The sequence below is a fragment of the Vibrio sp. JC009 genome (assembly GCF_029016485.1).
Lineage (GTDB): Bacteria > Pseudomonadota > Gammaproteobacteria > Enterobacterales > Vibrionaceae > Vibrio.
The window spans coordinates 1,784,917-1,842,587 of record NZ_CP092107.1; the positions used below are offsets into that span (position 1 = coordinate 1,784,917).

Genomic DNA, 57,671 nt, shown 5'->3' on the forward strand with positions numbered 1-57,671 from the left:
TTTACTGGTAAAACTTTCAACAGAAAAATACAAGCTGAATCCTGAATATTTGTCAGGAGTGCAACGGGCACAAATCGAAGAAGAAGTAGAAAAACTATACAGAATGCAAAGCAGCATTATGAGCTCCAAAGAGGCTCAGGCAGTTCGTATTTCGGGCGATCAGGTAATGAAAACTTATCAGGAGTGCGTAGGACAGTTTGAGTCTGAAGAAGAGCTTTACTTCACTCTGAAAAAACAGGGAATCACCCTTGAAGGCTACAAAAGCGCCCTAAAAGATGAGCTTTATTGCGAAAAGATTCTGGATTATATAGCCAGAGAGATACCGGACTTAGACCGGCAGCAGGCTCTGGACTACTACAATAAAAACTTGCTGGAGTTTTCCCGGGCAAGAACCTGGAAGGTAAGTCAGATACTTATCACTATCAATGACGAGTTTAATGAAAATACCCGGGAAAATGCATTAAGCCGGATAAATGAAGTTAGGGAAGAGTTAAAGACTAAACCGTTTTCTGAGCTGGCAATGAAGTACTCCGAATGCCCGAGTGCACTGGAAGAGGGGAGCCTGGGGTGGTGTGAAGAAGGGAAGCTTTATCCTCAAATTACCACTGCGCTCTATAAGCTGACTAAAGAAGAAGTGAGTCAGGTAGTGGAAACAGAAGTCGGGTTTCATCTGGTTAAGTTTCATGAGGAAAAAACACCTTATGTGGCTACTTTTGAAGAGGCGTGGCCATTTCTTAAAGAGAAGCACTCAAGCAGGGCTAAGACTTATATTCAGCGTCAATGGATGGCACAACTGACAGGGAGTCAAAATGAAACCATTTAAATTGCTAATAATCATTCTTGCTGCTTTCTCTGACTTTGCTTATGCCGGTGACGTGTCCGTTGCTGTGGCAAATAACTTCTACAAACCTTTACAGGTTCTGGCGAAAGATTTCGAAAAAGAGTCGGGAGAGTCGGTCAGCATAAGCACCGGCTCAACGGGGCAGCTCTATGCGCAGATCGTAAATGGTGCGCCATTTGATGTATTTCTTGCCGCTGACAAAAAACGTCCGGGGAAACTGGTTGATGCAGGCATTGCTAAGGAAGCTTTTACCTATGCTAAAGGCCGTCTTGTTTTATGGTCTCCGGACAGTGCAAGAGTTAAGCAGGCTGCAACTGTGCTGCAACAGCCGAAGATCAAACATATCGCTTTACCCAATCCCAAACTGGCCCCTTACGGCTGGGCAGCGGTTCAGGTAATGAAAAATACCGGCGTATATCAGGCCGCTGAACCTAAACTGGTATCGGCAAAAGGTCTGAACGCGGTATTTCAGTTTGTTTCGACCGGTAATGCTGAGGTGGGCTTTCTTGCCATGTCTCAGATATACAGAGATGGCAAATTTATCGATGGTTCGTACTGGTTGATTCCTGATGAGCTGTATGAGCCAATTAAGCAGGATGCGGTACTGATGACATCAAGTTTCGATAAACCAACCGCCAGAGCCTTTATCGCTTACCTGAAAAGCGACAGAGCGAAAAAGCTGATCACTCAGTTCGGCTATCTGTGAGTGGGCGGATGCGTTTATGCTTGAAGTGGATTTTGGTGTTGTTACCACTACGCTAAAGCTGGCGCTGGTGGTGACAACCTGGTTGCTGATTATCGGCATTCCGGTTTCCTGGTGGCTGGCAAACAGTGAATTCAGGTTTAAGGGCGTTGTCGTGGCTTTGCTCACATTGCCTATGGTTCTGCCTCCAACGGTATTGGGCTTTTATCTTCTGCTCTTAATGGGACCTAATGGTCCCGTAGGCAGACTGGTTAATCAGCTCGGGATGGATCAACTGCCATTTTCTTTCGCAGGTATTGCGATAGCCTGTATTGTTCACTCGATTCCATTTGTTATTCAGCCCCTGCAAAATGCCTTTGAAGCTATAGGCAAAAGGCCGATGGAAATTGCAGCTACTTTAAGAGCCTCCCCGAGAGATACCTTCTTTTCAGTCACTCTTCCACTGGCATGGCCGGGCGTGTTTTCGGCGGCGGTAATGGGCTTTTGTCACACATTGGGGGAGTTTGGTGTTGTGCTGATGATAGGTGGCAATATTCCCGGAAAAACCAGAGTGGTTTCAGTGGAGATATATAACTATGCCGAAGCGCTTGAGTACGGCAAAGCGCACATATTAGCTGGTGGTATGGTTCTGTTTTCTTTTATTGCACTTGTTGCTATGTACTGGCTTAACAGTCACTACAAGTCACGTCTTGTTTGAGGTAATTAATGGAAAAGTCAGAAGCCATCCGTGCCCGGTTCAATATTGACTACGAAAACTTTGCCCTTAAGCTCGATCTTACTTTACCTGGTAAGGGAGTTACTGTTTTATTTGGTCATTCAGGATCAGGTAAAACCACCTGTTTGCGTGCAATGGCGGGACTGGAGAAGCTCAAACAGGGTTATTTCTCTGTTGATGGGGAAATCTGGCAAAACACCATTGACGATATATTTGTTCCCACCCATAAACGTGAAATCGGCTATGTGTTTCAGGAGGCCGGTCTGTTTCCTCACCTTTCTGTCCGGGGCAACCTGGAGTTTGGCCTGAAGCGTATTCCGGAGTCGGATAGAAAAATCGGATTAGACCCGGTGAGCCGGTTACTGGGGATCAGTCATCTGCTTGACCGAGCTCCCGAGCGGTTATCCGGAGGTGAAAAACAGCGGGTGGCTATTGCCCGCGCTTTGCTGACATCACCCAAAATGCTGCTGATGGATGAGCCGCTTTCCGCCCTGGATAACGGACTGAAGTCTGAAATCCTCCCTTATCTGGAAAGATTGCAACATGAGCTGTCCATGCCAATCGTTTATGTCACGCATTCTGTTGAAGAGCTGGCCAGGCTTGCTGATCATATTGTGCTTTTCCATCAGGGAAGCATTTTGGCATCTGACAGTGCGACAAGCATTATGTCCGATCCAAACTACCAGAATATGTTTGGCGAAGGAGCCGGAAGTATCTTTGATACTCAGGTTCAGGAGGTCTACTCGGATCATATTACCCGTCTGGATGCAGGTGGGGACCTGAGCTTCTATATCCCCGAAAAGCAGGAGCACTTTGGCAAACAATTACGTTGCCGGATTCTGGCTAACGATGTCAGTGTTTGTCTGGATAAGCCAGCCGGTACTTCGGTTCTTAATGTTGTCAGCGCCAGTATCGTGAATATCACTTCAACCAACAGGCTGGGGGAGCTGATGTTAACCTTAAGACTCAGCAATGGCTCTCATCTTTTGTCTCTGGTGACGGAACGTTCGGTTTATCATATGGGATTAAAAGCGGGGAAGTCGATTTGGGCGCAAATTAAGGCTGTTGCTATCTGTTGAGCCAATACTTAGGTATCTGGCTGGCTCTTGTGAGCAAATGTTGAAGTGTTCAGAGAATGGTTCTCCCCCTTGAGTGAAATAGCCTAAGTGGTTGATAAAATTAATAGAAGGGGGAGTTAGAGGGGGTTGATTATGCCATGCATGATTAAACCACCAAAACTTAAACTCATGAGAAACAACCCCTCCCTGCCTCCCCTTCGATGTTACTTCTTCGAAAATCCGGCCTTTCGAGGCTAAGGGGAGGAGCATTCTTTGGCTCCTTAAACTTGTGTATAAGAGCCAGGGCTTTGAGCAGGAATACCCGTCAGGCTGCCTTTCGGATTCACAGGAAGGCCGGTTTCAAAAACGATGGCCTCTTCAATCGGGCAGATGCTGGCACATTGCGGTTCGTCATAGATGCCTTCACAGCCGTTACAGCGTTTTTCATGAATAAGAAAGAACTTCTCCGCTTCCGGATTTTTATACACAGCATTGTTCGGACAAACCGTCTGACAGGCATGGCAGCCTGTGCACTTGTCAGTAATGGCATACTTCATACATCATGCTCCTTTTAACATCTGATAAGTTTGAGACTTGGCTTTTAGATTTGATACTGTTTTCTGCAAGGCGGTATCCAGGCTTTCATAGGCAAAATCAACATTTGGTTTAACGCCTGCGTTCTCAAGTTGCTGCCAGGGTGAAATACCGATTCTGGAGCAGAAGAGCTCATTTACATCGGAAATGGCATCAATAAGCTGCTGTTTATGCTCTTCTTCAGAGATACACTCATCGGCTCCGGTGCAGTATTGGGACACAATCCGGGTTTCCGAGTGAACAAAGGCCTGCTCCGCTTCAGAATACTCATAAATATCAAACTGCTCTGCGTGGCCAAAATGGGTCTGAATAAAGGTATCATCCTGTTTTTTTGTCCCCGCAACGGCAACTTTATACGCTTTGTTCGCCGAAGAGTTATCTTCACCTGAAGAGCAGCTCTGCCCGAGAGTACCAACCGCATCTGCCCGGCACTGCTGACAGTGAGTCATTTGAGGCATATGATCGCCGGAGCGTGACCGGGCCTGTTGCAGCTCTTCGTCTGTTGGTCCCCTTTGATGCGTCAGCCCGAAATAGGTGCCGTGAGCCGGGTCAGATATCAGCGGCATGATGTTATGCAGCATAGCGCCGAGACCACGTACCTTTTCTGAGACCGCCTGAATATGGTGGTCGTTTATTCCTGGAATCAGCACGGTATTGACCTTAATTAACATTCCCGCCTGAGATGCTGCTTCAAGCCCGGCAAGCTGACGTTCTATCAGTATACTTGCTGCTTCTACACCGCGAATTCGTCTGTTGTCATAATAAATCCACGGATATATTTCTTTGCCGATCTCAGGATCAATACAGTTGATAGTGATGGTCAGGTGATTAACGCCTACTTCTACCAGACTATCAATATGCTCTGCCAGAGCCAGGCCATTAGTAGAAATACATAACTGAGCTTCCGGGCTCTCTTCCCGAATAAGTTTGAGTGCAGTAAAGGTCGCTTTTGGGTTTGCCAGTGCATCTCCCGGTCCGGCGATTCCCACAACAGATAGGTTGGGGGAGCGCTTGGAAACGGCCCTGAATTGCTTTAGTGCTCCATACGGGTCGGTAAGGTTAGAGACCACGCCGGGGCGGGACTCATTACTGCAGTCATATTTTCTGTTGCAGTAGTTGCACTGAATATTGCACGCAGGTGCTACCGGAAGGTGCATTCTCGCGTATTTGTGAGCATTTTTTGAATAGCATGGATGTGAAGCGATCTTGTCTCTTACTTCCTTGCGAAAAAAGTGGCTGACTTTGTTTATGTCAGAATGACTTTTTGTTGAGTGATTAGAACTCTTGTCCATTGATTACCTCATCCATAAGGGCTTTGGTAGTCTTCTGCAATACTTGTACCCTATCTAAGGTATTGAAAATATTTGAGTTAGGGCTGGTTTTGTCTGGTTTGAAGTTACAATTGTCGTAAAGAAGACAATATCTGTAATCAGGCTTTGTCGTGTTGTTATCAAAAACAGATCTGTTTGCAGGCAGAAAATTCCGAATGCCATTCAGATTTGAAAAGTGTACACTATTCAAAAATTCACTGGTTCGGATATGAGTTTGAAAGATTTTCCTGATAAAAAACACCGCGGCTGTGGAAGAGGCGGCTCCAGACCGGGTTGTGGCCGGAAACCCGGGGTAAAAACCCGTCCGGTACGTTTACCCGAATGGCTTCTTGATGAATTAGAAAAGCTCGGAGAGCCCCGGCAATGCATTGTGAGGGCTTGTATTGAGCAGTACGGTATAGAACATCCACGGAAAAAAGAATCAAATGACTAAAAAAGAGTTTGTCGCCCATTTTCTGAATATGAACCGCAAGTCGTATATTCTTGCGATTATTTTCATATTCCTTGTTAACTGGCTTCAGGTAGAAATTCCCCGCTATATTCAACTGGCGATAGATCTGATTGACGATGCGTCGGTAGCGGGTCATGAGCAGCTGACAACCTATGTCGAAATCGTTGTACTGATGGCGGTGGCAATGATCGGTATCCGTATTTTGTCGCGAATTTATGCGCTTAATCCCGGCCGTATTACGGAAGCAGCATTAAAAAACGATCTTCTGCAGAAGCTGAACCGTCTGCCAAACAGTTTTCATGAGAAGTTTGCTTCGGGCAGGCTTATCTCCATTATAAACAATGACCTGATTGGTGTGCGCTTGCTGTTCGGGGCAGGGTTTTTGCAGTTCTTTAATGCCTTACTGGCACTCTCGTTAACCCCTTTATGGATGTGGCGTATTTCACCTGAGCTGACGCTTTACTCTGTTATCCCCATTGCCGTGGCATTTGTGATTTTCCGTATGGGTTTTACCCGGATGAAAAGCCTGAACATAGAACATATGCAAAGGCTGCAAAATCTTTCGGCTCAGCTGATGAATTTTCTGTCGGGTATCGATCTGATCAAAAATCAGCAGATGTCGCCCTGGGTAAAAGCGGAAGCTGAAAAGCTTAACCAGCAGTTGCTTCGCTGCCGGATGAAGATCACCCGTATTCAGGTCTTTATCATGCCGGTTCTGGATTATGCCAATAACCTGATGAAAATCCTGATCCTCGGGCTTGGTGGTTACATGCTGATGAGCCAGCAACTGACACTGGGTGAAATCACGGCCTTTCTGACCTATTCAGTGCTGCTGGCCATGCCGCTTATGCAACTGGGACGAATTGCTACTTTATATCAGCGTGGTATGGCAAGTATTGAAAGTGTTCAGACGATATTAAATGCTGAGATCCCGCAGCGGGATATTATTCCGCTTTCTCAAACTGATGTAGAAAGCCTTAAAGGTAAAACGCTGTCGGTCCGAAACTTGAGCTTCCGTTATCCGGGTGATGAGCGGTTAATTCTGGACGATATCAGCTTTGATATCCCGCCGGGTAAAAAAGTGGGTGTGCTGGGCAGTATAGGCTCAGGTAAAACTACACTGGTGAACTGCCTGAATCACCATCTTGATATCCCTTCTGAAACAGTATTTCTTGATGGCAAAGACGTGACGACCTTTGCTCGCAACGATTTACGCCGTTATGTAAAAACAGTGACGCAGGACCCTTACCTGTTTTCGGCCACAGTTGAGGACAATATCCGATTTGGCAGCGCAAATGCCGGTATCGCAAAAGAGCAGGTTGATGAGGTATTAGCATTGAGTCAGCTTGCCGGTGATGTTTCCCGCTTTGAAAAGGGGGATCAGACTCTTGTTGGTGAGAAGGGCATTATGCTCTCCGGAGGTCAGAAGCAGCGGCTGAGTATTGCCCGCTCACTGCTTAAGCCGGGTGATCTCATCATTATGGATAACGTACTTTCCGCTGTTGATTACGAAACCGAACGTAAGATTCTGGAAGGGCTGTTTGACCGACTGAAAAAACAGTCGGTTCTGGTGGTTTCTCACCGTGTTAATGCTCTTGAATATATGGATGAAATTATTGTGCTGAATGAAGGCAAGATTATCGCTAAAGGTAATCACTCTGATCTGCTGAAAACCTGCCCTTATTACTACGAAACCTGGCAGCTGCAGCAGAACGAAACGGAGGCCAGAGCATGTTAAAGACAGTTGATATTCAGTATATAAAGCTCTTTGCCCGTTTTGCTAAAAAGTATAAGCGTTCCGGGCTGCTTGGCATTGCTATGCTGCCGTTTTCGGTAATCACCAGCCTGCTTTTCCCGTGGCTGATTATTCAGGTGATTGACGTTCATCTGGCACAGGGAAATATGGAAGGACTTTGGTTACATGTTGTTTATCTGCTGCTTGTGCTGATAGCCAACTATGTTGTCGATACCACTTATTCATATAACCTGCGTAAAACCGGGCAGTACACGGTTACCGATATGCGCTCGGTACTTTTTGACCGTGTTCTTAAGCTGCCGCGTGGTTATTTTGATAATACGCCAACCGGAGTCACGCTTTCCCGCTTAACCAGTGATCTGGAAACCATTGGTGACTCTTTTGTCCAGTCGATGGTTGGCCTGGTAAAAGACTCCATCAATACCGTAGCTCTGCTGGTGATGATGCTGTTTATCGACTGGAAGCTGACTCTGGTTGTTCTGGTTGTTATGCCGCCGGTGATGTATCTCACTATGAATATCCGTAACCGTCTGCGTGAAAAACATCTGGCTGCACGCTCGGCTCTGGCCCGTGGTATCGGTTTTTTGCAGGAAGCTCTGCTTGGCGTGAAAACGGTTCAGTTATACCGCGCCGAAGAAGAGGTAGAAACCAAATACAAAGGTTATACCGAAGAGTTTCTGAAAGCCCAGATGAAAGCCAACAAATATGATGCGGTGCTGTTTGCCTTTATCTCCGGTGTCACCTCCATCACCATGGCGCTGATGATCTGGTACGGCTCCGGTCAGGTGATTCAGGATACTCTGACGCTTGGTGTATTGATCGCCTTTATCAACACGCTGGAAAAAGTCTTTGTGCCAATCCGGGACTTCACTTCGCAGATCGCTTCTATTCAGACCTCCCTTGCGGCCTTTGATCATATTGAAGAGCTCTTTATCGAACCGACGGAAGAAGAGGGGCGGGATTTACATCCGGCGCATAAAGTGAAAGATGCGCTCAATGAGTTTGTCAGTCTTGAGTTTAAAAATGTCAGCTTCCGTTACAATGAGGATTCACCTTATGTGCTGAATAACGTGTCATTTATACTGGAAAAAGGTCATCAGATCGCACTGGTTGGCTCAACCGGTTCTGGCAAATCAACGATTCTTCGCTTGATCTCTAAAACCTATCAGGATTACGAAGGCAGCATTTTATTAAATGGAATCGAGCTTTCAGAGGTGTCGATTGAAGACTCCATGCATCTGTTTTCACTGATGATGCAGGATGTTTTCCTGTTTGAAGAGAGCGTTCAGTTTAATATCGCTTTGGGCAAAGAGACTATTTCACGTGAGCATGTTGAGCAGGCCGCCCAATATGTCTATGCCGATAGTTTTATCGAACAATTACCGGAGAGTTATGATTTCCACTTGGATAAAAACGGCTCGAACCTTTCAGTGGGTCAGACTCAGCTTATCTCTTTTGCCCGTGCGGTAGCCCAGGGCGGACAGGTAATGATGCTGGATGAGGCCACCAGTTCTGTCGACTCCATTACCGAAGATTTGATCCAGAAGGCAATGCAGCGCCTGTTTAAGGAAAAAACCGTTATTGCCATTGCTCACCGCCTGAGCACGGTGCGCCACTCAGATATGATTCTGGTGCTGGAGAAAGGAGAGGTTGTTGAACGGGGAAACCATCATGAACTGGTTACCCACAATGGTGTTTACGCCGGTTTGCTGAATGAATCCCTCGCGCAGGAGCCAGAGCCGCAGATGGTGACTGCGTAATAAAATTTGCTTTCTGAATTTGCTGAGCAGTTCGTTGATGGACGCTCAGCATTTTTGTTTAGCGGCAATCGTCCCCCTAATTGCTTGGATTGGTATCATATAAGGGGCGGTACAGAGTTCTCACCTGATAACCACCACCATTTTAGTGGCCCCTTCCGACAAATTTTTTCAATTAATGAAACGCAATGACGACAACGATCACACTATTTATTGCTCGCCCTTTTATTGTGTCGGAACCAATGTCACATTTGCCATCTATGCATCTGGGTTGCTATTGAATTATCGGCAGAAGTGAACTATGCGCTTGAGGCAAGTGATTGTGAAAACTTATACCAATACATAATAGTTCTGTAGCCAATATTGTTTTAATCGGTCAGTTACTCTTTTTGAGGTTGTAATGAGTATAAAAAAACTATTAATAACAGGCATCATGCTGTCCCTGGCGGCGCTAATGTTGCTGGTGGGCATGTTGTATATCACAACACAAAAGCACGATGAGCTTTATCAGAGCCAGGTAGAGCGATATCACTCTTATCTGCTTGCAGATGAGTTACGCCAGAGTTCTGATGACTTAACTCGCTTAGCGCGAACCTATGTTATGACAGGAGATGACAAGTACGAGAAAATGTACTGGGATATTCTGGCTATCCGCAATGGCGATAAAGCTCGCCCTCAGCATATGGAACGGATTTACTGGGATTTAGTGCTGAACTATGGCGAAAAGCCGAGCCCGGATGGTAACAGAGAATCTCTTCAGTCTCTGATGCAAAAGGCGGGCTTTACTCAGCAGGAGTTTGACCGTCTGACTCAAGCGCAAAATAATTCAGATGGTTTAGTCACGACCGAGACCATTGCAATGAATGCCGTAAAAGGGCTTTACGATAACGGTAACGGAAACTACACAAAACGCGCTGAGCCGGATTTGGAAATGGCCAGACGCATTATGCACGATAGCCAATATCATAAAGATAAAGCCAACATTATGGCTCCGGTTAACGAGTTCTTGCGCCTGCTTGATGAAAGAACATCTAATAAAGTAGAAACAAACAAAGCGGAAGTGACTCAATACGAAAATATTCTTCTGATTTGTTTTGCAATTGCTATTGCTACTATCCTTGTCTCATTCCGTATTATCTATCGCAAAATTATGATTCAGATTGGTGGTGAACCGGCTCATGTTCTCAGTTCAATGAATCAAATTGCCGACGGAACACTTAATTACTCTGAAAGCTCAAATAAGTACTCTCGCTACGGGTTATCAGAGGGGCTTTCGGCAATGTCCGTTACACTGAACGACACCATTGCTAATGTGAAGTATTCTGCGAATGATGTTGCAAAAGCAGCGGAAGATATGTCGGTAATCAGTAATCAGGCGAATAGCAATGCTTCACAGCAGCTTACCGATATTGAACAGGTAGCCACGGCAATGAATCAGATGTCCTCAACTGTTGGAGAGGTAGCTCAGAGCGCAGAACAGACTTCTCAGTCAGTGGACACGGCTAATACTCAGGTGGAAAAAGTAAATGAAGTCGTTATCAGTGTTATCGATAACGTTCGTATCCTGTCTGAAGAAGTCAATTCCATCTCAGAGGTAATTAAAGAACTGAATCATGAAACGGATAATATCGATTCCGTGCTGAATGTGATTGGTGATATTGCCGACCAGACGAACCTTCTTGCATTAAACGCTGCAATTGAAGCTGCCCGTGCCGGTGAACAAGGAAGAGGGTTTGCCGTTGTAGCTGACGAAGTCAGGAGCCTTGCAAGCAGAACTCAGACTTCTACTGCTGAAATTCAGGAAATTATCACTAGCTTGCAAGCTGGTGCGGGCAGGGCAACAGAAGCCATGCAAAAGGGACTTGATCGCGTTGCTGTAACTGTCTCTGATGTAGAAACCGTAGGTGTTAACCTTGAAGAAGTTGCGTCATCTGTTGCGGATATTAATGAGAAGACACTGTTGATTGCCAGCGCTTCAAGCGAACAGCAGTCTGTTGCGGAAGAAGTTAACCGCAATCTTCAGCGAATTAACCAGGTTGCGAACGAATCCGTTAGTGGCTCAAATCAAATTGCACAATCGAGTGGTCAATTAACAGAACTGGCATTTAACCTTCAGAGCTTAGTTGCGAAGTTTAATACCAAATAGACCTTATCAGACGTAGTAAGGAGCACTTCTCAGGTGCTCCTTACTGGTCAATTTACCTGGCTTTACACAACTTGACTCTCCTTTACATACCAACGCATAAACTTCAATCAGGACATTACTCACGTTTAACCCCGTATTAACCTCCTTCTTGCTAGTTTTGTATAGGAGATTTCCTTATGAGGCTTAGTCAAATGAAGTATAAGCTTGCTGAAAATTATGTGTTTTATCCGGAAAAGAATAGTCTGGTTGATTGTCTGGATGAAAACGAGTTCCTGATCGGGAACAACGAAAGTCGGTTGTTATTACTGCTTTTACAGAACCACGGGCAGGTTGTTACCAGAGCTCATATTCAGAAATTCGTATGGGAAGACCTGGGATTTCGGGTTGACAGCTCAAGTCTGACTCAGGCGGTTTCTAATCTAAGAAAAACTTTGGGGGATTCACCTCAATCCCCCCGGTTTATTACAACCGTCCCTAAAATTGGATATAAATTTATATCCCCCGTAGATAAACTCATACCTGATAGCGCAATTGCCGAGGAGATATTGCCAGTAGGTATCAAAGCCACTTCAGAAGTAAGTGACTCAAGGTTTCAAGTAAAGCCATTCACCGAAAAACTGAAAAACTGGCGTCCGGGGATGTATATGCTGTTAGCATTACTTTTTCCTTTTGCTACTTTTGGGTTGATGTCACCAGCAAAGCCGAACTATGTTGCCATTGATACTGTTAATGGAATTTCTGTAAAGTCCCTTGAAGGAAATATCATTGGGGAGCACTGGGTTAAGCCATTAAAGCAGTGTGTTTCATGGTATTTTGAACATCAAATCGATGGGCGTCTTCCTGATGAAATTATTGCAGTGGCAGGCATGGAGAACAAACTGATACTTAATTACGTTTATAGCCAAGAGTTATCGCATTATAACTTCACTATGCACCTTCTAGCTGATAAAGGAGACCGCTACAGCCTATGCAGTAAGGAAGACAACTATGTGGGTAAAGGGGATATGCTGTGAGAAGAAACATCACACTGTGCATACTCTTTATATCAGTTGCTGTTAGCCTTTTTCTGTATTTCCTGTCTTGGAACAGACTGGAAGCAGTGCTTACGTCCAAAGAGTGGAAGCATAGCGCTGTAATAATGTTTCCATCAAATATGAACACAGAACCTGATAATACGTACCTGCCAATTGGGCAGATACATATCCATTCAACAGCCCGCTACTTATCCAACGGTACTTATGTAAAAAGTTCCGCTCTGGATCTTTACCTGCATCAAGAGCGCGAGATAGGAAGACCTGATTCGATAATCAGAATATCAGAATCCGGAACCTGGCAACTGATAGACAATTATTTGTTCATTCATCAGACTGAAATTCAGGAATTACCTGTTATGAAGGACTCTGTTCTTTCTACAATTCAGACTCAGGAAATTAAAGAACGTTATGTTATTGAAGGGCAGCAGAGCAAACGAATAGATATTCTTAGTGAAAACTCTTTACTGATCACTAGTACCTAAACACAGAAGTTATGATCGATTGAATTTAGTACACCAAGGTGGTGTCTCACCTCTTTGGTGCACTAAAGCTGCATAATTAAATAACCGGTATCTGGGAGTCAGGCAAAGTCACCCGAATACTTCGCGGTTTACGCGGCTGTTTTTCAATAAGCCCTTTTTTCTCCAGGTTTTTAATCATCTGATTAACAGTGGGAGCGGTTACTTTAAAGTAGTGCTCCATTTCGGCATAAGCCGGAGGAAAGCCACGAATCTTGGTGTATTGATGAATAAAAGCCAGATATTGACCTTGTTTCTCCGTGTACGGAATATCCGGCGGCTCCGGTAGCGATAATAATAGTTCAGCCGGAACATTAACAAAAAGACTTCGGGCAACACCGGGGGACTTAATTATCCACTTTTTCTTTTCCAGATTTTTTATCATTTGATTCACTGTAGGAGCTGTGACTTTGAAGTAAGCCTGGATATCAGCGAAGGCTGGCGGGATCCCTCTCAATCGTGTGTACTCGAGAATATAAGTCAGATATTTTCGTTCTTTTTCCGTAAATGAGTAATTTTCAGGGTCAGGGATCGACACAGCAAGCCTTTTGTGATCAAGTATGGTGGTTATCAATACCGAGATTGTGCCATGAATGTCAAATACGTTGTAGAGCTGAGTAATGAAGAACGAGATACGTTAATAAAACTCACGTCAAAAGGTAAGGAAAGCGCCAGAAAACTCAAAAGAGCCCAACTGTTATTACTTGCCGATGACGGCAAGCAAGACAAAGACATTGTCGAACTGCTTCATATCAGTACATCAACCATTTACCGGACCAAGAAACGATTTGTCGAAGAGGGTTTGCCTGAAGCTTTGAATGAAGGAAGAAGAACAGGTTGCCCGCGCAAGCTCGATGCTGTCAGTGATGCATTGTTGACGGCCATTGCCTGTAGTGAGCCACCAGAAGGTTGTGGCCGGTGGACATTAAACCTAATCGCCGATGAATTTATGGCCTTGGTGGAAGGAGAATCGATATCAGTTGAGACGATTCGAAGGCAGCTCAAGAGCAACGATTTGAAACCCTGGCAGAAAAAGATGTGGTGCGTTGGTGATATGAATGCCGAATATATTGCCCGCATGGAGCATGTGCTTGACTTGTACAGTCGTCCAGCTATTCCCGATGAACCACTAATCAACTTTGATGAGGCGATGAAACAATTGGTGGCAGATATTAAGCCATCAACTCAGGCTAAGTCAGGGCAACCTCCGAGAGAAGACTATGAATACAAGCGAGTGGCGGTGGCTAATCTGTTCATGTTTTATGACTGTCACCGAGGGTGGAGAAAAGTCAAAGAAACAGAAAATAAAAAGGCTGAGGACTTTGCACAATGTATGAAGGAGTTGGTGGATATCCACTACCCTGAAGCTAAGAAAATTCATGTCGTGATGGACAACTTTGGCACGCATACAGAGGCTTCACTCTATAAGGCATTTGAACCAGCAGAGGCCCGGAGGCTTCTGAGCCAATTGGAATTTCACTATACCCCTAAGCATGCCAGTTGGCTGAATAAAGTGGAAATTGAAATAGGGGTCATGAACAGACAATGTCTGAATCAAAGGATCCCGACATGGGAGAAATTACGCAATGAACTGGATGCGTGGGAAACGCGAAGGAATCAGGAAAAAGCTTCTATCAACTGGCAGTTTGACATAGAAGCAGCACGAGAAAAGTTCACCAAAGCCTACGCCAAACTACGAAAGAAATAGCGTAGGCTCAATATGTCAGAACTTATGTGTCGGAGTACTAGTCTGAATCAGAATTCTCAGATTCTATACGCAGATTAAACCACTCTGATTCAATTGGTTGTAACTATTGCCAACAGCTAATATCTGAGCTGCAATTCTATCCGTTGGCCAAAGTTTTTCACCGGCTCACAGTGCTATACTACTTCTAGTATATAGCTTATATAGGCTCCTTGTATGAAGCAGGCACTTTTCATCTTATTAATATTGAGTAGTTTTGGCCTTCAGGCGGCAAGAGATATCACAATCTCTTCAATACCTACGACAATAAAAGGAAAAACGTTGGCATTAGAAATTGAGCAGGTGCTGCTTGTAGCGTACAGCAAGCTCGATATTAATGTGAACTTTGAACATTATCCGGTAGGCAGGACACTTTTATATTCTAATTCGGGTAAAACCGATGGTGAGTTGTTTGGTACTCATGAAATAGAATCTGTGTATACCAACCTGATACGAGTAAATGTGCCTCTTTCATCTCGGTTTATGTTCTTGTTCGTCAAACAGGGCAACGAGTTTTCTGTTGATGGTTGGGAAAGCATTCCTGAAAGTTACACTCTGGGACATAAGCGAAATGTTGAGTTTGTTGAGTCGGCAGTGATAAAGCATAAGATTGGGGCTTATTCGACAAAAGACTCTGAGAATATGTTCCTGCAATTAGATGCGGATCGGGTTCAAGTGGTTTTGTCCAGCGTTAACGGGTACAAGTCAGTTGCCAAGAAACACCAGCTAGAAGATATTGTTATGCTTGAACCTGCTGTTTACACCGCACATTTGTACCACTACCTAAATATTAAGAACGCAGAGTTAGTTCCACAATTAGAAAGGGTGCTACAAGAGATGCGTGCAAGTGGTGAAATAGAAGCCATTCAAGAGCGTGTTGAGGCGGAATTTGGTCTTCCTGATTCTAAATAAAATTATTAGCCAGGGGGTTGGAGATGAGTAACTCCCTGGCTGGTCAGGTTTAGCACGCTGAGCTAGTTAAACCACTAACCGAGGCTTTAGAAAAGCTGGAAAAGTATGGCAAAATTGAGGAGATTACAGCCGTATCAAGGTGCTATACGAAACACCGGAACCCTCAGAGGCTAACTGACACAAGAAAAAGCCTCCCATAACACCATCCATATTATTTGCGTTTCCCTTAGATTAAAGACTGGCGTCGAATCGGTTAAAAACCAAGTTATCTCGCTTTGAGGTAGATCCAGATGTGGGGGAGGGCCTAAACCAGTTCTAAACCAACCCTGCCGATAATGCTGATAATCTTTTCATCAACTTGAATACGAACGGAGCCGATATGCCCGTCACTACTTCATGTGAAACGTGAATCCTTACAGAGATGAGAATCGATATGGACAAAAAACTAGTACTTTCTACCGCGATTGCACTACCAATCCTTATGTCCCAGATGGGTGTTGCATTAGCCGCAGCCCCCTGGATGAATGCTGAGAATATCACTCAGGCCTTTATGGATGTCGAAGATGCTAATGGTGATGGCAAGGTCACCAGAGACGAATTCAAAGGTCCGGATCATGACTTCAAAATGTTTGATAAGAACGGTGATGGTGTGATTGTTCTGTCGGAAGCCCCAACCAGAGAAAGCATGAAAAAGCCGGGTATGAACCCTAAGCCTAACATGGACCCAAACCTAAAGATGATGGACAAGGTGACCATCAACGGCGCAGAATTTAAATTTGATACCAAATACGCCTTCTTTGGCTGGAATGACTTGCCAAAAGATCTATCCCTTGAGAAGCAGGCAATCAAAACTTTTACCTCTCCAGACGGCAGCACTCATTATTATCAGGTAGTATATATGCCCGACGGTAACCTGAACTGGTTTCAGGCAGCGTATCTGGCCGATAACGCCGGTGGTTATTTAGCATCCATCACCTCTGAAGAAGAGAACAGCTTTATCTTTGAAATGGTGAACGATATGAAGTACTTCTGGAAGTTTCCGGCCTACGTAGAGGGTAAGAGCCAGCGCAATCACTACGAAATTACCATAGGTCCATTCCTGGGCGGTTACCAGCCGGAAGGTTCTGAAGAGCCTGCTGGTGGCTGGAGTTGGCTAAGCGGCGAGAAATGGGACTACAGCAACTGGGCAGTTAATCTGGATGATGGTGTAGTGGATAAGGATCCGCGTCCGAATGACCAGCCAAACGACTCAGGTAGCGGTCAGCGTATTATGGGTTTTGGTGAGATGAACCTGCCGGTTCCGACTTGGGGGGACTATATGGATGCCGTTGGCACCTACGGTTATGACCGTCTGCCGGGCCGTACCTACGCATTCATAATGGAGTTCGAGGCGATGCCGAAATAAGCAAATATTGGACTAAGTAGAAAACGGGATGGTGTCTGGCATCCCGTTTTTTGGAAAGTATGCAGTAACCACTGAAGCGCTTGGCCTCCAAACCGAGATAACTTAATTGCTCCAGGGCTAATTTGAGCTGAGGTATTTCTGTAAAGAAATGTAAATTGTTGGTATCTAAACCAAAACTAAACTAGTGACACTCCTTCCCGTCTTAGAATTGAATCCGAATTTACTAAGTAGAGAGACGGGTGGATCATGATTAATGCAAGAAACTGTTTAACCGCTGTAGGGCTAGTCGCTCTGTTTTCAGCAGGAGGCGTACAAGCATCTTCTGAGGGTACAATAAGCCAGCAAAAAGCAACTCAGACTGTTACGATAAACTCGGTGGACTTCAAGGTTGCCGACTACTATGACTTCTTTACTTGGGAAACACTGCCAAGTGACGTTCTTTATGAAAAAGAACCACTCCAAACCTTTACTAATACTAATGGCGATAAACATTACTACCACGTTGTTTACCTTCCTAACGGAAACTTGAACTGGTTTCAGGCAGCCAAGTTAGCCGAAGAGGCCGGTGGTTATCTAGCCTCCATTACATCTGAGGCTGAAAATAATTTTCTATTTAACCTAATCGACGATCCTAAATATTTTTTCCAGTTCCCTAAATATGTCGAAGGCTCGGGCCGGGCTAACCACTATGAGATCATGATTGGCCCTATGTTGGGTGGCTATCAACCCGAAGATGCTACCATTCCGGATGCAGACTGGCACTGGCTTAGCGGAGAAGAGTGGAGCTATACCAACTGGGCTCAAAACCTGGATGATGGTGTAATCGATAAAGATCCTCGCAATAACACTCAGCCAAATGATTCCGGCAAAGAGAAAAGCCAGCGAATCCTTGGTTTCGGCGAGTTAAACCAGCCTGTACCAACGTGGGGCGATTATTCTGATGATGCCGGTACCTACGGCCGAAGAGGCCCTGGCCGATATGCATTTATCATCGAATACAATAGCAAACCAGAATAAACACGGAATATGACCAAAGCGGGTTTTCACGACCCGCTATCGGTTCCTTTAAATACTATGGCCCGGATCTGTATAAGATTTCAGGCATGCCAAATAACCAAAAACTGTTTAACTGTAAGGAGTTAGTGCAATTGGCTACCGGTCAATCCATTTTGATAATGTATTAAACAAGACGTCCGGGACAATTGGTTTGGTGACGTGGTCATTCATGCCAGCCTGAAAACTCTTTTTTTTGTGCAGATCCATTGCGTGAGCAGTCATCGCTATGATTGGAAGCGTATTAGAACAATAGTTCTCACGTATTAGCTCTGTGGCTTTGTACCCATCCATTTCTGGTAATTGAATATCCATAAGGACAGCATCGAAATGTTCACCTGAGTGGATAGAAAAAGTCTAAAAAATGCTGCTCTGTCCGGTGAAAATCCTTGGTATTGATTCCTATCATTTCTTCGGGTGAATCATAACCTAGGATATCCGCAGCACGTTGGTTACAACGTACAACCTCCCTCTCTTTACCGACAAGGAATAGTCCGACAAGGCTGTTTTTGAAGATCGAATCCACTTCATCTTTTGAATTTTTGAGTTCAGAGATGTCATGAATACTAATACGATAACTCGGCTTTTCATCAAAGCTAACATAATGAATAGTGACTGATGACTGAAATTCGCGCCCACTTAAGCTCTTATACAGCCACTCAAAACTATGTTTACCATACTTCTTAGCAAGGCAAAGGAGCTCTTTGGCCTTTTCAGATGACCGACTGCCATCGGTTTGTTTTTCGGGTGATATCAAACTGAAGTCAAAAGGTGTGATCTGTGAAAGGTCGGATAGACCAAGAAGATTAAAGTAAGCTTGGTTACAGTCTAAAGGGTGTCCGTGAGTATCTATAATAAGAGATGCGACATCCGAAGTATCAAACAAACGTTGATAGTCGGAGAGCTTTCTTTTTAGCAACTGATTTTCTATCTTAAGAGTATTGCGTGAGCCATTATTAATCATCAAAGGCTTCCTTGTGGGAAATTAGCACCTTCCAGCGTGGTACGCCAACAATGCTTGGGCTGCAATTATGTTAAACCACACCTTCATCGGTCGACGCACAATTTATGCTAACTTTCATAAAGATATGAGCATATCTTTTCAAATAAAGATCATTGGGTATCGCAGTTTGAATATTGTATTACAATACTTCTTCCTACTACAAAAGTCCATGCATTGCATAGGGAGTAACTCATTAATACCCATACCATCTTTTGACAATCTATTATCCAAACACAACTCTTATTGGTGACTGTACTGTAAAGCGGTTTATTCTCAGATTCTCATGCTTAGTCAGGTACCTATATATAAACCGCCTGCTTAATTAGCAGGCGATTTCGTCTCTACAATTTAAATCTGCTTCATCTCAATATTCATCGTCTGAATCCGGTATGCGATCTGCCTTGGGGTCATGTTAAGCAAGCGGGCTGCTTTGGCTTTTACCCAACCGGATTGCTCCAGTGCATCGATGACAGCCTGTTTTTCATCAGCGATCTGCTGCTCTTTGCAGACCGGTTCCCGGGCTGGCATTGAGTAGTTTGCTGGTGTGCGGGGCTGTACTGGTGGTGCACTAAACTGAGGGAATGAGATCAGCTCTGGCGTTATGGTTCCGGATTCACTGAGAATGGAGGCTCTTTCCAGTGTATTTTCCAGTTCACGTACGTTACCGGGCCAGGTGTATTCCATCAGGTGACGGATTGCATGTTCAGAGATGGCGATTTTCCGCTGCTGCTTTTTGCTTAGTTTATTCAGCATAAAGTCGGCCAGATCAGGAATATCCTGAACCCGGTCTCTGAGCGGAGGCAGATACATGGGCATCACGTTCAGACGGTAGTAAAGGTCTTCCCGAAAATTCTCAGATGCGACTTCGGCCTCCAGATTCCGGTTGGTTGCGGCTATGATTCTTACATCAACAGAAATGGTATCTGTACCGCCGACGCGTTCAAACTCCTGCTCCTGTAAAACCCGCAATAGCTTGGCCTGAAATGCCGGGCTGGTTTCGCCGATTTCATCAAGGAAAATGGTGCCGTTGTGGGCCATTTCAAAGCGGCCTTTGCGCTGCTTAACCGCTCCGGTGAAAGCGCCTTTTTCATGTCCGAAAAGCTCTGACTCCAGAAGGTTGTCGGGCAGGGCGGCGCAGTTCAGTTTCACAAACGGATGGTTTGCTCTTGGAGAGTTGTAGTGGATAGCGTTTGCAATCACTTCTTTACCTGTTCCCGACTCACCCCGGACAAGCACTGTGGAGTCCCAGGGAGCAACCAGTCTTATCTGGTCAAAGATACGTCTCATCTCTTTGGTATGTCCAACCAGATTATCGAAGCTGTAGTTGTTGCGAACTTTTCGCCTTAAGCCATCGCGCTCGCTGACCAGCTGTTTTTGCTGCTTCTGTACCTGATTGGCTAACTGAACGTTTTTGGCAATCAGACTGGCAATCATTTCAAGAAAACGGGTAAGCAGTGTGATTTCGGAATCTGAGCTGTTTTTAGGTTGTGCAGCTAAAGCACCAATGACCTGAGTGGAGGCGTCTTTTAACGGTACACAGATAAAGGGTTTGTCATAGTCATAAATAGCCAGCTTATCGGAAAAACGCATATCGTCACCCAGGTTACGGATAACGATGGAGGATTGTTGATTGATAAGATCACCGATTATGCCTTCCCCGGCTTTGTAGCTGATCTGCTTTTCATGGGAAGCATCGTCGTAGTCAGGAGAGTGCAGAGATTTTACTAACATACTATCCCGGTTAGGATCTTTTATGGTAAGCAGACCACAAAGCAGGTTGCATTCATCATGAAGAATTTCCAGCACCTTCTTAGAGGAGTCTGCGTAATTCAGGCTGATGTTTAACTGGCTGCTGATTTTGTACATTGCTGCAAGCAGCCGTCGTTCCAGTTCAGCGATTGAGTATTCGATCGTCATATATCACCGCCTTACTTAGCCATTTTAGGGAAGATTAATTGAATTGATGCGCCCTCTAACCGGGAGCTTTCGGAAATTTCTATCGTCGCAGAGTGCTCATTTATTACCTGTTGAACAATGGGTAGACCGATCCCGCGACAACCAGAGCTGATCTTAGATTTAGTGCTGAAAAAAGGCTTAAACATCTTCAGGCGGATGTTATCTTCGATTCCGTTGCCGCTATCTTCAATGGTGATAATAACTTCGTCTTCTGTTTCTGTGGTGGCGAGCAGTATCGCCCTCTGGCTGTTATTGCTCTGTTCAATGGCATCCACTGCGTTATCCAGCAGTTGTTTGACAGCCAGAAGCAGACGGTTGGGTTTGCCATTAACAGATTGCAGCTCCATCGCCGGGCGAAACTCAATTTCCGTAGAATGGGAAAGCAGCAGGTCTGTACTGATAGTGATGGCGTCGCGCACAATCTGATTGACGTTTACCGGCTGTGATGCTTCATTGGCCCGCTCTGGAATTGCCTGATGGATATCATCCAGAGCTCTGTTCGCGTCTTGCATTGCTTCATCCATGGCAACTAAGCCGGGGCAGGAGTGATTACGTTGTTTCAGGATGGTAACGGCTGAATCAATCATGTTGAGCGGCCCCTGCATCTGGTGCAGAGTAGCCATCATCACTTCCTGCATTGAATGGACAAACTTGTTGTCATTAGCCATCTGTCGGATGATATTTAATCGTCTTTCTTCCTGATACTGCTTCTCTCGTGTCCGGTCGATAATGCTGATAAGTGTGAAGTATTCTTCAGCAGAGGGGAGGCAGGATTGTGTTGTGGTCTCCGCTACCGGTATTTTTGTGAGGGAAAAGTCAAACCACTGCTCTGAAATATTCTCGGCCTTATCAATGTGAACGCTAAGCGAGCGGTGTTTTTTCTTACCTAAAAAGTGGTCTATTGACTGAAACTCACAGTCTGCGATCAGATGCTCAGTGAAGAGAGAAACCGGAGATATTTTCAGCCGCTCTTCCAGCTTATTGAACTTTTCATTTCTGATTAGGGTATAGCCATCAGCTTCAATTAGCGCCATCGCTGTTGGTGCTGAATCAAACATGGCGTGAAATACCGCAAACTGATAATCAGAGCAGTCCTGAGAGGGGATTGATACTAAGCTATCCAATGCTTTCATATCCTGACGTCCTTGTATTTACTACCTAGATAGACTGCTTATGCATTAACTATTCCATGAAAAAAATGCGGCTTTTGTTGAGTTGATTTAAAAACCGCATGTTTGATTTAGAACAATTGATGACAAAATAAACGCCCTTTGTCTGCTTTGTGACAAGGATCTCCTTTTTGATTTTGCGCCTGTTTTTCCCAATCCCCCTGAAAATAAAGGGGTGCAATGAACTTTTTTGGTGCAGAGGTGCAATGGCACACACTATGCAGCAGACCCTGTAAATTGGATTTTTCAGGGAAGAGAAGAATGTCTGAGGGAATACTCATATTACTGAGTGCGGCATTCGTTAATAACGTGGTATTAGCGAAGTTTTTGGGCCTGTGTCCTTTTATGGGAGTGTCAGGGAAAATAGGTAGCGCGCTGGGGATGGGAATAGCAACGACCTTTGTGCTGACCCTGGCCGCTGTCACTACATGGTTGCTGGAGTTCTTTATTCTGGGGCCGCTTAATCTGCAGTTTATGCGCATTATCGCCTTCATACTGGTTATTGCGGCGGTGGTTCAGTTTACAGAGCTTTATGTGAAGAAACATGACCCGTCACTTTATCAGTCGCTGGGTGTTTTCCTTCCTCTTATAACAACTAACTGTGCGGTACTTGGCGTGGCTCTGCTAGCGGTACAGGATGGCCTTTCGTTTATCAATACCGTTATGTTCAGTGTTGGCTCAGCCCTTGGTTTCACCATAGTGATTGTTTTGTTTGCTGGTTTAAGAAGTCAGTTAAGTCTGAACCGTGTGCCTGACGCTTTAAAAGGCTCACCCATAGCGTTCATTACTGCTGGTCTTCTCTCTATGGCCTTTATGGGCTTTTCCGGAATCGTTTAAGGCAAGGAGGCGCTGTTTTGATTTCTGTTATTTTCTTTATTGTTCTGGGCGCTTCACTGGGTGGTGCTCTGGGATTCGCGTCCAAAGTCTTTCAGGTGGAAAGTAACCCTCTGGTGGACAAGATAGAAGCTTTGATGCCTGGCGGTCAGTGTGGCCAGTGCGGTGAAGCCGGGTGCCGTCAGGCCGCTGAAGCCATGGTGCGCGGTGAGTTGAGTCCGGATTCCTGTCCTCCGGGAGGCGCTGCGTTAACAACTGCTATTGCAGATATGCTGGGCGTTTCGCTGGAAATGGGTGAAGAGGATATTTCCTGGGTGGCTCAGATAGATGAGTCACAGTGTTCCGGCTGTACCCGCTGTTACAAAGCTTGTCCGTTCGATGCCATTGTGGGGGCGACCAAGCAGATTCATACCGTGATTTCTGATGTGTGTACCGGCTGTCAGCTCTGCTCTCAGGTTTGCCCTCAGGATTGTCTCTCTATCGTTCAGGTTGAGCCGGATGTGAACACATGGTACTGGCCAAAGCCTAAGACCGACTCTGAACCTAAACCAACACTGGTGCATTGAGGAGGATTTATGCAGAGTTTGTTTAATTCTCCCTTTAGCGGAGGAATTCATCCCAAGACCTATAAGTCGCTTTCCAATGAAAAAGCGATTGAAAAAGCATTCTGGCCCCGGAATGTCTATCTCTCGCTACAACTGAGAAATGGTGCTTTGCTTAAACCTCTGGTTGAAGTAGGGGAGCATGTTAAGCGCGGACAGAAAATCGCGGTGGGCCGCTCGGATATGGTGGCTCCGATTCACTCGCCGGTGAACGGTATTGTGACCGGAATTACCGAGCACATTACTGCGCACCCTTCAAAGGTGAAAAGTGAAAGCATAATCATCCGTGCCAATCAGGATAAAAGCTGGGCCACGACAGCGACGAAAGGCAACTTTTACGCACTTTCCGGTAAAGAAATCATTGAGAAGGTGAATGCTGCCGGGATCGTGGGCCTTGGAGGCGCGGGTTTTCCCACTGCGGCTAAGCTCAGGTTTGCCAGTCAGGCAAAGGTGCACACCCTGGTTATTAATGGTGGTGAGTGTGAGCCCTATCTTACCTGTGACGATGTCACCATGCGCGAATATGGCGCAGAGGTTATCGCCGGTGTTCGTCTGATGCTAAAAGCTTCTGGTGCTGAAAAGGCCGTTATCGGTATTGAGGACAATAAGGCTGAGGCCTTTGAACAGTTAAAGTCACTGGCCTCCGATGATGACAATATTCAGGTAAAGCTGGTTCCGAGTATTTATCCGATGGGGTCTGAAAGGCATCTGATTAAAACGGTCACAGGGGTAACGGTTCCGCTCGGGCAGTTGTCTACGGCCGTTGGTATCTTGGTAAACAACATTGCAACGGCACAGGCGGTTTATCAGGCGGTTCGTTTTAACCGTCCGCTTGTCAGCCGTCTGATCACGGTATCGGGTAAAGGGATAGAGAATCCTTGTAATGTTGAGGTGCCGGTGGGCAGTCCGGTTCACGAGATACTTTTGCACTGTGGTGGTTTTAGTGAGGATACCGAACGCTTGATCTTCGGTGGTCCTATGATGGGGCAGGTGATCCCTTCTCCTCAGGTACCGGTTGATAAATGTGTCGGCGGGATACTGGCTCTGACAGTAGATGAAGTAAAAGAGCGGCCTCATCAGGAGTGTATTCGCTGTGGTCAGTGTGTAAGGGCATGTCCTATGGGGCTGATGCCGTTTCAGATGGCGGCTTATTCAAGGCTGTCTGATTTTAAGATGACGGAAACCATGGGCGTGAATCATTGCCTTTCATGCGGAGCCTGTAGCTATGTTTGTCCTTCAAATATTCCTTTGGTGCAGTATTTCCAGCATGCGAAAGGGGCAATAACGGCCAACAAGATGAAAGAGAAGAAGTCTGCTCAGGCTAAAGCGCTGACAGAAGCACGGAAACTAAGACTTCAGAAGGAAGCTGAAGCGAAAAAAGCAGCTAAGGCTGCTAAAGCGGCGGGGCGTAAAAAGCGCGCTCCAAGAGCATCGGCTCGTGCCGCCAGTAAACAGAAGGAGGCTGTAAATGATTAATTATGAATCGGCGACTGGCCCGTTCTCTCATAGTGAGAACTCCAGCGTGCGGATAATGTATACCGTGATCCTGACGCTGATGCCTGCGGTTCTGTACGGGATTTACCAGTTTGGCTTAAACAGCTTATATGTTCTGGCTATGTGTGCTTTGGTTGCTGTCTTAACCGAGTATCTGTGCCTGAAAATTATGGGCCGGAATGCAAAGGCAAGTCTTGATGGTTCAGCCTTGCTGACGGGTCTGCTTCTGGCAATGAGCCTTCCGCCAACGGTTCCCATGTGGCTTTGTGCTTTGGGCAGTGTTTTCGCTATTGTGGTCGGCAAACAGATTTATGGCGGGCTGGGGCAAAACCTGTTTAATCCGGCAATGCTGGCCAGGGTTATGCTGCTTATCTGTTTCCCGGTTGAAATGACGAACTGGTCGGCTCCGGCTCCCATTGATTTTAGTCATAATCAGGTGTTTGTTCCCCAAGAATGGCTACAGTTTGATGGTGTAACTTCAGCGACCGCGTTGAGTGGCCTGAAGGAGGGCGCTGATGCGGTATCTCTGTTTCTTGGTGCGCAGTCAGGCAGCCTTGGTGAAACCTCAGCATTTCTTATTCTGCTTGGCGGTTTATACATGATTTATCGCGGGATCATCCACTGGGCGATTCCTGCTTCATTTCTTTCAGGTATCGCATTACCGGCATTGATTAGCTCAGTCGTTAGTCCTGACACGTTTCTTCCGCTGTCGACCCATATCTTCAGTGGTGCCGCTATGCTTGGGGCTTTCTATATCGCAACCGATCTGGTGACCTCACCAACCAGTGTACGGGGCCAGATGATCTACGGAGCATCCTGTGGCCTGCTGATCTGGCTTATCCGCAGCTTTGGCAGTTACCCGGAAGGGGTGGCATTTGCTGTTTTGATCATGAATGCAGCCACACCTCTAATCGATCACTATCTGAGACCCGACATCTTTGGCAGCAAAGCGGCGGTGGAGAAGTAGTTATGCAAGCATCAATAGAAAAGTGGAAAGAGAATATTCCTTATCAGAGCGCGCTTCTTGCAGTCTGCTCAGGTGTCGCTGCCATGCTTCTTGTAGTGGTTCAGTACTATACCAGTCCGGTGATCGAGCAGCGTATAGCTGAAGATCAGAATGCGCTTCTTTCAGAAGTTCTCAACGGTAAGCCTTTTGCCAATGCGGTGTTTGAAAGCGAAAAAGAAGTGGAGTACGGCGGACTGAAGTACCAGATTTATCCGGTTATGAATGAAGCAGGTGAGCTTACTCACTATGTTATCCGGGGAGGTGAAGAGGGCTACAGTGGTGAAATTCGCTTCCTTGCTGGTGTCGATACACTTGGCCGGATTGAAGGGGTAAGGATCCTCAGTCATACCGAAACGCCGGGGCTGGGTGACAAAATTGAGCTGGCTAAAAGTGACTGGGTACTTAGCTTTACCGGCCGCTCTTTACAAAACACGCCGGTGTGGGGCGTAAAAAAAGACGGTGGTGATTTTGACCAGTTCAGCGGAGCAACCATTACCCCCCGCAGCGTTGTAAGAGGTGTCCACAAGGCCATGCTGGCACTGGAAAAGTCAAAGGAGAGTGGCGATGAGTAACTACAAAGGAATCGTAAAAGAGGGCATGTGGAATAACAATATTGTCCTCAATCAGTCGCTGGCACTCTGCCCTTTGATGGCGGTTACAAGCAGCGCAACAAACGGGCTGGGACTTGGACTGGCAACAACAGCAGTAATGATAGCTTCAAATATGCTGGTATCACTGGGCAAAAGCTTTATCAGTAAAGCGGTTCGTATTCCGGTTAACGTCATCATTATCGCAACACTGGTAACGCTGACGGATGTCATCCTCAATGCCTGGCTGCATCCATTGCATAAGGTTCTCGGGCTTTTTATTCCGCTTATTGTAACTAACTGCGCCATTCTTGGGCGGGTTGAATCCTTTGCCAGCAAGTCAGCACTGGCTCCCTCATTCGTGGACGGTGCAGCAATGGGACTGGGTTTTACCTGGGTGTTGGTAGTGCTGGGCGGGATCCGGGAAATACTGGGTAGCGGCACGCTGTTTTCCAATGCCAGCCTGTTGCTGGGAGAAACTTTCTCGTTTCTGGAGTTAACGGTGATTCCTGATTATCGGGGTCTGCTTCTGGTTATCTTGCCACCGGGCGGTTTTTTGGTGCTTGGCGCCTTGCTGGGGATCAAGCAGAAGGTGGAATTAAATCTTAAGCAGCGTCACAGCGCACAAGCAATAATGGTCAAGTAAAGGGAGGAATCAATATGAATGTCAGTGTTGTATACGCTTTGTCGGAAGAGCAGGCCTGGATTCCGGTTGAAGTGGAGGAGAACGCCACTTTGCTGACCGCCATCCATACCTCCGGCATGCTTAATATGTTTCCTTCCATTGAGCTCGATAAACAGAAAGTGGGGGTGTTTGGCAAAGTCTCTTCGCTGGAAGCGACGCTTAATGAAGGGGACAGAGTGGAAATTTACCGCCCGATTGTCTGGGTAGCAGACGATGAAGACGACGATGACGATTAAATTGTCGTATTTAGGACAAAATGTTTGTCCGTTGCAGTGTTTAAATATAGATAGGTAAGTAAAAACAATAAGTTAAGAGTGGATTGCTTTTTGCAGAATAACTAATGTCCACTTTCTAAGTTCAGATTAGAAATTTCAGTAGGTTTCAAGGAGTGAAATATGTCTAAAGTAGGTATTTTTTTCGGAACGGATTCTGGAAGCACCAGAAAGATTGCTAAGATGATTTTCAAGCAACTGGGTGAAGACGTTGCCGCTAAGCCACTAAACATTAACCGCGTTGATGCTTCGGCATTTGATGAGTATGACTATCTTATTATGGGTACGCCAACCTATGGTGAGGGCTTATTGCCGGGTATGTCGGCAGAGTGTCAGGCAGAGAGCTGGGAAGAGTTTGTACCAAACTTTGAAGAGATTGATCTGTCAGGCAAAAAAGTAGGCCTGTTCGGACTGGGTGATCAGGTGAACTATCCCAACGAGTTTGTTGACGGGCTGGGTGAGCTTTATGACTGTGTCGTTGAAAGCGGTGCAGAGCTGGTAGGTAGCTGGCCAACAGACGGATACGAGTTTAATGAGTCTACAGCGGTAGATGAGGATTCATTTGTCGGCCTGGTTATCGATAAAGACAATCAGGCAAGTCTGACCGAAGAGCGGGTGACCAACTGGGTAGGCCAGATAAAAGGCGAAATGGGATTATAACTAAATAGCGTTATTACAGGCATTTGGCGCTCTAAGTGGCATGCTTAGGGCGTCTTTTTTATCTAATAAGGTAATCTTAAAATAATTAGTGCAAAGTTAATTCAAACCTGTCTGGGCGCAAATTAAAGCTGTGGCGATCTGTTAAGCTAACACTTATTGATTGCATCAATATTAATCGTCGTTTTATTTTTCAGGGTGCCTTCTTTTACCCTGGCCGCAGGTAAGGAATAACAAGCCATATGTGTCGTTGGTTAGCATATCAGGGAGAGCCGATTTATCTGGATGAATTGGTTTATAAGCCTGAACACTCTCTTATTCATCAAAGTATTGATGCGCGTAAAGCCGTAACTCGTGTTAATGCCGATGGTTTTGGTCTTGGCTGGTATACAGAGCAGCCTACACCGGGGCTTTTCCATGAAGTACTTCCTGCCTGGGGTGATGATAATTTAAGGTCGCTTGCTCATCATATCCGCTCGCACCGCTTTATGGCGCACGTCCGCTCTTCAACCGGAGCTCAGGTTTCCCGTGCAAACTGCCACCCCTTTATTCTGGATAACTGGATGTTTCTGCACAACGGCCAGATTGGTGAGTTCTGTAAGGTTAAATTTGCGCTTGAACGTCTGCTGCCCGAATCGCTTTATCTGAAACGTCACGGGACCACAGACAGCGAGTTGATCTTTTTGCTGATGATGAAAAATGGTCTGCAGGATGATCCAATTAACGCCATTAAAAAGACACTGGATGAAGTGGAAAGCGCTGTTGCCGATAAAGGCGGCGTTGAGCCATTTAAAGCTTCAATCTGTATCTCCGATGGTGAGCAGCTCTGGCTGGTGAGATACAGCACGGATAAGCAGCCACCAACGGTTTTCACTAAAGAAATTGACGGAAACCTGATACTGGCATCAGAGCCACTGGACAACTGCCCGCAATGGAAGTGCGTGGAGCCTCAGACGATTTGTCACTATCTGGATGGTGTCAGTCAGACTTATCCGATTTAAATCGCAGACCTGAGTGTATCTGCCGGATATGCTCAGGCTTTACTGCCTGACAGCACAACTAAGCCAGCTTGCTCCACAGGTCACGGTCCATGTCAGTAACCCTATCATTGATTAAGGTAATAAATGGAAGCAGTGTCAGTGACACATCGGTTTCAAAGTTAAAGTCAGTTACGACCGCACTTCCTTGTACCAGAGATTTACCGTTCATACCTTCGATGAAATTTGCTACCACTTTTGCAGCAGAGCCACAGTAGGTTTCTATTTTATAAATATTGCTCATAAGTACACCTCGCTATTTGTAATACAATAATGCCACTGTGGCGGCGATAATGCACATTAATAATCTGGTAAGTGTGATCGCAATAACAAGGATGGCTTCATTTTTCCTATCTCTGTAGGCTTGCTGCTTTAGCTTGTATATATTATTAATCATACAAAACGACCGTCCTAAAGGAAGTCTAGCTATGTCTGAAACCCTGCTACCGAACATTGTTCAGTTTCTTGGCCAAATTGATCCCTTCGATAAACTGCCTGAAGCAGTGCTAAAGGATTTATCGAAAAATATAAAGATTACCTATCTTGGTAAGGGGGATGGTGTCGATATGGCCAACCCGGAAGAGAAATATCTGTATATCATCCGAACTGGCTCGGTGGAGCAAAGAAAACAGAATGGCGTGCTTCGTTCCCGGTTAGGCAGTGAAGACCTTTTTGGATTCACGTTTTTCAGCAGTGAAGCCCCGGATGAAGAAGGATACAGCGTCACCGCCATTGAAGGAACGCTGCTTTACCTTATCCCGCATAGTGCACTGCAGAATCTGTTTAAGGCTCACCCGGAATACGCTGAGCACTTTGCCTCTCAGGCGCAGGTTCGTCTCCGGTCTGCCCTTGATGTTGTCTGGTCAAATAAAGATAAGGGACTGTTTATAAAGCGGGTTTCTGAGGTTGCTTGTGATAAGGTGGCGGTTGTGGATGCATCAATGAGCATTCAGAATGTGGCTATCCAGATGCGCGTTGTTCATCGTTCATCTTCTGCGGTTGTGACGGATAAAGGCGAAATCGTCGGTATTATCACAGACAGAGATATGACTAAGCGGGTTATCGCACATGGTGTTGGCATTGATAAGCCGATTTCAGAGGTGATGACACACTCACCACTGACCGTTAAGCCCGATGATCTGGTACTGCATGCTGCCTCTATCATGATGCAGTTCAATATCCGTAATCTGCCTGTGGTTGATGAAGGCAAAATTACCGGGCTGCTGACAACTACCCATTTAGTTCAGAACCACAGAGTCCAGGCTATTTTTCTGATAGAGAAGATTAAATACTCCGACAGTATTGAAGCGCTGGCAGCTTTAAATCCTGAGCGGCAGGCGATTTTTGAAGCCCTGGTGGAAGGCAGGGTCGCTACGGATATCGTTGGGAAAGTCATGTCCATGATAATGGATGCTTATACTAAGCGTCTTATTCAACTGGCTATTGACAGGTTCGGGCCTCCTCCTTGCCGTTTTGCCTGGATTGTTGCAGGCTCTCATGCGCGTAATGAGGTACATATGCTGTCAGATCAGGACAGTGCTCTGGTGCTGGATGATTCTGCGGTTGCGGCGGACAGAACTTACTTTAACCAGTTGGCTATATACGTATGTAAAGGGCTGGATGCCTGTAACTATCCTCTTTGCCCTGGCAACTATATGGCGGCAACCCCGAAGTGGTGCCAGACGGTAGCGGTCTGGAAGCAGTACTATAAAAAATGGGTAGCCAGTCCGGAATACGAGCGTATGTTGAATATCAGTGTTTTTCTGGAAGTTCGTGCAGTGTACGGGGATTCAGAGCTGGCAGATGAACTTCAGACCTGTATGCATGAAAAAATCTCTTCGAATCATGAATTTCTCGGCATGCTTGTGAGTGAGGCCACTAAAGTAACGCCGCCACTGGGTATCTTTAATAACCTGGTGCTGGAAAAGAGTGGTGAGAATATGAAAACGCTGAACATCAAGAAATATGCTCTGAATTTGATTATCGATCTTGCCCGGATATACGGTTTAGCGGTTAAGTCTGAGGTAACAGGCACAGAAGAAAGGTTCCGTGTTGCCAATGAAAAGGGTGTACTTTCAGATAATGCTTTTAAAAATATTATCGGGGCGTATCAGTTCATCTCTCAGTTCCGCATCAGCCAGCAGTTGGAAGCGCTGAAAAACGGGAAAGAGCCAAATAATCATATAGACCCTGACTCTTTCGGTAGTTTTGAGCGAAAACACCTAAAAGATGCCTTCCGCATTATTGCTGAGATGCAGGATGCGGCCAATGTTCGCTTTAGGAATCACTGATATGTTATGGAAAAACATTTTTCACCCGCTAAGCAAACTGGAAAGAAAGCGGGTTGAAGCGTTACAGGGTCGCAAACTGCCACTGTTTGTTCAGGAGAATATTGCATGGCAATATCCGGGTTTGGATGATGAAACCAAGCAGCAGGATTTTATCTGCCTGGATCTGGAAACAACCGGTCTTGACCCAAAAACGGATCAGATACTGAGTATCGGCTGGGTTGAAATGAAAGGTATGAATATTGATTTATCCAGCAGCGTGCAACTGATGATAAAAGGCTGCCGCAAGGTGCGCGCCCGTACCGCTGTTATCAATCATATTACCCCGGAGATGCTGCAACAGGGCTGTAGCCTGGATGAAGCTTTTCTGGAGTTTTTTAACCGGGCAAAAGGGAAAATTATAGTTGCTCACGCTCGTTTTGTTGAACAGCACTTTATTGATAATTACTTAAAACAGAGCTTCAACCTGGAGCCGTTACCCTTTCTCTGGCTTGATACTCTGAATATAGAGAAATACCTTTGCCGCCACTTAGATAACAATACCAGTCCAGATTTGCGCCTCTCTGCTATTCGTGAACGTTATGGTCTGCCGGAATACAATACCCATAGTGCGTTAATTGATTCTGTATCAACCGCTGAATTACTGCTTGCCCAGATATGCCGGATTTACCGTGATGATAAAAGCTGTTTCGGGCGTTTGTACCGGATCAGCCATAGTAAATAGCTTATCGCTTTATAAGGCATAAAAAAGTCCGTACCCCATAGGGAGGGTACGGACAAAACGTCTACTGTAGCAAGTCGGTAAATTGTAAATTACCGCAGATTAAATATTTTGATTACTTTTCCAGTTCAAGGAAGTAGTCGAAGATTTCAGGAACGTTGCCGTTACCCATACCTGCGTCCAGAGCGGCCTGAAGGTTCGCCGAAGAGCCTTCAGCAATCTTAGAGACAGTACCCAGATCTTCAACCATCTGTAGGAAGTAACCCAGGTCTTTGTTAGCGTTAGCAATTGAGAAGCCCAGGTCGCTGACTGCATCTACAGCGTAATTTTTACAGAACTGCATGAAAGGTGAGTTTGACGGGCCTGCAGACATAATGTCAAACAGCTGCTGACGGTTAACGCCTGCGCGATCTGCCACAGCGAATGCCTGAGACATAGCACATACAGTTGTCATACCCATAAAGTTGTTAACCAGTTTAGTCGTATGACCTGCACCCAGAGAGCCAAGGTGGAAAACATTTTCACCCTGATCGTCCAGAACCGGCTTCACTTTGTTGAATGTTTCCACGTCACCGGCAGCCATGATGTTAAGAAGGCCATCTTTAGCGTGTGCAGGAGTACGGCCCAGCGGTGCGTCGATCATGCCAGCGCCTTTCTCAGCAAGTGCTTCGCCGATTTTGCGGGTAGAAGCCGGAATGGATGTACCGAAGTCAACCAGAACAGAGCCTTCTTTAATACCAGCCAGAATGCCTTCCTCGCCGTACACCAGTTTTTCCACAACCGCTGAAGTGGTCAGACAAAGCATTACGATATCGCTGTTTTCTGCCAATTCTTTCGCTGAACCTGCTTCAGTTGCGCCACGTGCAACACAAGTCGCAACGGCATCTTTGTTCAGATCCATTACATTTAACTGATAACCTTTTTTCTGAAGGTTCTCAACCATATTCCCGCCCATAAGGCCGAGACCAATAAAACCGATAACAGGTTTAGCCATTTTTAACTCCGAATATCATATTGTATGATTAATGTGTGGTAAGAGTATATTACTCGCTTTATTAAAGCAATCATCTACGGGTCAGATTTTTGTAAATTAGCCTGATTATGCCCAAAAGTGTGATTATGAGTGGTATTTTGATGTAATACAATAACACCTTGTGGGTGGGCGTGTTATCAGACCACTGCCAGATGCAATAAACCAGGTAATAACGGAAGGGTAACAGCCTAAGCTGTTACCACGGATAGTCGCTGGTTCTCATCAGCCAGAAGGGCCTTAGACGCAACGCGGGCTTTTTGTGGGTTTCCGGCCATAACGGCATCATAAATGGCGGCATGCTCTTGAATGCAGTACCGGCCTCCCTGAGCGGAATTATCGATAAAGGTACGAAGAATAGTAGGTAAGATATTGGCAAACGGAACGTAAAACAGATTGCCGGTTGACTTGAAAATCTGACAATGGAACTTCATGTCCTGCTCAATCCAGGCTTCCATATCATCGGTCTCAGAGGCTGCAACCATGCTTTGAAATATGACGGCAAGCTCCATTCTCTCCTCGACTGTTGCGTTCAGTGAGGAAAGGGCGCTGGCTTCAGGTTCAATGGCTTTTCTCAAACCAAGAAACTGATTGAGAAAGAGTTTCATTTTGTTAGTTTCATGAATCCATTCAAGCAGTTGGGCATCCATAAAGTGCCACATCTCACGGCTTTGTACTCTGGTGCCTATTTTGGGCTTAGAGCAGAGTAATCCCTTGGCAGATAACAGTTTCATCGACTCGCGAAGTGCTGTTCGGCTTATGCCGTGTTGTTCGCAAAGATCAAATTCACAGGGTAGTTTCTGGTGCTCTTCGAACTCTCCGGAAATTATCTGTATCGCAATTTTTTTTGCCACAGATACATGAACCCGTTTCTTGCAGTGCTCTGGTGCTATTCCTTCCAGCATATTGTGTTTTCCTATTGTTTCCTGTTGTGTTGTATCTGCAAGGCCCTGAGTTTGTCCTATGGATACGATTTATAATATTATAATCATACAATAATGGTATGAATAATGTAACCTTGGTTTATGGTAGTTGTGACCTTTACCTGTACCGCTTTTAGTGATAGTTCAGGGCTCTTATCTGCTCATGGTTAAACTCTTTTACTGTCTTACGGGCCAGGAACCTGAACGGTAACGCTTTGATCAGCTCTTCAAATGGCTGTATGGCAAAAGCCCAGAATACAGAGCCATCTAACCAGAATATGATCAGCGCAAGAAGCGGCAGTGAGATTAGCCATTGGCCGGTAAAGTTGATTTTAAATACCGACTTTGTTTTCCCCGCAGCACGGAGAATATTTCCATGGACCGTGTTATATCCGCGGGCTAACGGAAGAAATATATACAACGGAGCAATGAGTGCTACCGCTGCGTATGTTTCCTGAGTCAGGTCTGAGTAGATATATGGGAAGGTAAAGTGCAGTATCAAAAACAGCAGGCTAGAGATAAAGGAGAGCCCGACGGCCACTTTTATACTTGTGTTAACTTTGGTTTCTAATTCATCCAGCTGTTCAGAGCCGATATCCTGGCTGATCAGAATGGCCGCTGCATGCGACCAGGCGACGATAAACTGGCTGCCAACTCTGATCCAGGGATAAAGCAGGGTTATTGCAACATACTCATTGATGCTGAGTTGAGAAAACAGCAGCTGATAAATGGTAATGCCAATTGCCAATATGGTGATGTTTGCGGCAAAGGGGAAGATCTCTTTGAAGTGATGCCCGGTATGTCTGATCAGCACTTTTAAATCTGCCGGCTTCTCAAGAGAGATATCTGTGTCGTTTGCCGCACAATGACAAAGGTAGAGAGTGCGGATTAAGATTGCTGTGAGGCTACCGAGAGCAGCGCCACTCACTCCCATATCCAGTTGGTAAATATACAGGTAGGAGGTAAAGCAGTTTATCGGCAGCTCGATGACATAGCCTTTAAAAGGTATTTTTGTTTTAGAAAAACCGTTAAACAAAGCGGTAATAGTCTGAGTTACAGCGGTAAACAAGATGAGGTATACAGAAATGTCCAGATACGCCAGGACTTTTTGTTGCAGGCTTTCATTGTCAGTCAGTGAGCTTACCAGCCACTGGTCACTCACGATAAGCAGCAGACTGAAAAGCAGACCACTCCCGGTGCTGATAATAAGCCCCCCGTAAAAGGCATTCCCACATGCCTCTTTTCTGCCAGAGCCAAAGGCCCGGCTGAGTATCATCTGTGTTCCATTCGCAAGTGCCATCTGTATACCCAGCACAAAAGCGACAATGGCGGTCGCCATGCCCATTGCTGCAACGGACTCTTCTCCCAGAGGAGACACTAAAAAAGTGTCTATCATTAACATGGACTGCATTAAAAGTGCATTTAGAGCTAAAGGCCATGCAATGGACAGGTTCTTTTTTATATAGGGATTCACAAACTATCAACCTCTTCTGCTATCAGATAAAGGTTATAGTAATACAAATGGATTGCAAAGGCTTCAATAATTTGAGATGGGGTGGTTTTCAGAAAATTAGAGTGCTTCAAGTCGTATTGCGATTATTAAAGCATTGATAGTTATGTGTTTATGCTGTTTTTATATATGGATCATTTCGACAAAAAAGCAACAGTAAAAGAAAAGTTTCTGGTATATGTGCGTAGTGGTATTGATGGTAATAATAGATCGTCGTCACGTTTATGGCTTATTGTAGTACAAAAGGGTCAGTGTTGTTGTATATTGAGTAGAGACACAATTAGTTTTTGCTGAAAAGGTTATACGATGGAACTCAATACTTTGATTGTCCTCATCTACTTTCTGTTTCTTATTGCGATAGGATGGATGTTCCGGACATTTACAAATACAACCAGTGACTACTTCCGTGGCGGCGGTAGCATGCTTTGGTGGATGGTGGGGGCAACTGCTTTTATGACACAGTTTTCCGCATGGACCTTCACCGGAGCCGCAGGTAAGGCTTACAACGATGGGTTTGCGGTTGCAGTCATCTTCCTGGCTAACGCATTTGGTTACTTTATGAACTATGCGTATTTCGCGCCTAAATTCCGCCAACTTCGTGTTGTAACGGTAATTGAAGCCATTCGCATGCGTTTTGGTAGTACAAACGAACAGGTATTTACCTGGTCAAGTATGCCAAACTCCATTGTTTCTGCCGGGGTCTGGCTGAATGCTCTGGCGATCATCGCATCGGGCATCTTTGGCTTTGATATGAACACAACCATTGTCGTTACCGGTTTAGTGGTTCTAGGCATGTCAGTAACCGGTGGTTCGTGGGCCGTTATCGCATCTGACTTTATGCAGATGGTTATTATCATGGCTGTAACCATTACCTGTGCGGTGTTTGCCGTTATTCAGGGCGGTGGTGTCGGTGAAATCATTTCTAATTTCCCGGTTCAGGAAGGCGCATCTTTTATATCGGGTAATAACCTGAACTATCTGAGTATCTTTGGCATCTGGGCCTTCTTTATTTTTGTTAAGCAGTTCTCTATTACCAACAACATGCTTAACTCTTACCGCTACCTTGCGGCTAAAGACTCCAAAAATGCTAAGAAAGCAGCACTATTAGCATGCTGTCTGATGACCTTAGGTCCGATGATCTGGTTTATGCCTTCCTGGTATGTGGCAGGGCAGGGTGTGGATCTGTTTGCAGCTTACCCGGATTCAGGTAAGAAAGCGGCGGACTTTGCCTATCTGTATTTTGTTCAGGAATATATGCCGGTAGGTATGGTGGGGCTGTTGGTTGCCGCTATGTTTGCAGCAACAATGTCTTCTATGGACTCAGGTCTGAACCGTAACTCTGGTATCTTTGTTAAGAACTTTTACGAACCAGTACTTCGTAAGCATGAAGCCTCTGAGAAAGAGCTGGTATTTGTTTCTAAGATCACATCAACCGTATTCGGTGTTCTGATTATCCTGGTAGCGATGTTTATCAACTCGCTAAAAGGCCTGAGCCTGTTTGACACCATGATGTATGTTGGTGCGCTAATCGGTTTCCCAATGACAATTCCTGCTTTCCTTGGTTTCTTTATTAAGAAGACTCCGGACTGGGCTGGCTGGGGTACTCTGGTTGTCGGTGCAGGTGTTTCCTACGTTGTTGGTTTTGTCATCAACGCTGATATGGTTGAAGCCTGGTTTGGTCTTGAAGAGCTGACGAAACGTGAATGGTCTGATATTAAAGTTGCGATTGGTCTTCTTGGACATATCTCGCTGACCGGTGGTTTCTTCCTGCTGTCAACGCTGTTCTATAAGCCGCTGGAAGAGCACCGTCAGAAGGATGTGGACAAGTTCTTCAGCAATCTGGATACACCGCTTGTTGCCGAATCAACCGCTCAGAAGAGACTGGACAACAAACAGCGTCAGATGCTGGGTAAACTGATTGCAGTAGCAGGTGCGGGTATTATGCTGATGTTCCTGCTGCCAAACCCAATGCTAGGCCGATTTATCTTTATTCTGTGTGGTGTCATAGTCGGTGGCGTAGGCCTGCTGCTTATGAAGGCGGTGGATAAGAGCATTGAAGATGTAGAGGCCGAGAAAAAGCCTGAGACGGCATCTTAATTTCCTTATTACCTTATTAACGATGAAAAGAGCAAGTAGTGTACTACTTGCTCTTTTAGTTTATGGCGCGGCTAAATGGCTCACCTAAATTCGAGTATTTAAATCGTCCTTGATTTAATAATCATACAATACCTTTTTGTTTGTAACGAATATCAGTGTGATTTAATGTCTAAAGTCTCATTAACAGCACGCTAGACTCTGTTTTTAAATTCGGATGTCAGGGTGCGCTTTATGGAGGTGCTGACGGTAACATGGGTTCGGTAGAGGGGGTGTTAGAACTATCAGTTTGTCATTGCGTATGCTTTCAAGAAGTTTGAATTATATCTCATTTGTCTTGCCTTATTTGTAATACAATAGAATAAATGGTTTGACTTGTTGATATGTGTAGTCATGAAGGATAGAAATGTATTAAAAAATGGCCGCCCTACTATTGCCGTCTTAGCCGGGTCAATGGCTTCTGAATATCAGGAAGCTATAGTACGGGGTGCTGCTTATGTTGCAGAGCAACGGGATTACAACATTATCGCTTATTGTGGTGGGGTTATTGACTCGCCGGACCCGTATTCATTGACGAGAGAAGCCGTTTTCGATCTGGTAGACCTGGATTTGATTTCCGGTGTAATCAGTCCTTTCAGTTCACACCTGCGATATCTTTCTGAACAGAAAAGCCATGCTTTTATTAAGCGCTTTTCAGATATCCCAATTGTTAACCTCGGGAGTTATATTGAGGGGTATACCAATGTGGTAACTGATTATGAGACTGGTCTCGCAGAGTTATTTGATCACTTCTATTATACCCACGGCTATAGAAATATTTTACTGATAAGAGGCCCTGAAAATCACGCATCTTCTGAATGTAGGACAAAGTTATATAAACAGCTGATAGTAAAATATGGGCTTGATTTTAATAACGAAATGATTATTTATTCTGATTTAAACCGGAATGCAGCAAAAATAAGCATGAAGGATTATTTGGACAAAAATAGCAAATCATTCGACGCAATTATCGCGATTAATGATAATCAAGCTTTGGGAGTCACTGACGCGCTTTTGGAGTACGGAATTCGCGTTCCTGAAGACGTTGCTGTTTCTGGATCAATGAATACTCTTGAAGCAGTATTTGCCACTCCTGCTCTAACCAGTATCGCAGAGCCATTATTTGAATTAGGACGTACGGCAACAATTGAGCTAATTGATCAGATTGAGGGCAAGCAACCTCAGACTAAAATTCAAATTCCAACATCTCTGATACTCAGACAGTCCTGCGGCTGTAAACAGGTTCAAAGTTCAGTCACACTTGATACGGAATATGATATTAATAGCGGACTATCCAATAAGGCGCATGACCTTATTTTTAAAGATACGAAGCGGGATATTATGACAATCGTAGAGCAATATAAGGGAGGTATTGCCAGGGAACGTGTCGACTATTTACTGGAATTATATATAGATGGCATCTTTGGTGAAAGCTGTGACGATTTTTTATTCCAGCTGCGAAGCTCTTTGGAGGAAGCGACGAAAAGTGAAGATGTTGTTCTATGGTTATCATTTACCTCTAAAATTCAATTAAGTACATTACAATATTTTAAATTTGAGCCCGAATCTTCTAAATTAATCAAGCTGATTGCATCCATAGCGGTACTAAAGGATGAAATTTCCCAGAAAGCTATTACATTTCAGCGTTATGAGGCCGAGAATTACCTTAATTATTTCAGGGCGGTTGTAAATAATCTGAATTCATCATTTGATTTAGCAAGTGTGAAGAGTTACACCATTGATATTCTTCAACTCTCTGAACTATATATTTCTCTTTATGATGATGCAGATTTAGTGCAGAAAACGGCAACTAATATGGTTGCTGTGCGAAAAAATAAATTTTTTGAACCAGTGAATCGGAACTTTTACGCAAATAAATTAATTCCAGGTGATATTGGTAACTATCATGAACGTTATAGCCTGATGGTATTTCCACTTTCCTTCAGGCGGCAACAGCTTGGATTTGTGACGGTAAATCTAAGCAGCAGAAAAGGCACTGCATATGAGAACTTGAGAGCAATCGTGAGTTCTGCGCTGAAAAACGAAACCCTTATCCGTGACTTAAAAAATGCAGAAAAGCGCTTTAGTGATATTGCACATAGTACTTCTGACTGGCTTTGGGAGACAGATAGTACGCATCAGTTTATCTACTGCTCAGAATCATCGAATACGATTATTGGTTTTTCACCGGAAGAATTAATGGGTAAGCCGATAAATGAGTTAAACGCAGGGAGTGAAGAGGGAAGTGGATATCTTGAAGCTATGCTCGATTGTGAGGATTTATCCGATTTTGAGTGCTGGCTAAGGCATAAAAATGGAAAGGTGGTTTGTTTGCTCATTTCTGCAAAGCCTATTGTTACGAATGGTACCTTTAAAGGCTATCGTGGCGTATGTGAAGATGTTACAGAGCAAAAATTCCAGGAAGAGAAAATAAAAAAACTTGCCTATACAGATGCCGTAACTGGCTTACCAAACAGGGTGTTGTTTCAGGAGACACTGTCTGAAACGCTTTTACGCTCTGCTCAGCAAGGTAAAAAGTTTGCGCTGATGTTCATCGATCTGGACCATTTTAAAAATGTTAATGACTCCATGGGGCATGTGGCCGGAGATTTACTACTGGTTAAGCTGGTTAAGCGTTTAAAGCAATCAATTCGTGATTGCGATACGTTAGCGCGATTAGGTGGTGATGAGTTTGTGGTTATCTTGCCAGATACCAAAAGCCAGAAGGACATTACAGATATCGCGGAGCGTATAGTCAGCAATATCAAAGAACCAGTCGTGATTTATGATAAACCAGTCCTTATTACACTCAGTCTGGGAATCAGCGTGTATCCCACCGATGGGGATGATCCTAAGTCACTTCTTCAGCATAGTGACAGCGCTATGTATCAGGCTAAATCGCAAGGCCGCAACGGTTATGTCTATTATGATAAGGCGCTCGAAGAAAGAAACATATTGAGAAATAAGTATGAAGTGGTATTACGCGAAGCCTTAGCCACAGGTGATTTTTTACTGAATTACCAGCCTCAGGTATCAGCATATACAGGTCACGTGGTTGGCTTTGAGGCTTTGGTACGAATTAGCAGTCCCAAACATGGTGTCGTATATCCAAATCATTTTATTCCACTGGCTGAAGAGCTTGGGTTGATCGGCCTGATCGATGAGTGGGTATTTGAAAACGTGTGCCGTCAGTATTCGGTATGGCGCTCACGAAGTTTAGAACATGTACGTTTGTCAGTTAATTTATCGGCCCAACAACTGCGCAGTGAATCTGTTCTAAATAGTTATATCAAAATACTTGAAAAATACAGAATTGAGCCAGCTGATTTGCAACTGGAGATAACCGAACATGCGTTGATTGACAATGAAGATATTGCTTTCCGAGTTTTAAGCGGCTTTAAGTACTACGGTGTAAGCATTGCACTGGACGATTTTGGTACGGGTCATTCATCTCTCAAGTGTATTAGCCTATATCCCATTGACACGATAAAGATTGATCGTTCGTTCGTGTTGGATGCCGTTGAAAACCATGTAAACAAGGCGCTAATTCACGGCATTGCTTCAATTGCGCGTAGTCTGGAGCTGAAGGTCATTGCTGAAGGCGTTGAAACACAAGAGCAATACGAGTTGCTCAAACTTCTAGGCTGTAATGAAATTCAGGGATACTATTTTTATAAACCATGTTCTGCCGAAGATGCTCAACGGCTACTGGAAGAGCAGGATAAAGAAAAACGGTTATAAACTCACACAAGCTTTTGTTTTTTAGTTTTACCCTTATACACTTAGTCTGTTATAACCGTATTTTAACCTGAACTGACGAACACTATGCATATCTGTTTTTCCATTACTGCTCATGGCTTTGGCCATGGCGCTATCTCCTGCTCGGTGATAAACCAGGTCATCAGGTCATTTCCGGACTGTAGAATAACGGTGCTGAGTAAACTGCCTGCCAGCTACCTGCAAAGCCGGATTCACGGAGAGTTTGCTCATATCCCGGAAGGCCATGACTTCGGTATGCTAATGCACTCACCAATCAGGGTTAATGTGGAAGCGAGCAGCAGTAACTACCTGCAACTGCTTAAGGAGTGGGATAGTTGCGTGGAGTCTGAAAAACGTTGTCTTGCTGATATCAAACCGGATCTCTTGATCAGCAATATTTCACCTGTTTCCCTGGCAGCGGCAAAATCACTTGGTATAAAAACGGCGTCAGTGGCTCCTTTTAACTGGGCTCAGATTTACCAGGCTTACTGTCTGGATGAGCAAAACCCACAAAGTCAGCAGATGTATCAAAGGATGAACCATGTCTATTCAAACGTAGACTATATCTTTAAGCCAATGCCCAGTGTGCCGGATATCAGCCATAGAGAAATTCATATTGCCAGCATTGCCAGTCAACCGGATCGGCCTCCGCTGAGCCTATTAGCAACCAATAAGCTTGACGCGCAGAAGAACATTTTATTTGCGCTTGGTGGATTTCCTATGCCGATGGCGTTGTCACAGTTGCCTGAAATGGCGGGATGGCAGTGGCTGGTGGACCAAAAGGTTTCTGAGCAGCGTAGCGATTTACGCCATATAGCCGGCTTATCACTTTCATTTTTACAGCTGCTTGCCAGCAGTGATGTCATTATCACCAAACCCGGTTATGGCAGTTACTGTGAGATTGCGGCTTTAGCAAAACATAAGAAGGTGCGGGTGCTCAGCTTAACCCGCCCTGACTGGCCCGAAACGCCCTATCTAAACGCATTTTTAAAGGAACGCGTTCCTTTTATGGAGATAGATCTGAGTGACTTAGCCAATGGCAGGCTTGCAAAACTTATCCGGAAACTGAGCGAGTTACCTTATCCCGAGACCTTACCCTGTGAAGATGGTGCAGAGCATTTAGTTAATCATTTGCAGCGGGAATTTCATTTTATGACCCCAAAAAGCTACTCTGAAAGCTGAAATCAGTTAGAATCATCAACCTGGTTACAACTCTCTGATTAGTGAGTGAGGATACACTTGATGAACTTTGACTGGATACTTTTTGATGCGGATGAAACGCTGTTTGATTTTGATTCCCGCAGGGGCATTCAACTTATGCTCGAACAGAATGGGAAAATGCTGACTGACAAAATGTATGATAAGTATCAGAAAGTGAATAAGCCGCTATGGGTTGATTACCAAAACGGTGTTATTACTGCTGCTGAGCTGAAGCATCATCGTTTTAAAGAGTGGGCTGATGAGCTGAATGTGACTCCTGAAAAGCTAAACAGCGACTTTATGCAGGTGATGGGTGATATTTGCCTGTTGCTGCCCGGAGCTAAAGAGTTGATCGATTATCTTTCAGGCAAGGTAAAGCTTGGTATTGTGACCAACGGTTTTACAGACTTGCAATCTGTCCGGCTGGAGAAAACCGGTCTGGCTTCCAGTTTTGAGCATGTCTTCATCTCTGAGGAAATCGGTGTTGCTAAACCCGATCGCCGCATCTTCGATCATGCGCTTTCAATGATGGGAAATCCTGATAAAGAACGAGTGATGATGGTGGGTGACAACCCGCACTCGGATGTTTTAGGTGGCCTGAATGCGGGCATAATGACCTGTTGGCTAAACAGAGACAAGAGTTCGGCACCGGATGGCTTTAACGCCCATTGGGAGGTGAACTCGCTGACAGAGCTAAAGCTGCTTTTTGAGAGTTAACTTATCATTGAGCCCATTATGAAAATCATGGGTTACTATACTTTTCTTTTCTCTGTTTTTTATAGTTATACATTTGCATATCAGCTTCTTTGATCATAAGTTCAATATCTGAGCTATTATGATCTTCGAGTGATGAGCACCCGTAGCTGAACGCGATATCTATATCGTGACATTTTTCGCGTATCAATTTCATCTTCTCTTTTACTTCATCATCAGATTTATAAATGAATATGATGATAAATTCATCGCCGCCGAATCTAAATATCAGATCATCTTTGGTTAATGTAGAGCTTGCTATATGCGCAAAGTTTTTTATCATCAAGTCACCCGCATCATGACCCAAGTGATCGTTAACTTTTTTAAGATTGTCTAAGTCTATAAATACCAGTGAGAAATTTTCATTTGAAGATGAATGCTTCTCTAGTGCTTCAGGGATCATTCTATCGGCGGCTCTCCGGTTATAAACCCCCGTCATATCATCCAGAACTATTTCATCTATCAGCTGTTTTTCAATATCTTTTCTGTACTCTACCTCATTCATAAGAGTCCTTTCATTGTGTTCCAACAAAACCTTTGTCTCGAACTCTATATAGCTTCTTTTTTCAGAATTGACCGCAATTACCCATACGGAAGTAATTATTAATATAGGATTAAGTAAATTTGAAATTATGAATAAATCGCCGCCTTTAATTGTGAAAAGAAATGGTAGAAAAATAATTGTAGATAGGGTGAATAGTGATATATATCTACGAATAGGAGCCGAAAAGATATGAATTACCAGCATTGTAGTAATTAACCCTGCTATAAGAAAGCTATTAAACTTACCATCTAACTCGCCATAATTTATATAAAACACACCCAGCATCATTATAAGAACACTATAAACAAGAGTTAAGTAGCTATACTTTATTATTTTAAGGTTGTCTCTATACTTTGAGTTTCTCAAGGCCAGAAAAACAAATCCAAATATTATGGGGAGCGCTCTCCATATTAAAGTATCCTGACTATATTTAGTCATATGAAGATCTTTTAAGTAAAATAAAGGGAAGATCAAAATGGAAAGAATTGATAGGTAATACCCAAGCTTTAGCGTCTTCTCATGTAATGATTGTTCATACATCTTCTTTATTTCATTATTTTCCATGAAGAATCCAATTTATCTTAAAGCCTGACGTTTTGCTTTTTTGCCTTCAATCCGTTCCTTTATCATATCTTATAGTGCTTCTTTTGTCTCAATCCTGAGCATCCTTAATGAGTCAGATAGTTAAAACCTTAGAGCAGAACACATAGCCTGCCTGTGGTTACTCTGATATCCAAAAGCCGGGCTTATCCGGCACGGCTTCCATTTGGAACGTCGCATTCTGGCATAGCCAGACATGGTGTAAGTTTGTCTTCATAGCCGATATCAAAAAGCATTCCTTGTGAGAGTTCACCAGCCATCTTTCGCTCTGGTAAGTTCACAACAAATAGAGCCTGTTTCCCTTCTATTTCTTTAGGGTTTTTACGCTCTTGTTTTATACCTGCAAGTATTGAGCGCTCGTGATCACCAAAATCCACAATCAGTTTCATTAGCTTATCTGATTTAGCTACTTCTACGACTTGAGTGATTGTCCCAACACGAATATCAAGTTTTGCGAAGTCATCATATGAGATAGGATCTTTAATCGGGGCCGGAGTCATAATTTTTCCTTAGAACGAGTTTAATTTGAAGCCATTGATTATTCTGAAAACTCTTTAAGAGCATTCATTGCAGCATCAGCCTTATCTTTCTGAACAAAAATATGATCGTGATAATAGCCTGCAATTACGTTGGCGCTGATGCCGTACGAACCAAGTTTAGTTGCAAAGGCAGCAGTTAATCCTACCGCTTCAAGGCTGGAATGTACCGATAAAGTTATCAGACTGAAGAGTGCATTAAAATCCAGTTTAGCAGCAGCGGCGTTTTCTTCTTTCAGCACCAGAGTCAGTCCTTCCTTTTCCCGAAAAGTCGCAATTGGCTCTAATGCTAAGTAATCTGACAACGCACCATTAACGGTGCAAAAAACGTAATTGCCTTCAATAAGTTCTGGTGACATGGATTTCAAGAGAATATCTAAGTCAGTAATTGCGGTCATATATTGTCCTGTAGTTGTGTCTGTGTTCTTTTTTTGAAATGACACAGGCAACGGTAGAGGCTAAATGGGTATAAGTGAAATTAATAATATTAATTGTTCATAAGCATGGTTAATGGTTGAGTTTCAAATTGTTGTCCTTACGCTTCCTTTATGCAATCAAAACGTCAAATTTCTCACCAGGCACTCGTTCCCATACATCTCCCGCGTGGGAATGCATACCGTGGCTGAGTGCATCTAGGTAATGCACTGAAAGAACAGAAAATAAGCTCTGTGAAGGTTTATAGTCCGGCTGGTAGCTTTGAGTCTGATATGCAATGGCATGGACTCCCTCACCTTCGTCGAAAATATCGGCTAAGGTAAGAGTGTCAACTAAAAAGGAGCCCATGCCATGAACAAGAATATCACTATTTCTATCGACCTTGCTAAGACTGTTATTCAAGTTGCGATAATTAATAAGCACGGAAAGCTTTCATCTAATCAAAAAGTATCTCAATCAAAGTTAATTTCAATGGTGGCTAAGCACCCCAAAGCTGTTATTTGTATGGAAGCTTGTGCAACGGCTCATTATTGGGGTCGAAAGTTCCAGCAGGCAGGACATCAAGTCTTACTCGTGCCTGCTCAGATCGCCGCTAAGTATCGCTCGGGAAATAAAAATGATCCCAATGATGCTTTGGCTATTTATGAAGCCAGTCAGCGGACAGATATTCATTTCGTTCCGGTTAAAACTGTTGAACAGCAAGATCTTGCCTGCTTACTAAGACTGCGGGAAGGTTATATTAAGCAACGAACACAGCTTGCTAACCGTATCCGGGGGCTTGCGATGGAATATGGCATCAAATTTCCCATAGGAATCAATTCGCTCAGAAAACAGCTACCGTTTGAGTTGGAAAATGCTGAAAATGAATTAACCCATGCTGCTCGGTTTATTCTAAATAATCTTAAAGAACAGTTGCTCGCGCTTGATACCCAAATTGATGATGCCACTCAAGCTCTTACCAATCAGGCAAAACAAAATGAAGATTGTAAGCTTTTAGCCTCGTTACCGGGTATTTCATGGATTTCAGGCAGTGCTTTGTATGCCAGGTTAGGAAATGCATCGGCTTATAAGTGTGGTAGGGATGCAAGCGCAAGCATTGGATTAGTGCCTGCTCATACAGGAAGTGGAGGTAGAAATATCAACCTTGGCATTACTAAGCGAGGAGATCGTTATCTCAGAGCTCTTGTCGTTCATGGTGCCCGAGCTGTAGTTAGTCATGTCAAAGATAAAACTGATCCACTTAGTCAGTGGATACGCTCTCTGTTAGAGAGAAACCATGTGAATAAAGTCGTTATTGCTCTAGCGAATAAGATAGTCAGGATGGCGTGTGCCATATTGAAATCAAAACAGCCTTACCAGCTTAAGTTAGCTTAACTGAAATAAGGTAAAGCTGAATTTGGAGCAAACGACAAACCAGCGTAATAGCAAGTAATTAAGATAAAGTGTTAGCACAGCACACAAGGCAAACTCTGTGTGGGAATGAGGCAATAAATGCCTGGACTGCGATTAGAAGCCTTGTTAGTGGATTTAGCCATAAAGGTTCGGGGTAGCGCCCCATGATGAAACCGAATATACGTGCACTTGCATAAACTCTTATTATCTTAAACCACTTGTGTTACAGGGGGAGTCCATATACATTCCCACGGAGAACCATGGGAACGAGGTTTCTGCATAACTATTCAAAATCTAATCTAATTCTTTAAGTCCTGACACGACTAATTTCTGAGAGAAATCTTTCATAAGAAAAAATGTCCCATGCGCCACCTGACCGATACGCTTGGTGCTGGACATACTTCTTTTGTCTCAATCCATAGCCTGCAACGAAAACAAAAGCCCTTATTCTATGTAGTGAAAAATTTTCGCCAATAAAGCCCGGTTAGATTAGGGGAAGAAAATGTGCACACTGTCAGTTGAAATTTCATATGAAAGTGTCTATATTTCACTAAATGAAGGTTAAATGTAAGTGAAAGGGCATCATATGAAAGTGCTCTTTTGGGGCTAAAGAGCTTTAAATATGTATTTCAATATCCAGAGATTCTCTACACATGACGGTGATGGCATCCGCTCTATTCTGTTTCTGAAAGGATGCAGCCTTTCCTGTTTATGGTGTCAGAACCCGGAAAGCCATAGCGATAAACGTTCACTGCTTTTTGATCAAAGAGTGTGTCTGGATAGCTGTGACCTTTGTGTACAAGCCTGCGACGCCATTCAAAGAGACAAAGATTCGATAACCATCAACCGCAAATCCATAGGTGAAGAAGAACTGATTGCTTTGCAAGACGTATGTCCTACTCAGGCGCTTACCGTATCCGGTCTGCAAGCCGAAGCTGACGTCCTGCTTGATACGCTGATGAAAGATAAGCCTTTTTATCAGCAAAGTAATGGTGGTGTGACTTTCTCTGGTGGCGAGCCACTTATGCAGCCTGATCTCGTTGCAGAAATTGCCGGAAGACTTCATCAGGAGGACGTAAATACTGCGGTGGAGTCCTGCATGCATGTGCCCTGGAAAAACATCGAAAAAACGGCACCTTTTATCGACTGCTGGCTTACCGACTTAAAGCACACCGATGATGAAAAATTCTATGACTGGACTAAGGGCTCACTGAAACGGATCAGAGAGAACTTCCGGAAACTGGCTCTCATCGCCAAACGTATCATCATCCGGGTTCCTGTTGTTCCCGGCTTCAACGACACCGATCATGAACTAAAAGAGATTATCAACTTTGCAGCTTCACTTGAAAGCTGCGAAGAATTGCACCTGCTTCCGTACCACACATTAGGTATCAACAAATACCATCTGCTTGATATGCCGTATCAGTGCTCTGAACAGCCGTTAAATAATCCTGAGCTGCTGGCAAGAGCCGGGCAATATGCAAGTGAAAATACCCAACTTAAAGTGACAATCAGAGGTTAATCATGGAATTAAACTATTTGCCCGAGCGTATTCAGGCACATAAAAACGCGCTGATAAATATAGTGACGCCACCTGTCTGTACAGAACGTGCCCAGGCCTATACACGAGCTTATCAGGCAAATGAGGATAAGCCTGTGATTGTCCGGCGGGCACTGGCTTTAAAAGAGCACCTGGAAACCCGTACCATCTGGATTAAACACGATGAACTTATGGTGGGAAACCAGGCGAGTAAGGTAAGAGCTGCTCCTATTTTCCCTGAATATACTGTCCGCTGGATTGAAGCTGAGATTGATGATCTGGCCGATCGCCCCGGAGCCGGTTTTGGAGTAACGGAAGAAGATAAACAAGCAATCCACAAAATCATTCCTTACTGGCGCGGAAAAACCGTTCAGGATCGCTGCTATGGATTATTCACCGAAGAGCAGCAGGCAATTCTGGCGACCACCATTATCAAAGCTGAAGGCAATATGACATCCGGTGATGCTCATCTTGCAGTCGACAATGACAAAATCCTTGCCATTGGTCTGGATGGCCTGATCGCAGAAGTAAAAGAGTGCCGCGAGGGTAACGATATTTCCACCTATGACGGGCTGAAGAAAGAGCAATTTTATAAATCTGTAGATATTGTGCTGCAGGCAATACAAGAACACATTCTACGCTATGCCGATCTTGCCGATAAAATGGCAAATGAAGAACAGCGTACAGCACGAAGAGATGAGCTGAAAACGATCGCAGATAACTGCCGTCATATCGCCCATCATGCGCCGGAGACATTCTGGCAGGCGCTCCAGCTCGTCTATTTTGTTCAGCTAATTCTGCAGATTGAATCTAACGGTCACTCTCTCTCTTTTGGCCGGATGGATCAGTTTCTGAATGATTTTTATGTGCGTGATATCGAAGCAGGAAATCTGACAAAATCCTTCGCCATGGAACTGCTTCAAAGCTGCTGGCTGAAACTGTTGGAAGTAAACAAAATTCGTTCCGGAGCACACTCGAAAGCTTCAGCCGGATCTCCGCTTTATCAGAATGTTTGTATCGGTGGTCAGAAACTCAATGAACAAGGTGAACCGGAAGACGCGGTTAATCCACTTTCATGGGCAATTCTTGAATCATGCGGCCAGCTGCGTTCTACTCAGCCAAACCTGAGCGTGCGTTATCATGAAAATTTAGATCAGGATTTTCTGATGGGCTGCGTTGACGTTATCAAGTGCGGTTTTGGCATGCCAGCCTTTAATAACGATGAAATTGTTATTCCTGAGTTTATTAAGCTTGGTGTAGAAAAAGAGGACGCTTACAACTACGCTGCGATAGGCTGTATCGAAACCTCAGTTCCGGGTAAATGGGGCTACCGGGTTACCGGAATGAGTTTTATCAACTTCCCGAGAATACTGCTGGCTGCATTGAATAAAGGTGAAGATGCAACATCCGGGGAAACCTTCCTGCCTCATGAAAAATCTCTGGCCGAAGGTAACTTTAAAAATTTCGATGAAGTCATGGATTCATGGGCAGATCAGATTCGTTACTACACCCGCAAGTCTATTGAAATTGATACCGTTGTGGATACCGTCCTTGAAGAGCAGGTGCATGATATCTTCTGTTCATCTCTGGTCGATAACTGCTTAGAGCGTGGCAAGACAGTAAAAGAAGGCGGCGCGAAGTACGACTGGATTTCCGGTCTGCAGGTAGGGATAGCAAACCTTGGTAACTGCCTGGCTGCGGTTAAGCATATGATATTTGAGACAGAGCAAATATCTCAGCCGGAAATGGCAAAAGCACTGGCAGAGAATTTCGAGTCTTCCGAACAGGAGCAGCTTCGCCAGCGTATCCTCAATTTTGCCCCTAAATACGGTAACGATGATGACTCTGTTGATCTGCTGCTGACTCAGGCTTATCAGGTCTACATCGATGAGCTTAAGAACTTTGTAAATACCCGTTACGGACGCGGTCCGGTTGGTGGCGGATACTTTGCCGGTACTTCCAGTATCTCAGCAAATGTGCCGTTTGGCGCGTCCACCATGACAACACCGGATGGCCGGAAAGCAAAGGCTCCGCTGGCAGAAGGAGCAAGCCCTGCCTCCGGTACTGACCGCCTTGGGCCTACTGCTGTTTATAACTCGATAGGCAAAATTCAGGTCGACAAGATATTAGGTGGTGTACTGCTGAATCAGAAACTCAGCCCATCTGCGGTTGCAACTGAAAGTGATAAACTCAAGCTTTCCATGCTTATCCGTACCTTCTTCAACCACCATAAGGGCTGGCATGTTCAGTACAATATTGTCTCACGCGATACCCTGCTGGCGGCGAAGGAGAGCCCTGAAAAGTACCGTGATCTGGTTGTTCGCGTGGCAGGATACTCAGCATTCTTTACTGCCTTGTCGCCGGATGCGCAGGATGACATTATTGCCCGTACCGAGCATGAGCTTTAAAGTTTAGTTTTATATTTCATATAGTTTTCATATGAAAGAAAGAGGAGTTACAATAGTAGCTCCTTTTTTTCATTGGAGCCGGATTGTGAACTCAAGACAGAATGAAATCCTTCAAATGGTAAACGAACGCAAACGCGTCCAGGTAACTGACCTGGTTGAAGCTATTGGAGTGTCGGGTGTTACCATAAGACAGGATCTTAACTTCCTTGAGCAGCAGGGCTATCTGAAACGTGTACACGGCGCAGCAATAGCGCTGCAGAGCGATGATATTGATACACGGCTAGAGGTGCGGTTCGATATAAAACAAACTCTGGCTTCCAAAGCGGCCGATCTGGTCGCCCCAAATGAAACCGTTTTGATTGAAGGTGGCAGTGCCAATGCCCTGCTGGCAAGAACTCTGGCAGATCGTGGTGATGTAACCATTATTACCCCTTCAGCTTATATTGCACACCTTATCCGTAACTCTTCTGCGAATATCATTCTGCTTGGTGGCGTTTACCAGCACCAGGGAGAAAGTCTGGTCGGCCCTTTGACTAAGCTCTGTATTGAAAACATCCATTTCAGCACCGCATTTCTGGGCATCGACGGATACCATCAGGACACAGGATTTACCAGCAGGGACATGATGCGGGCCGAAATCGCTGATGCCATCATCAAGAAGAAGCGCCGGAATATCGTTCTTACTGATTCCAGTAAGTTCGGTCAGATCTACCCATCCAGCATCAGCACTCCTGATGAAATATCAGTGTTGCTTACCGATGATGCTGCACCGGAAGAAGATATTAAGCATCTGAAGGCGCAGGGAATTGAAGTGATACTGGGCTAGCGACACATCTGAGGGATTTTTATTTGCCAGAAGTTCACTGGCAGCAAACACTTATCAAATCATATCTTGGGATCTGAGAGTGATAAATTATATTATTTGTGAGAGAGCACCTATGAGCAGTGACCATTTTCAGGGCAAGTACGAAGTAGAATTGAAATATAGATTGAAATCTAAATCGGACTTTCTACATACCCTGCGCCAGATGCCCCATAAAGTTATGCTCGAAGATAACGCAGAGTTCGACAAGTATTACGACACACCTGACAGGAAGTTGAGTGCTCAGAATAAGAGCCTTTGCATACGCACAATGGAACCGTCAGGCATCAAGCTCTGGATAGTAAAAGGGCCGGAGCCTGACAGATGCGAAGCAACAAACATTATGGATGCCAACAGTGCGTCAGGTATGCTTGAAACCTTGGGCTACGAAGTTTCATTGCAGGCCAGAAAAGTCAGAAGTATATACTTTATTGATGAATACCATATCACGGTCGACTCCTTAGATAATATCGGCGATTTTGCTGAGTTTGCGATTATGACTGATGAAGAAGAAAGGTTGTCCGCATACAGAAAAGAGTTAGAAAAGCTAGCATTTAAATTCGGCCTTACTGACCAGGAGCTTGAGCCAAGGTCATACAAGGATATGGTCACAGAGAGTGCTGAATAACTATATTGTCATTTCGCTTTCTTCATGCGATAAAAACGTCAAATTGCTCACCAGCCCCTCGTTCCCACGGAGACCGTGGGAACGTATTTCTGCATAGTTATTTTGAAGTGCGTATCACATGAACTATCTGCCGTTAATACCGTTCAAGCACAACCGCACCATAAGCCGGTATATGAACACCATTGATCTGATAATGACGGTCACCCTGCCTTGATGCTTCTATAAAGTCCCAGATGTTAAAGGCTGGCCAGCTGGTATTGGCGAGCTCTTTGTAAAGTCCGGAAACGCCGACGTTGTAGTTCCACCATGTGGTCGGGCCGAAGTTCAGAACAATCAGGTACTTTCCGTTATCGCGGGTAAATGCGGCGATCCCGTTGTCGTTGTGAATGTGGCAGATCCGGATATCACTCCAGGAAAATGCCGCCATATTGTTTCTGCGAATTTCGAAGATCCTGCGGTACCAGTTTAGGATTTTCTGTTGGTAAGGCATTGTTTCGTAACTGGTCAGGCTTAGTCTGTGATCCCACCAACTACCACCGTCTTCAGGGTGACCATTCTGGCCAAACTGAGTCCATTCGCCACCTTCCTGGCCCATAAATATCATCGGTATGCCCCGTGACAAAATGGTCATTGGTGCGGCTACCTGTGACATATTCCAGCCCATTCCGTTGCGGGCCACTTTGGCGATGCGTTTGTCTTCATTGCCCACTTCATCGTGGGACTCGGTGTAGTTCACCGCGTCGTGCCAACTGTCACCAAAGTTTCTGAACACCTGTTTTAGCTGGTCAAGATGTCCTCCTGACAGAACGGATTTAGCGTTATCATGGAAGCTGTCACACCACTGGGAGTCAAATGGAGCGTGCCAGTCGCCTCCCCAGTTGCTGTTGCAGTTTTCTTTGGTGACATACCAGTTATCAGGTAGCTCTTCTGCAATTAATACGATATTGCTGTCCAGCTGTTTTACCCGGTGGCGCAGTTCTTTAATGAAGTTCCAGCCACTGGCTTTGCCTGGGTTTCTCACGTGATTTGCCCATGTGTTTCCCTGATGAAGAATATGGGTCATATCAAATCTGAAACCATCGATATGGTACTCTTTGGCCAGATAAAGCAGGCTGTTGATCAGGAAGTGGCGGGTGATATCGCTGTCGAAGTTGAGCATTGGTCCCCATGCGGTATCGCCGGAAACGTACTCTTCATGGTCGATTTGCCACAGCACATTGTCGCTGTTGCCAATATGGTTTAGAACGATATCCAGAATCACTGCCATTCCGTGCTGGTGGGCGGTGTCTACCAGCGCTTTCAGATCATCCGGTGTGCCGTAGGATTCTTCAATGGCGTAGAAGAAGGTGCCGTTGTAGCCCCAACTGACGTTTCCTGAAAAGGCATTGACCGGCAGCAGTTGAATCGCGGTTGCATTGGTTTTGCTGATGTAATCCGGGATCTCAGCTTTAACGGTTTGCAGCGGATTTAAATCAGGGTAACGGGCGCTAAAGCGCAACGGATGAAGCTGATAAATGGCGTAGTATTCCATTCCGGGGCGTTGCCACGCCTGATCTTTCCACTGATAGCCGGAGTGGGAAACCTGAGAGTTTCCGTCCAGTCCTGTATGTTCAAGCCTGCGGGCGGCCGGATCCTGATAGTAGAACCAGTCACCGTTTTCACTGTATTTTACCCGGAAGCGGTATCTGTCACCGTCTTTAGGCTGGATTCTGGTATCAGAGAGAAGATATTTGCAGTACCAGAACTTTTTATCGGCAATCGCGGTGAGTTCGATGGGGATTTTGTCCCAGCCGGTAAAGTCACCGACCAGTTGTACCTGAATCGCATGAGAAGCCATATGCACAATGGCGTACCAGTGGTCTTGTTCAATCACTAATCCTGGAGTGCACTGCTCGAAGATTTCGTACTCGGTGAGAGTACAGCCGGTGGTTACAGGTAAGTTGGAAAGAGTCGTACTTGACATAGATGCCTCCGAAAAGAAGTGTTAACTGAGGAGTCTGTTTAGATTAGAAGCGATAGGGAAATTTGGCCAAAGGGGATCTGGCTGAAATGGTCTGAGTATTAACTCTAAGACGGTTGTTCGGGACTGAAGTGAGAGGATGCTGCCAATTATTTCGGTTTAACCTGAATAAGCTTCATCAGGCCGTGTGGTCTGCCATTTACATACTCAGCCGCTGAGTGGATATTGCTGTTTGCACTACCAATGATGCGGTATTCACTCATTTTCTCGTCGTTCTCAAGCAGGATAAACAGGTAGCCGTCCTGAATGTTCCATTTGCCGGTCGCATTTTCTGAGCCGAACATATTGGTTTCTACAGCGGTGCCGTTTGGCTTTAGGGTTACTTCAGCAGGTTCGCCGTTTTCGCTGACTTTTACCCAAGGCTGATTATGCACTTCGTGTTTAAGGATCTTACGACGACCTTTACACCAGTCTTTAAACTCTTTTTGCTGTCTTGGATACAGATCCGGCAGACCATCAAGCCCTAAAAAGGTTTGCTGGCTTTCGCCCCAGAAAAGCTGTAAGTGAAGAAGAGTCATGAAGTTCGCCTGAAAGAGTGATTAATGTCTCATTATTTTAGCGGATTTTGGTACAAATGCTCATTTTTGTCAATGAATAGGTATTACGGAAGTATGCAAAGTGGTGAAACAGCCGCTAAAAGCCCGGAGATTATTCTGTAAAAACGCAGCAAGTACATCCATGTGCGCTCCAATTTTTCTTCCCTGAAAAATAGGTTTTACTCCACAATCATCGGACTTTTAGCTTGTTCCTTAGTTTGGAATGGAATGCGGGACAAAAATAAAAAAAGCGCAACTTTACCGGAAAGTTGCGCTTGTGCCCGAATTAGAAAGGCAGGAGCATCGAACGGTCACTTACATGACCATTGTGTATGGGTTAGGTTAGTGCCGGAAACAGGGCAGGGAGCTCTGCATTCAGGCATGCTCTGTTTAATCGGTTCTGAGCTGTGATGATATTTTGTTCCCAGTTTTCATCCTGAGCCCACATCTCAATCACCATAGGGACAACCAGGCCGGTTTTCTTAATGGTTTTGAAGATAGCATCAAAGTCTACTTCGCCTTCACCGATAACCAGATCGCGGAACTGGCCTTTGTATCCTTCTTTCACCTTATAGGTGTCTTTCAGGTGGATCTGAGTGATATGTGGCGCACTCAGTGCCAGCTCGGTACAGGTGTCGTAGTTCCAGCCGTTGATATTACCGACGTCAGGGTAGGCAGTGAAAAACGGAGAATTCACTTCACGGTTCAGTACTTCAAACTTGCTCAGTGAGTTCAGGTAGTCGGTATCCATGATCTCCACAGAAAGCATCATACCGGCACGTTCAGCAAGCTTTGCACAAAAGCGCATACCTTCAATAAAGCGTTTGTGCGTCTCTTCGTTTGCTGGCTCGTAATATACATCGTAACCGGCAAGCTGAATGTTTCTCACACCAAGCTTGTAAGCAAGTGCAATCGCTTTTTCCATATGAATCACTGCCTGATCGCGAATGGCCGGATCAGCGGAACCAAACGGGAACTTGCGGTGAGCGCTTAAGCACATGGATTGCAGCGGCAGTCCGTGGCTTTCGCACAGATGGCGCAGGGCGTAGATTTCTTCGTCGCTCCAGTCCAGACGAGCGCGGCGCTCGTCTGATTCGTCTACGGAGATCTCAAGAAAATCAAAACCCAGAGCCTTCGCTTTAGAGATCTTCTCTTCCCACGACAGTTCGTTGGGCAGGGCTTTCTCGTAAAGCCCCATACGATGACGTTCTAAGTTCTTAAACATAAACTCACCCGATTACCAGTAGCGCTCAATCTGTTCGCGAAGTGCTGCCGCTGTCTGCGCGCCTTTTTCACCAGCCAGTGCGCGGCCTGCGATAAAGGTTTTCGCTTTAATGCCTTCGAACAGGTACAAATCTTCAGGAACGATGCCGCCTGTGATAGACAGCTCAAGGCCTATTTCAGACAGTGCACGCATCTTTTCGATGTCCGCATCTGTCCAGCCGATACCTGCCAGCTCTGCATCACGAGAGCGGTGGTAGATAGCCTGCTTGATACCCAGGTCAGCCCACGCCTGTGCATCTTCCATTGTCCAGTTACCGTAGATCTCGATCTGGATTTCACCGTTAAACTCATCTGCCACTTTCTTACAAACTTCGATAGTGGCGATGTGTGCCGCTGCAGAAACCGTGATCCAGTCAGCACCGGCTTCAAAAGCCTGACGGGAAAGGATTGCGCCGCCGTCTGTGGTTTTCATATCACACACAAGTACGTGATCAGGGTGGTTTTTACGCAGTGTTCTTACTGACTCCATACCTTCAGCAAAAGCCAGAATAGTGCCTACTTCGATTACATCTACAAAGCCTTCTACGTTTTTCGCTACTTCAACCGCTGTTTTAAGATCAGTCTGGTCCAGTGCGATTTGGATCATTGGTTTAGTCATTGTTCAGTCCTCTAATATTTGTTCGGATCAGGCGGGCAAGTCCGCCTGTGTTGTTGTCTGTTTCACATACGATGTCAGCGGCCTGCTTAACTTTGTCGTCGGCGTTTTGCATAGCAACGCCAAGACCGGCCAGCTGAATCATTGAAATATCGTTATGGTTGTCGCCCACAGCCATTACCTGCTCAGGCTTAAAACCGTTCTGGTCAAGGTACTCGGCAAGGCGTGTTCCTTTAGCGTTGCCTTTGTTGGCAAAGTCCACCCGGTTAGACCAGGAGCGCTCGCCGGAGAAGTTCTGTTTTACAAAGTCCAGTTCTTCAATCCGGGCAATGCTTTCAGGTTCGCCTTCGATAACAAATTTCCAGATGTACTCCGCGTCGTTGATCTCCTTTTCAAAGCAGTCAATTTTGCGGATATCCGGTTTCTTTTCGCCTTCAAAGCCGCAGGCCCACTTTTCCAGAGCATGCATATAGTCAATTGGCTGACTACGTGAATAGAGCATGCTGTGAGTGACATAAAGCACCGCTTTCATCTGATGCTCATTGGCTAACTCAAGGAATTTACGGGCGTTTTCTTTGGCGATTGAATTTTCAGAAAGTACCTTGTGATTGTGATAGTCATAAACATATGTACCGTTACAGCAGATTGCAGGGG

Annotated in this window: 51 protein-coding genes (2 of these 51 only partly in view); 33 read left to right on the plus strand and 18 right to left on the minus strand. The window is 45.0% G+C overall.

The features are described from left to right. The 4 genes in view from L3Q72_RS22935 to modC are tightly spaced (at most 16 nt apart) and all read left to right on the plus strand, a layout consistent with a single transcriptional unit that may run on beyond the window. A protein-coding gene (locus L3Q72_RS22935) for a peptidylprolyl isomerase (protein ID WP_275132874.1) crosses the window boundary here: on the plus strand, positions 1-823 show its 3' portion. The gene continues 23 nt to the left of window position 1, outside the view; the window shows 823 of its 846 coding nt (coding positions 24-846); its start codon lies off the left edge, out of view; its stop codon occupies positions 821-823. Then, on the plus strand, positions 810-1,547 hold the full coding sequence (modA, locus tag L3Q72_RS22940; protein ID WP_275132875.1) for a molybdate ABC transporter substrate-binding protein: 738 nt from the start codon (positions 810-812) through the stop codon (positions 1,545-1,547). The genes L3Q72_RS22935 and modA overlap by 14 nt, the downstream gene beginning before the upstream one ends. A gap of 16 nt (positions 1,548-1,563) precedes the next feature. Continuing rightward, positions 1,564-2,241 carry a molybdate ABC transporter permease subunit gene (gene modB / locus L3Q72_RS22945; protein WP_275132876.1) on the plus strand — a complete coding sequence of 226 codons (678 nt, stop codon included), beginning with the start codon at positions 1,564-1,566 and terminating at the stop codon, positions 2,239-2,241. 8 nt (positions 2,242-2,249) lie between these two features. Beyond that, on the plus strand, positions 2,250-3,338 hold the full coding sequence (modC, locus tag L3Q72_RS22950; RefSeq protein ID WP_275132877.1) for a molybdenum ABC transporter ATP-binding protein: 1,089 nt from the start codon (positions 2,250-2,252) through the stop codon (positions 3,336-3,338). Between the two features lie 260 nt (positions 3,339-3,598). Here the strand turns inward: modC and L3Q72_RS22955 are convergent, their stop codons facing one another. Next, complete coding sequence (locus L3Q72_RS22955; RefSeq protein WP_275132878.1) at positions 3,599-3,874, minus strand: 4Fe-4S binding protein; 276 nt, start codon at positions 3,872-3,874, stop codon at positions 3,599-3,601. A 3-nt stretch (positions 3,875-3,877) separates the two neighbouring features. Next, on the minus strand, positions 3,878-5,203 hold the full coding sequence (nifB, locus tag L3Q72_RS22960) for a nitrogenase cofactor biosynthesis protein NifB (RefSeq protein ID WP_275132879.1): 1,326 nt from the start codon (positions 5,201-5,203) through the stop codon (positions 3,878-3,880). Positions 5,204-5,667: 464 nt separating this feature from the next. Here nifB and L3Q72_RS22965 point away from each other — a divergent pair, with 464 nt between their 5' ends. From L3Q72_RS22965 to L3Q72_RS22985, 5 genes are all read left to right on the plus strand, one after another. Further along, positions 5,668-7,431 carry an ABC transporter ATP-binding protein gene (locus L3Q72_RS22965; protein WP_275132880.1) on the plus strand — a complete coding sequence of 588 codons (1,764 nt, stop codon included), beginning with the start codon at positions 5,668-5,670 and terminating at the stop codon, positions 7,429-7,431. After that, the gene (locus L3Q72_RS22970) at positions 7,425-9,209 is read left to right on the plus strand and encodes an ABC transporter ATP-binding protein (protein ID WP_275132881.1); all 1,785 of its coding nucleotides are present in this window, start codon (positions 7,425-7,427) and stop codon (positions 9,207-9,209) included. Before L3Q72_RS22965 ends, L3Q72_RS22970 begins: the two co-directional genes overlap by 7 nt. 397 nt (positions 9,210-9,606) lie before the next feature. Next, a complete protein-coding gene (locus L3Q72_RS22975) occupies positions 9,607-11,352 on the plus strand; it encodes a methyl-accepting chemotaxis protein (RefSeq protein ID WP_275132882.1) in 1,746 nt (581 codons plus the stop codon). Between the two features lie 176 nt (positions 11,353-11,528). Further along, on the plus strand, positions 11,529-12,365 hold the full coding sequence (locus L3Q72_RS22980) for a helix-turn-helix domain-containing protein (RefSeq protein WP_275132883.1): 837 nt from the start codon (positions 11,529-11,531) through the stop codon (positions 12,363-12,365). Between the two features lie 86 nt (positions 12,366-12,451). Next, positions 12,452-12,868 carry a regulatory protein ToxS gene (locus tag L3Q72_RS22985; protein ID WP_275133776.1) on the plus strand — a complete coding sequence of 139 codons (417 nt, stop codon included), beginning with the start codon at positions 12,452-12,454 and terminating at the stop codon, positions 12,866-12,868. A gap of 76 nt (positions 12,869-12,944) precedes the next feature. Here L3Q72_RS22985 and L3Q72_RS22990 read toward each other — a convergent pair whose 3' ends face one another. Next, the gene (locus L3Q72_RS22990) at positions 12,945-13,289 is read right to left on the minus strand and encodes a hypothetical protein (protein ID WP_275130148.1); all 345 of its coding nucleotides are present in this window, start codon (positions 13,287-13,289) and stop codon (positions 12,945-12,947) included. Between the two features lie 204 nt (positions 13,290-13,493). Between L3Q72_RS22990 and L3Q72_RS22995 the strand changes: the two genes are divergently transcribed. The 4 genes from L3Q72_RS22995 to L3Q72_RS23010 all read left to right on the plus strand — a co-directional run bounded on the left by L3Q72_RS22995 (position 13,494) and on the right by L3Q72_RS23010 (position 17,982). Next, complete coding sequence (locus tag L3Q72_RS22995; protein WP_275130149.1) at positions 13,494-14,612, plus strand: IS630 family transposase; 1,119 nt, start codon at positions 13,494-13,496, stop codon at positions 14,610-14,612. 213 nt (positions 14,613-14,825) lie between these two features. Then, positions 14,826-15,560: a transporter substrate-binding domain-containing protein gene (locus L3Q72_RS23000; RefSeq protein WP_275132884.1), complete on the plus strand. Its 735-nt coding sequence runs from the start codon at positions 14,826-14,828 to the stop codon at positions 15,558-15,560. Positions 15,561-15,993: 433 nt separating this feature from the next. Next, on the plus strand, positions 15,994-16,965 hold the full coding sequence (locus L3Q72_RS23005; RefSeq protein WP_275132885.1) for a hypothetical protein: 972 nt from the start codon (positions 15,994-15,996) through the stop codon (positions 16,963-16,965). A gap of 246 nt (positions 16,966-17,211) precedes the next feature. Further along, positions 17,212-17,982 carry a hypothetical protein gene (locus L3Q72_RS23010; RefSeq protein WP_275132886.1) on the plus strand — a complete coding sequence of 257 codons (771 nt, stop codon included), beginning with the start codon at positions 17,212-17,214 and terminating at the stop codon, positions 17,980-17,982. A 370-nt stretch (positions 17,983-18,352) separates the two neighbouring features. Here L3Q72_RS23010 and L3Q72_RS23015 read toward each other — a convergent pair whose 3' ends face one another. The 3 genes from L3Q72_RS23015 to L3Q72_RS23025 form a co-directional block, all read right to left on the minus strand. Continuing rightward, positions 18,353-18,982, minus strand: a complete 630-nt coding sequence (locus L3Q72_RS23015; RefSeq protein WP_275132887.1) for a PAS domain-containing protein — start codon at positions 18,980-18,982, stop codon at positions 18,353-18,355. A 387-nt stretch (positions 18,983-19,369) separates the two neighbouring features. Next, positions 19,370-20,938 carry a nif-specific transcriptional activator NifA gene (gene nifA, locus L3Q72_RS23020; protein WP_275132888.1) on the minus strand — a complete coding sequence of 523 codons (1,569 nt, stop codon included), beginning with the start codon at positions 20,936-20,938 and terminating at the stop codon, positions 19,370-19,372. Positions 20,939-20,949: 11 nt separating this feature from the next. Next, positions 20,950-22,110, minus strand: a complete 1,161-nt coding sequence (locus L3Q72_RS23025; RefSeq protein ID WP_275132889.1) for a HAMP domain-containing sensor histidine kinase — start codon at positions 22,108-22,110, stop codon at positions 20,950-20,952. Between the two features lie 297 nt (positions 22,111-22,407). On the opposite strand from L3Q72_RS23025, the gene rsxA reads away from it, so the two are divergent. The 9 genes from rsxA (at position 22,408) to L3Q72_RS23070 (ending at position 29,284) form a co-directional block, all read left to right on the plus strand. After that, positions 22,408-22,983 (plus strand): electron transport complex subunit RsxA, encoded by a 576-nt coding sequence (rsxA, locus tag L3Q72_RS23030; RefSeq protein ID WP_275132890.1) that lies wholly within the window; start codon positions 22,408-22,410, stop codon positions 22,981-22,983. A 17-nt stretch (positions 22,984-23,000) separates the two neighbouring features. Beyond that, the gene (locus L3Q72_RS23035) at positions 23,001-23,546 is read left to right on the plus strand and encodes an RnfABCDGE type electron transport complex subunit B (RefSeq protein ID WP_275132891.1); all 546 of its coding nucleotides are present in this window, start codon (positions 23,001-23,003) and stop codon (positions 23,544-23,546) included. A gap of 9 nt (positions 23,547-23,555) precedes the next feature. Then, positions 23,556-25,058: an electron transport complex subunit RsxC gene (gene rsxC / locus L3Q72_RS23040; RefSeq protein ID WP_275132892.1), complete on the plus strand. Its 1,503-nt coding sequence runs from the start codon at positions 23,556-23,558 to the stop codon at positions 25,056-25,058. Then, complete coding sequence (locus L3Q72_RS23045; RefSeq protein WP_275132893.1) at positions 25,051-26,043, plus strand: RnfABCDGE type electron transport complex subunit D; 993 nt, start codon at positions 25,051-25,053, stop codon at positions 26,041-26,043. Before rsxC ends, L3Q72_RS23045 begins: the two co-directional genes overlap by 8 nt. Positions 26,044-26,045: 2 nt before the next feature. Further along, positions 26,046-26,654: an RnfABCDGE type electron transport complex subunit G gene (locus L3Q72_RS23050; protein WP_275132894.1), complete on the plus strand. Its 609-nt coding sequence runs from the start codon at positions 26,046-26,048 to the stop codon at positions 26,652-26,654. Further along, complete coding sequence (locus L3Q72_RS23055) at positions 26,647-27,315, plus strand: electron transport complex subunit E (RefSeq protein WP_275132895.1); 669 nt, start codon at positions 26,647-26,649, stop codon at positions 27,313-27,315. The genes L3Q72_RS23050 and L3Q72_RS23055 overlap by 8 nt, the downstream gene beginning before the upstream one ends. Before the next feature lie 14 nt (positions 27,316-27,329). Next, complete coding sequence (locus tag L3Q72_RS23060) at positions 27,330-27,590, plus strand: RnfH family protein (RefSeq protein WP_275132896.1); 261 nt, start codon at positions 27,330-27,332, stop codon at positions 27,588-27,590. A gap of 159 nt (positions 27,591-27,749) precedes the next feature. Further along, entirely contained in the window at positions 27,750-28,286 is a 537-nt protein-coding gene (locus L3Q72_RS23065) for a flavodoxin (protein ID WP_275132897.1), read from the plus strand. 239 nt (positions 28,287-28,525) lie between these two features. Beyond that, positions 28,526-29,284, plus strand: a complete 759-nt coding sequence (locus L3Q72_RS23070; protein WP_275132898.1) for a class II glutamine amidotransferase — start codon at positions 28,526-28,528, stop codon at positions 29,282-29,284. Between the two features lie 58 nt (positions 29,285-29,342). Here the strand turns inward: L3Q72_RS23070 and L3Q72_RS23075 are convergent, their stop codons facing one another. Next, entirely contained in the window at positions 29,343-29,564 is a 222-nt protein-coding gene (locus L3Q72_RS23075; protein WP_275132899.1) for a hypothetical protein, read from the minus strand. Between the two features lie 184 nt (positions 29,565-29,748). On the opposite strand from L3Q72_RS23075, the gene L3Q72_RS23080 reads away from it, so the two are divergent. Both L3Q72_RS23080 and L3Q72_RS23085 read left to right on the plus strand, forming a co-directional pair. Beyond that, entirely contained in the window at positions 29,749-31,611 is a 1,863-nt protein-coding gene (locus L3Q72_RS23080) for a DUF294 nucleotidyltransferase-like domain-containing protein (RefSeq protein ID WP_275132900.1), read from the plus strand. A gap of 1 nt (position 31,612) precedes the next feature. Beyond that, on the plus strand, positions 31,613-32,332 hold the full coding sequence (locus L3Q72_RS23085; protein WP_275132901.1) for a 3'-5' exonuclease: 720 nt from the start codon (positions 31,613-31,615) through the stop codon (positions 32,330-32,332). A gap of 112 nt (positions 32,333-32,444) precedes the next feature. On the opposite strand, the gene L3Q72_RS23090 is transcribed toward L3Q72_RS23085, so the two are convergent. The 3 genes from L3Q72_RS23090 to L3Q72_RS23100 all read right to left on the minus strand — a co-directional run bounded on the left by L3Q72_RS23090 (position 32,445) and on the right by L3Q72_RS23100 (position 35,693). Beyond that, positions 32,445-33,323, minus strand: coding sequence for an NAD(P)-dependent oxidoreductase (locus tag L3Q72_RS23090; protein WP_275132902.1), 879 nt, complete (start codon positions 33,321-33,323; stop codon positions 32,445-32,447). A gap of 227 nt (positions 33,324-33,550) precedes the next feature. Beyond that, a complete protein-coding gene (locus tag L3Q72_RS23095) occupies positions 33,551-34,264 on the minus strand; it encodes a FadR/GntR family transcriptional regulator (protein WP_275132903.1) in 714 nt (237 codons plus the stop codon). 151 nt (positions 34,265-34,415) lie between these two features. Then, positions 34,416-35,693, minus strand: a complete 1,278-nt coding sequence (locus tag L3Q72_RS23100; RefSeq protein WP_275133777.1) for an MATE family efflux transporter — start codon at positions 35,691-35,693, stop codon at positions 34,416-34,418. Positions 35,694-36,098: 405 nt separating this feature from the next. Between L3Q72_RS23100 and L3Q72_RS23105 the strand changes: the two genes are divergently transcribed. The 4 genes from L3Q72_RS23105 to yjjG all read left to right on the plus strand — a co-directional run bounded on the left by L3Q72_RS23105 (position 36,099) and on the right by yjjG (position 43,601). Beyond that, positions 36,099-37,889 (plus strand): sodium:solute symporter family protein, encoded by a 1,791-nt coding sequence (locus L3Q72_RS23105; protein WP_275132904.1) that lies wholly within the window; start codon positions 36,099-36,101, stop codon positions 37,887-37,889. Positions 37,890-38,279: 390 nt separating this feature from the next. Then, positions 38,280-41,666, plus strand: a complete 3,387-nt coding sequence (locus L3Q72_RS23110) for an EAL domain-containing protein (protein WP_275132905.1) — start codon at positions 38,280-38,282, stop codon at positions 41,664-41,666. Between the two features lie 189 nt (positions 41,667-41,855). Beyond that, complete coding sequence (locus tag L3Q72_RS23115) at positions 41,856-42,866, plus strand: hypothetical protein (protein WP_275132906.1); 1,011 nt, start codon at positions 41,856-41,858, stop codon at positions 42,864-42,866. Positions 42,867-42,926: 60 nt separating this feature from the next. Then, positions 42,927-43,601 carry a pyrimidine 5'-nucleotidase gene (gene yjjG / locus L3Q72_RS23120; RefSeq protein ID WP_275132907.1) on the plus strand — a complete coding sequence of 225 codons (675 nt, stop codon included), beginning with the start codon at positions 42,927-42,929 and terminating at the stop codon, positions 43,599-43,601. A 25-nt stretch (positions 43,602-43,626) separates the two neighbouring features. On the opposite strand, the gene L3Q72_RS23125 is transcribed toward yjjG, so the two are convergent. The 3 genes from L3Q72_RS23125 to L3Q72_RS23135 form a co-directional block, all read right to left on the minus strand. Then, on the minus strand, positions 43,627-44,745 hold the full coding sequence (locus L3Q72_RS23125) for a diguanylate cyclase (protein ID WP_275132908.1): 1,119 nt from the start codon (positions 44,743-44,745) through the stop codon (positions 43,627-43,629). Positions 44,746-44,927: 182 nt separating this feature from the next. Continuing rightward, complete coding sequence (locus L3Q72_RS23130; protein WP_275132909.1) at positions 44,928-45,281, minus strand: tRNA-binding protein; 354 nt, start codon at positions 45,279-45,281, stop codon at positions 44,928-44,930. Positions 45,282-45,319: 38 nt separating this feature from the next. Continuing rightward, entirely contained in the window at positions 45,320-45,715 is a 396-nt protein-coding gene (locus L3Q72_RS23135) for an ACT domain-containing protein (RefSeq protein WP_275132910.1), read from the minus strand. A 388-nt stretch (positions 45,716-46,103) separates the two neighbouring features. On the opposite strand from L3Q72_RS23135, the gene L3Q72_RS23140 reads away from it, so the two are divergent. The 5 genes from L3Q72_RS23140 (at position 46,104) to cyaB (ending at position 52,582) form a co-directional block, all read left to right on the plus strand. Then, positions 46,104-47,126 (plus strand): IS110 family transposase, encoded by a 1,023-nt coding sequence (locus L3Q72_RS23140; RefSeq protein ID WP_275129409.1) that lies wholly within the window; start codon positions 46,104-46,106, stop codon positions 47,124-47,126. 640 nt (positions 47,127-47,766) lie between these two features. Then, on the plus strand, positions 47,767-48,666 hold the full coding sequence (locus tag L3Q72_RS23145; protein WP_275132911.1) for a glycyl-radical enzyme activating protein: 900 nt from the start codon (positions 47,767-47,769) through the stop codon (positions 48,664-48,666). A gap of 2 nt (positions 48,667-48,668) precedes the next feature. Beyond that, entirely contained in the window at positions 48,669-51,092 is a 2,424-nt protein-coding gene (locus L3Q72_RS23150; protein ID WP_275132912.1) for a formate C-acetyltransferase/glycerol dehydratase family glycyl radical enzyme, read from the plus strand. A gap of 85 nt (positions 51,093-51,177) precedes the next feature. After that, entirely contained in the window at positions 51,178-51,918 is a 741-nt protein-coding gene (locus tag L3Q72_RS23155; protein ID WP_275132913.1) for a DNA-binding transcriptional regulator YciT, read from the plus strand. Positions 51,919-52,030: 112 nt separating this feature from the next. Beyond that, entirely contained in the window at positions 52,031-52,582 is a 552-nt protein-coding gene (gene cyaB / locus L3Q72_RS23160) for a class IV adenylate cyclase (RefSeq protein WP_275132914.1), read from the plus strand. 133 nt (positions 52,583-52,715) lie between these two features. On the opposite strand, the gene L3Q72_RS23165 is transcribed toward cyaB, so the two are convergent. The 5 genes from L3Q72_RS23165 to L3Q72_RS23185 all read right to left on the minus strand — a co-directional run. Next, complete coding sequence (locus L3Q72_RS23165; RefSeq protein ID WP_275132915.1) at positions 52,716-54,545, minus strand: alpha-amylase family glycosyl hydrolase; 1,830 nt, start codon at positions 54,543-54,545, stop codon at positions 52,716-52,718. Positions 54,546-54,691: 146 nt separating this feature from the next. Further along, positions 54,692-55,120 carry a hypothetical protein gene (locus L3Q72_RS23170; protein WP_275132916.1) on the minus strand — a complete coding sequence of 143 codons (429 nt, stop codon included), beginning with the start codon at positions 55,118-55,120 and terminating at the stop codon, positions 54,692-54,694. A 355-nt stretch (positions 55,121-55,475) separates the two neighbouring features. Beyond that, on the minus strand, positions 55,476-56,363 hold the full coding sequence (locus L3Q72_RS23175; protein WP_275132917.1) for an L-ribulose-5-phosphate 3-epimerase: 888 nt from the start codon (positions 56,361-56,363) through the stop codon (positions 55,476-55,478). Between the two features lie 12 nt (positions 56,364-56,375). Beyond that, positions 56,376-57,020: a 3-keto-L-gulonate-6-phosphate decarboxylase UlaD gene (locus tag L3Q72_RS23180; RefSeq protein WP_275132918.1), complete on the minus strand. Its 645-nt coding sequence runs from the start codon at positions 57,018-57,020 to the stop codon at positions 56,376-56,378. Continuing rightward, positions 57,013-57,671 carry the 3' portion of a Cof-type HAD-IIB family hydrolase gene (locus L3Q72_RS23185; protein WP_275132919.1) on the minus strand. The gene runs 175 nt beyond the window's last position, so 659 of the gene's 834 nt are visible here — the last part of the coding sequence; its start codon lies beyond the right edge, outside the window; the stop codon is at positions 57,013-57,015. The genes L3Q72_RS23180 and L3Q72_RS23185 overlap by 8 nt, the downstream gene beginning before the upstream one ends.

Coding starts and splice junctions, on each gene's coding strand:
- modA (WP_275132875.1), top strand. CDS start 810: ATGAAACCATTTAAATTGCTAATAATCATTCTTGCTGCTTTCTCTGAC.
- modB (WP_275132876.1), top strand. CDS start 1,564: ATGCTTGAAGTGGATTTTGGTGTTGTTACCACTACGCTAAAGCTGGCG.
- modC (WP_275132877.1), top strand. CDS start 2,250: ATGGAAAAGTCAGAAGCCATCCGTGCCCGGTTCAATATTGACTACGAA.
- L3Q72_RS22955 (WP_275132878.1), bottom strand. CDS start 3,874: ATGAAGTATGCCATTACTGACAAGTGCACAGGCTGCCATGCCTGTCAG.
- nifB (WP_275132879.1), bottom strand. CDS start 5,203: ATGGACAAGAGTTCTAATCACTCAACAAAAAGTCATTCTGACATAAAC.
- L3Q72_RS22965 (WP_275132880.1), top strand. CDS start 5,668: ATGACTAAAAAAGAGTTTGTCGCCCATTTTCTGAATATGAACCGCAAG.
- L3Q72_RS22970 (WP_275132881.1), top strand. CDS start 7,425: ATGTTAAAGACAGTTGATATTCAGTATATAAAGCTCTTTGCCCGTTTT.
- L3Q72_RS22975 (WP_275132882.1), top strand. CDS start 9,607: ATGAGTATAAAAAAACTATTAATAACAGGCATCATGCTGTCCCTGGCG.
- L3Q72_RS22980 (WP_275132883.1), top strand. CDS start 11,529: ATGAGGCTTAGTCAAATGAAGTATAAGCTTGCTGAAAATTATGTGTTT.
- L3Q72_RS22990 (WP_275130148.1), bottom strand. CDS start 13,289: ATGATAAAAAATCTGGAAAAGAAAAAGTGGATAATTAAGTCCCCCGGT.
- L3Q72_RS22995 (WP_275130149.1), top strand. CDS start 13,494: ATGAATGTCAAATACGTTGTAGAGCTGAGTAATGAAGAACGAGATACG.
- L3Q72_RS23000 (WP_275132884.1), top strand. CDS start 14,826: ATGAAGCAGGCACTTTTCATCTTATTAATATTGAGTAGTTTTGGCCTT.
- L3Q72_RS23005 (WP_275132885.1), top strand. CDS start 15,994: ATGGACAAAAAACTAGTACTTTCTACCGCGATTGCACTACCAATCCTT.
- L3Q72_RS23010 (WP_275132886.1), top strand. CDS start 17,212: ATGATTAATGCAAGAAACTGTTTAACCGCTGTAGGGCTAGTCGCTCTG.
- L3Q72_RS23015 (WP_275132887.1), bottom strand. CDS start 18,982: ATGATTAATAATGGCTCACGCAATACTCTTAAGATAGAAAATCAGTTG.
- nifA (WP_275132888.1), bottom strand. CDS start 20,938: ATGACGATCGAATACTCAATCGCTGAACTGGAACGACGGCTGCTTGCA.
- L3Q72_RS23025 (WP_275132889.1), bottom strand. CDS start 22,110: ATGAAAGCATTGGATAGCTTAGTATCAATCCCCTCTCAGGACTGCTCT.
- rsxA (WP_275132890.1), top strand. CDS start 22,408: ATGTCTGAGGGAATACTCATATTACTGAGTGCGGCATTCGTTAATAAC.
- rsxC (WP_275132892.1), top strand. CDS start 23,556: ATGCAGAGTTTGTTTAATTCTCCCTTTAGCGGAGGAATTCATCCCAAG.
- L3Q72_RS23045 (WP_275132893.1), top strand. CDS start 25,051: ATGATTAATTATGAATCGGCGACTGGCCCGTTCTCTCATAGTGAGAAC.
- L3Q72_RS23050 (WP_275132894.1), top strand. CDS start 26,046: ATGCAAGCATCAATAGAAAAGTGGAAAGAGAATATTCCTTATCAGAGC.
- L3Q72_RS23055 (WP_275132895.1), top strand. CDS start 26,647: ATGAGTAACTACAAAGGAATCGTAAAAGAGGGCATGTGGAATAACAAT.
- L3Q72_RS23060 (WP_275132896.1), top strand. CDS start 27,330: ATGAATGTCAGTGTTGTATACGCTTTGTCGGAAGAGCAGGCCTGGATT.
- L3Q72_RS23065 (WP_275132897.1), top strand. CDS start 27,750: ATGTCTAAAGTAGGTATTTTTTTCGGAACGGATTCTGGAAGCACCAGA.
- L3Q72_RS23070 (WP_275132898.1), top strand. CDS start 28,526: ATGTGTCGTTGGTTAGCATATCAGGGAGAGCCGATTTATCTGGATGAA.
- L3Q72_RS23075 (WP_275132899.1), bottom strand. CDS start 29,564: ATGAGCAATATTTATAAAATAGAAACCTACTGTGGCTCTGCTGCAAAA.
- L3Q72_RS23080 (WP_275132900.1), top strand. CDS start 29,749: ATGTCTGAAACCCTGCTACCGAACATTGTTCAGTTTCTTGGCCAAATT.
- L3Q72_RS23085 (WP_275132901.1), top strand. CDS start 31,613: ATGTTATGGAAAAACATTTTTCACCCGCTAAGCAAACTGGAAAGAAAG.
- L3Q72_RS23090 (WP_275132902.1), bottom strand. CDS start 33,323: ATGGCTAAACCTGTTATCGGTTTTATTGGTCTCGGCCTTATGGGCGGG.
- L3Q72_RS23095 (WP_275132903.1), bottom strand. CDS start 34,264: ATGCTGGAAGGAATAGCACCAGAGCACTGCAAGAAACGGGTTCATGTA.
- L3Q72_RS23100 (WP_275133777.1), bottom strand. CDS start 35,693: ATGCAGTCCATGTTAATGATAGACACTTTTTTAGTGTCTCCTCTGGGA.
- L3Q72_RS23105 (WP_275132904.1), top strand. CDS start 36,099: ATGGAACTCAATACTTTGATTGTCCTCATCTACTTTCTGTTTCTTATT.
- L3Q72_RS23110 (WP_275132905.1), top strand. CDS start 38,280: ATGAAGGATAGAAATGTATTAAAAAATGGCCGCCCTACTATTGCCGTC.
- yjjG (WP_275132907.1), top strand. CDS start 42,927: ATGAACTTTGACTGGATACTTTTTGATGCGGATGAAACGCTGTTTGAT.
- L3Q72_RS23125 (WP_275132908.1), bottom strand. CDS start 44,745: ATGGAAAATAATGAAATAAAGAAGATGTATGAACAATCATTACATGAG.
- L3Q72_RS23130 (WP_275132909.1), bottom strand. CDS start 45,281: ATGACTCCGGCCCCGATTAAAGATCCTATCTCATATGATGACTTCGCA.
- L3Q72_RS23135 (WP_275132910.1), bottom strand. CDS start 45,715: ATGACCGCAATTACTGACTTAGATATTCTCTTGAAATCCATGTCACCA.
- L3Q72_RS23140 (WP_275129409.1), top strand. CDS start 46,104: ATGAACAAGAATATCACTATTTCTATCGACCTTGCTAAGACTGTTATT.
- L3Q72_RS23145 (WP_275132911.1), top strand. CDS start 47,767: ATGTATTTCAATATCCAGAGATTCTCTACACATGACGGTGATGGCATC.
- L3Q72_RS23150 (WP_275132912.1), top strand. CDS start 48,669: ATGGAATTAAACTATTTGCCCGAGCGTATTCAGGCACATAAAAACGCG.
- cyaB (WP_275132914.1), top strand. CDS start 52,031: ATGAGCAGTGACCATTTTCAGGGCAAGTACGAAGTAGAATTGAAATAT.
- L3Q72_RS23165 (WP_275132915.1), bottom strand. CDS start 54,545: ATGTCAAGTACGACTCTTTCCAACTTACCTGTAACCACCGGCTGTACT.
- L3Q72_RS23170 (WP_275132916.1), bottom strand. CDS start 55,120: ATGACTCTTCTTCACTTACAGCTTTTCTGGGGCGAAAGCCAGCAAACC.
- L3Q72_RS23175 (WP_275132917.1), bottom strand. CDS start 56,363: ATGTTTAAGAACTTAGAACGTCATCGTATGGGGCTTTACGAGAAAGCC.
- L3Q72_RS23180 (WP_275132918.1), bottom strand. CDS start 57,020: ATGACTAAACCAATGATCCAAATCGCACTGGACCAGACTGATCTTAAA.